This is a genomic window from Streptomyces sp. NPDC037242 (genome assembly GCF_055604165.1).
In genome coordinates, this window is record NZ_JBVJUY010000028.1 from 54936 (window position 1) to 110240 (window position 55305).

At 71.6% G+C, this 55305-nt stretch carries 45 protein-coding genes, 1 tRNA gene and 3 pseudogenes (1 of these 49 cut by a window edge); 29 read left to right on the top strand and 20 right to left on the bottom strand.

The window, feature by feature from the left end; genetic code table 11:
* Positions 1-216, top strand: partial view of an ester cyclase gene (locus tag ACZ7GJ_RS28350; RefSeq protein WP_470755736.1) — the 3' portion only. It extends 177 nt beyond the left edge of the window; 216 of the gene's 393 nt are visible here — the last part of the coding sequence; the start codon falls outside the window, past its left edge; the stop codon is at positions 214-216.
* A gap of 218 nt (positions 217-434) precedes the next feature.
* On the top strand, positions 435-644 hold the full coding sequence (locus ACZ7GJ_RS28355; protein ID WP_470755737.1) for a hypothetical protein: 210 nt from the start codon (positions 435-437) through the stop codon (positions 642-644).
* A 592-nt stretch (positions 645-1236) separates the two neighbouring features.
* On the opposite strand, the gene ACZ7GJ_RS28360 is transcribed toward ACZ7GJ_RS28355, so the two are convergent.
* The 4 genes from ACZ7GJ_RS28360 to ACZ7GJ_RS28375 form a co-directional block, all read right to left on the bottom strand.
* Positions 1237-1311, bottom strand: a tRNA-Trp gene (locus ACZ7GJ_RS28360).
* Positions 1312-1935: 624 nt separating this feature from the next.
* Entirely contained in the window at positions 1936-2958 is a 1023-nt protein-coding gene (locus tag ACZ7GJ_RS28365; RefSeq protein WP_470755738.1) for a YVTN family beta-propeller repeat protein, read from the bottom strand.
* Positions 2959-3000: 42 nt separating this feature from the next.
* Positions 3001-3150, bottom strand: coding sequence for a hypothetical protein (locus tag ACZ7GJ_RS28370; protein WP_470755739.1), 150 nt, complete (start codon positions 3148-3150; stop codon positions 3001-3003).
* A gap of 117 nt (positions 3151-3267) precedes the next feature.
* Positions 3268-3609, bottom strand: a complete 342-nt coding sequence (locus ACZ7GJ_RS28375) for a HopJ type III effector protein (protein ID WP_470755740.1) — start codon at positions 3607-3609, stop codon at positions 3268-3270.
* Positions 3610-3820: 211 nt separating this feature from the next.
* Here ACZ7GJ_RS28375 and ACZ7GJ_RS28380 point away from each other — a divergent pair, with 211 nt between their 5' ends.
* The 3 genes and pseudogenes from ACZ7GJ_RS28380 (at position 3821) to ACZ7GJ_RS28390 (ending at position 5112) form a co-directional block, all read left to right on the top strand.
* Positions 3821-4510, top strand: a complete 690-nt coding sequence (locus ACZ7GJ_RS28380; RefSeq protein WP_470755741.1) for a cytochrome P450 — start codon at positions 3821-3823, stop codon at positions 4508-4510.
* A pseudogene (locus ACZ7GJ_RS28385) lies at positions 4503-4889 on the top strand (cytochrome P450); the annotation flags it as partial. The gene ACZ7GJ_RS28380 and the pseudogene ACZ7GJ_RS28385, both read left to right, overlap by 8 nt.
* A gap of 82 nt (positions 4890-4971) precedes the next feature.
* Positions 4972-5112, top strand: a complete 141-nt coding sequence (locus ACZ7GJ_RS28390) for a hypothetical protein (RefSeq protein ID WP_470755785.1) — start codon at positions 4972-4974, stop codon at positions 5110-5112.
* Between the two features lies 1 nt (position 5113).
* On the opposite strand, the gene ACZ7GJ_RS28395 is transcribed toward ACZ7GJ_RS28390, so the two are convergent.
* Positions 5114-5638, bottom strand: coding sequence for a VOC family protein (locus tag ACZ7GJ_RS28395; RefSeq protein WP_470755742.1), 525 nt, complete (start codon positions 5636-5638; stop codon positions 5114-5116).
* A 175-nt stretch (positions 5639-5813) separates the two neighbouring features.
* Between ACZ7GJ_RS28395 and ACZ7GJ_RS28400 the strand changes: the two genes are divergently transcribed.
* Both ACZ7GJ_RS28400 and ACZ7GJ_RS28405 read left to right on the top strand, forming a co-directional pair.
* Positions 5814-6068 (top strand): hypothetical protein, encoded by a 255-nt coding sequence (locus ACZ7GJ_RS28400; RefSeq protein ID WP_470755743.1) that lies wholly within the window; start codon positions 5814-5816, stop codon positions 6066-6068.
* Positions 6065-6339, top strand: a pseudogene (locus ACZ7GJ_RS28405) (SAM-dependent methyltransferase); the annotation flags it as partial. The gene ACZ7GJ_RS28400 and the pseudogene ACZ7GJ_RS28405, both read left to right, overlap by 4 nt.
* A 148-nt stretch (positions 6340-6487) precedes the next feature.
* Here the strand turns inward: ACZ7GJ_RS28405 and ACZ7GJ_RS28410 are convergent.
* The 5 genes from ACZ7GJ_RS28410 to ACZ7GJ_RS28430 form a co-directional block, all read right to left on the bottom strand.
* Complete coding sequence (locus ACZ7GJ_RS28410; protein WP_470755744.1) at positions 6488-7042, bottom strand: AAA family ATPase; 555 nt, start codon at positions 7040-7042, stop codon at positions 6488-6490.
* A gap of 90 nt (positions 7043-7132) precedes the next feature.
* Complete coding sequence (locus ACZ7GJ_RS28415; RefSeq protein WP_470755745.1) at positions 7133-10855, bottom strand: CHAT domain-containing protein; 3723 nt, start codon at positions 10853-10855, stop codon at positions 7133-7135.
* Positions 10852-11934 (bottom strand): tetratricopeptide repeat protein, encoded by a 1083-nt coding sequence (locus ACZ7GJ_RS28420; RefSeq protein ID WP_470755746.1) that lies wholly within the window; start codon positions 11932-11934, stop codon positions 10852-10854. Before ACZ7GJ_RS28420 ends, ACZ7GJ_RS28415 begins: the two co-directional genes overlap by 4 nt.
* A 16-nt stretch (positions 11935-11950) precedes the next feature.
* Complete coding sequence (locus ACZ7GJ_RS28425; protein WP_470755747.1) at positions 11951-12112, bottom strand: hypothetical protein; 162 nt, start codon at positions 12110-12112, stop codon at positions 11951-11953.
* Positions 12084-12764: a DUF6338 family protein gene (locus ACZ7GJ_RS28430; RefSeq protein WP_470755748.1), complete on the bottom strand. Its 681-nt coding sequence runs from the start codon at positions 12762-12764 to the stop codon at positions 12084-12086. Before ACZ7GJ_RS28430 ends, ACZ7GJ_RS28425 begins: the two co-directional genes overlap by 29 nt.
* Positions 12765-13000: 236 nt before the next feature.
* On the opposite strand from ACZ7GJ_RS28430, the gene ACZ7GJ_RS28435 reads away from it, so the two are divergent.
* Together ACZ7GJ_RS28435 and ACZ7GJ_RS28440 are read left to right on the top strand one after the other, a co-directional pair.
* A complete protein-coding gene (locus ACZ7GJ_RS28435; RefSeq protein WP_470755749.1) occupies positions 13001-13714 on the top strand; it encodes a peptidase inhibitor family I36 protein in 714 nt (237 codons plus the stop codon).
* Positions 13711-15267 (top strand): phosphodiester glycosidase family protein, encoded by a 1557-nt coding sequence (locus ACZ7GJ_RS28440; protein ID WP_470755750.1) that lies wholly within the window; start codon positions 13711-13713, stop codon positions 15265-15267. The genes ACZ7GJ_RS28435 and ACZ7GJ_RS28440 overlap by 4 nt, the downstream gene beginning before the upstream one ends.
* Before the next feature lie 132 nt (positions 15268-15399).
* Here the strand turns inward: ACZ7GJ_RS28440 and ACZ7GJ_RS28445 are convergent, their stop codons facing one another.
* The gene (locus ACZ7GJ_RS28445) at positions 15400-16812 is read right to left on the bottom strand and encodes an aminopeptidase P family protein (RefSeq protein WP_470755751.1); all 1413 of its coding nucleotides are present in this window, start codon (positions 16810-16812) and stop codon (positions 15400-15402) included.
* A 147-nt stretch (positions 16813-16959) separates the two neighbouring features.
* Between ACZ7GJ_RS28445 and ACZ7GJ_RS28450 the strand changes: the two genes are divergently transcribed.
* From ACZ7GJ_RS28450 to ACZ7GJ_RS28485, 8 genes are all read left to right on the top strand, one after another.
* A complete protein-coding gene (locus ACZ7GJ_RS28450; protein WP_470755752.1) occupies positions 16960-17943 on the top strand; it encodes a LuxR family transcriptional regulator in 984 nt (327 codons plus the stop codon).
* A 115-nt stretch (positions 17944-18058) separates the two neighbouring features.
* A complete protein-coding gene (locus ACZ7GJ_RS28455) occupies positions 18059-19594 on the top strand; it encodes an NCS1 family nucleobase:cation symporter-1 (protein ID WP_470755753.1) in 1536 nt (511 codons plus the stop codon).
* 252 nt (positions 19595-19846) lie between these two features.
* Complete coding sequence (locus ACZ7GJ_RS28460) at positions 19847-21178, top strand: MFS transporter (RefSeq protein WP_470755754.1); 1332 nt, start codon at positions 19847-19849, stop codon at positions 21176-21178.
* A 109-nt stretch (positions 21179-21287) separates the two neighbouring features.
* Positions 21288-22580, top strand: coding sequence for a condensation domain-containing protein (locus ACZ7GJ_RS28465; protein ID WP_470755755.1), 1293 nt, complete (start codon positions 21288-21290; stop codon positions 22578-22580).
* 344 nt (positions 22581-22924) lie between these two features.
* Entirely contained in the window at positions 22925-26083 is a 3159-nt protein-coding gene (locus tag ACZ7GJ_RS28470) for a non-ribosomal peptide synthetase (RefSeq protein WP_470755756.1), read from the top strand.
* Positions 26083-28008 carry a non-ribosomal peptide synthetase gene (locus ACZ7GJ_RS28475; RefSeq protein ID WP_470755757.1) on the top strand — a complete coding sequence of 642 codons (1926 nt, stop codon included), beginning with the start codon at positions 26083-26085 and terminating at the stop codon, positions 28006-28008. Before ACZ7GJ_RS28470 ends, ACZ7GJ_RS28475 begins: the two co-directional genes overlap by 1 nt.
* Before the next feature lies 1 nt (position 28009).
* Complete coding sequence (locus ACZ7GJ_RS28480) at positions 28010-29866, top strand: amino acid adenylation domain-containing protein (protein WP_470755758.1); 1857 nt, start codon at positions 28010-28012, stop codon at positions 29864-29866.
* The gene (locus ACZ7GJ_RS28485; RefSeq protein ID WP_470755759.1) at positions 29856-32792 is read left to right on the top strand and encodes a condensation domain-containing protein; all 2937 of its coding nucleotides are present in this window, start codon (positions 29856-29858) and stop codon (positions 32790-32792) included. Before ACZ7GJ_RS28480 ends, ACZ7GJ_RS28485 begins: the two co-directional genes overlap by 11 nt.
* On the opposite strand, the gene ACZ7GJ_RS28490 is transcribed toward ACZ7GJ_RS28485, so the two are convergent.
* Positions 32776-34665, bottom strand: a complete 1890-nt coding sequence (locus ACZ7GJ_RS28490; RefSeq protein ID WP_470755760.1) for a hypothetical protein — start codon at positions 34663-34665, stop codon at positions 32776-32778. The two genes, ACZ7GJ_RS28485 and ACZ7GJ_RS28490, sit on opposite strands and share 17 nt — an antisense overlap.
* Before the next feature lie 165 nt (positions 34666-34830).
* On the opposite strand from ACZ7GJ_RS28490, the gene ACZ7GJ_RS28495 reads away from it, so the two are divergent.
* The 5 genes and pseudogenes from ACZ7GJ_RS28495 to ACZ7GJ_RS28515 all read left to right on the top strand — a co-directional run bounded on the left by ACZ7GJ_RS28495 (position 34831) and on the right by ACZ7GJ_RS28515 (position 39769).
* Positions 34831-36165 (top strand): hypothetical protein, encoded by a 1335-nt coding sequence (locus ACZ7GJ_RS28495; RefSeq protein ID WP_470755761.1) that lies wholly within the window; start codon positions 34831-34833, stop codon positions 36163-36165.
* 64 nt (positions 36166-36229) lie between these two features.
* On the top strand, positions 36230-36685 hold the full coding sequence (locus tag ACZ7GJ_RS28500; RefSeq protein ID WP_470755762.1) for a hypothetical protein: 456 nt from the start codon (positions 36230-36232) through the stop codon (positions 36683-36685).
* A gap of 284 nt (positions 36686-36969) precedes the next feature.
* A complete protein-coding gene (locus ACZ7GJ_RS28505) occupies positions 36970-37503 on the top strand; it encodes a barstar family protein (RefSeq protein WP_470755763.1) in 534 nt (177 codons plus the stop codon).
* A 23-nt stretch (positions 37504-37526) separates the two neighbouring features.
* Positions 37527-37808 (top strand): annotated as a pseudogene (locus tag ACZ7GJ_RS28510) (ATP-binding domain-containing protein); the annotation flags it as partial.
* Positions 37809-39337: 1529 nt separating this feature from the next.
* Entirely contained in the window at positions 39338-39769 is a 432-nt protein-coding gene (locus tag ACZ7GJ_RS28515; protein ID WP_470755764.1) for a CAP domain-containing protein, read from the top strand.
* A gap of 101 nt (positions 39770-39870) precedes the next feature.
* Here the strand turns inward: ACZ7GJ_RS28515 and ACZ7GJ_RS28520 are convergent, their stop codons facing one another.
* Both ACZ7GJ_RS28520 and ACZ7GJ_RS28525 read right to left on the bottom strand, forming a co-directional pair.
* Positions 39871-40989 carry a fatty acid desaturase family protein gene (locus ACZ7GJ_RS28520; RefSeq protein WP_470755765.1) on the bottom strand — a complete coding sequence of 373 codons (1119 nt, stop codon included), beginning with the start codon at positions 40987-40989 and terminating at the stop codon, positions 39871-39873.
* Positions 40990-40996: 7 nt separating this feature from the next.
* Positions 40997-42052, bottom strand: a complete 1056-nt coding sequence (locus ACZ7GJ_RS28525) for a ferredoxin reductase (RefSeq protein WP_470755766.1) — start codon at positions 42050-42052, stop codon at positions 40997-40999.
* 86 nt (positions 42053-42138) lie between these two features.
* Between ACZ7GJ_RS28525 and ACZ7GJ_RS28530 the strand changes: the two genes are divergently transcribed.
* A complete protein-coding gene (locus ACZ7GJ_RS28530; RefSeq protein ID WP_470755767.1) occupies positions 42139-43278 on the top strand; it encodes a PucR family transcriptional regulator in 1140 nt (379 codons plus the stop codon).
* Positions 43279-43439: 161 nt separating this feature from the next.
* Here the strand turns inward: ACZ7GJ_RS28530 and ACZ7GJ_RS28535 are convergent, their stop codons facing one another.
* The gene (locus ACZ7GJ_RS28535) at positions 43440-43967 is read right to left on the bottom strand and encodes an NmrA family NAD(P)-binding protein (RefSeq protein WP_470755768.1); all 528 of its coding nucleotides are present in this window, start codon (positions 43965-43967) and stop codon (positions 43440-43442) included.
* On the opposite strand from ACZ7GJ_RS28535, the gene ACZ7GJ_RS28540 reads away from it, so the two are divergent.
* The 5 genes from ACZ7GJ_RS28540 to ACZ7GJ_RS28560 all read left to right on the top strand — a co-directional run bounded on the left by ACZ7GJ_RS28540 (position 43863) and on the right by ACZ7GJ_RS28560 (position 48490).
* Positions 43863-44453, top strand: coding sequence for a TetR/AcrR family transcriptional regulator (locus ACZ7GJ_RS28540; protein WP_470755769.1), 591 nt, complete (start codon positions 43863-43865; stop codon positions 44451-44453). The two genes, ACZ7GJ_RS28535 and ACZ7GJ_RS28540, sit on opposite strands and share 105 nt — an antisense overlap.
* Before the next feature lie 266 nt (positions 44454-44719).
* Positions 44720-45238 (top strand): hypothetical protein, encoded by a 519-nt coding sequence (locus ACZ7GJ_RS28545; RefSeq protein ID WP_470755770.1) that lies wholly within the window; start codon positions 44720-44722, stop codon positions 45236-45238.
* 441 nt (positions 45239-45679) lie between these two features.
* Complete coding sequence (locus tag ACZ7GJ_RS28550; RefSeq protein WP_470755771.1) at positions 45680-46645, top strand: hypothetical protein; 966 nt, start codon at positions 45680-45682, stop codon at positions 46643-46645.
* Positions 46646-46741: 96 nt separating this feature from the next.
* A complete protein-coding gene (locus ACZ7GJ_RS28555; protein WP_470755772.1) occupies positions 46742-47119 on the top strand; it encodes a hypothetical protein in 378 nt (125 codons plus the stop codon).
* A gap of 222 nt (positions 47120-47341) precedes the next feature.
* Positions 47342-48490, top strand: a complete 1149-nt coding sequence (locus ACZ7GJ_RS28560) for an FAD-dependent oxidoreductase (protein WP_470755773.1) — start codon at positions 47342-47344, stop codon at positions 48488-48490.
* A gap of 126 nt (positions 48491-48616) precedes the next feature.
* Here the strand turns inward: ACZ7GJ_RS28560 and ACZ7GJ_RS28565 are convergent, their stop codons facing one another.
* The 5 genes from ACZ7GJ_RS28565 to ACZ7GJ_RS28585 form a co-directional block, all read right to left on the bottom strand.
* Complete coding sequence (locus ACZ7GJ_RS28565) at positions 48617-49474, bottom strand: endonuclease/exonuclease/phosphatase family protein (protein ID WP_470755774.1); 858 nt, start codon at positions 49472-49474, stop codon at positions 48617-48619.
* A gap of 297 nt (positions 49475-49771) precedes the next feature.
* Positions 49772-51214 (bottom strand): GH1 family beta-glucosidase, encoded by a 1443-nt coding sequence (locus tag ACZ7GJ_RS28570; RefSeq protein ID WP_470755775.1) that lies wholly within the window; start codon positions 51212-51214, stop codon positions 49772-49774.
* A 104-nt stretch (positions 51215-51318) separates the two neighbouring features.
* Positions 51319-52212, bottom strand: a complete 894-nt coding sequence (locus ACZ7GJ_RS28575) for a carbohydrate ABC transporter permease (RefSeq protein ID WP_470755776.1) — start codon at positions 52210-52212, stop codon at positions 51319-51321.
* A gap of 4 nt (positions 52213-52216) precedes the next feature.
* Positions 52217-53269 carry a carbohydrate ABC transporter permease gene (locus ACZ7GJ_RS28580; protein WP_470755777.1) on the bottom strand — a complete coding sequence of 351 codons (1053 nt, stop codon included), beginning with the start codon at positions 53267-53269 and terminating at the stop codon, positions 52217-52219.
* A gap of 129 nt (positions 53270-53398) precedes the next feature.
* Positions 53399-54760 (bottom strand): ABC transporter substrate-binding protein, encoded by a 1362-nt coding sequence (locus ACZ7GJ_RS28585; protein WP_470755778.1) that lies wholly within the window; start codon positions 54758-54760, stop codon positions 53399-53401.
* Between the two features lie 427 nt (positions 54761-55187).
* Between ACZ7GJ_RS28585 and ACZ7GJ_RS28590 the strand changes: the two genes are divergently transcribed.
* A partial coding sequence (locus ACZ7GJ_RS28590; RefSeq protein WP_470755784.1) for a LacI family DNA-binding transcriptional regulator occupies positions 55188-55305 on the top strand: 118 nt, incomplete at its 3' end.

The window sequence follows — 55305 nt, forward strand, 5'->3', positions numbered from 1 at the left end:
GAGGAGACGGTCACCGAAGGCGACACGGTGGCGGCGCGGTTCACCATGCGGGGAACGCACGACGGTGAATTCTTCGGGATCCCGGCGAGCGGCAACAAGATCTCGGTGCAGGCCATGAACTTCTACTATCTCGCCGACGGCCGGATCGTCGGCGAACGGGCTCAGCCCGACCTGCTCGGAGTGATGCAGCAGATCGGTGCCGTACCGGCTCCGTGAGCTCAGTAACGCCTGGGTGAGTATTTTCCGCGGGAAAGAACTACCGCTGCCGGACGGGGCCTGGACGGCATCACCTACCGCCGTCTGCGCTACGACGCCCGTCCCCGTCCACCTCATCTGGCGCCGCCGGATCGCTGGACACCTCTGCGCGCCAGCACAGAGGGATGGGTGGAAGCCCTCGCGCTGGGCCACCACGCGGGCTACTGGTCAAGACCATCATGAAGATCAAGGGCAGTGCCGTCGATGGGCTGGACCTTGACGGATCCGAGCGGGTACCCGAAGTCCTGGGACTCGCGGATACCTGGTGGCGGGGCAAGGACTCGCTCATCGCCGTCTACCGCGGCGAAGCCTCAGGCTTCGATGCCGCCCACTGCCTATGGGCCCACATCTACGGCGGACTCGACGCATGGGGTTTGGGCGGCATCTGACTGCCCAAGGCGAAGCTATTCGGGATAGGAAGCTGGTGCTGCCCACAGCACTCGATCACGACGCCGGGAGAGACACTGGTCCGTGTCGAGGCGGCTCTGCGTGAGTGGCGCGAGTGGCGGGAGTACCTCCTCGGCTGGTTCGAGGCGTACCCCCTGGACCTGACCGACATCGACGATCAGCGGATCTTGTGGGAGCGCACGGCGAGGAACCTGATCCTGCAGGTCGTCGACCGTACCGGGTGCGGCAGCGGCTGGCACGGCCACTGTCGCCAAGTGCTCACCTGGTTCCTCAATCGCTGGGGAGTCGCGCCCGACGTGGCCCAGGGCCTGGTCGACGACGCGACCGGTGGACGGTTCCGCAGCTGGACCGGTCCTGACACGGCGGTGGTCGACGACATCGCGGAGCAGCTTGCGCTCGCTCTGCAGCCGGCCGACGGCCGTACCCGCTCAGACGCGCCGATTCAGCGTGCGCCCCACCAGCGAACTGCCCCCGGAACCCCTCCACCACCGCGAGGCACTCAAGTCCGCCATAGCCACCACCCTCGACCAGACCTTCAAACGCTGACCGGGCCCGCGCAATGCCGTCGGCGGGCGGGTCCGGCCGGATTCGAACCGGCGTCCTCGCGATTTTGGAGACCGCGCGCGTCGACCACTGCGCTACGGCCCCGCCCGCGCGGAGTCTACTGGCGGTGCAGCGGGGCGAGCACGCCGTGGGTCCTGGGCGCCCTGGCCCGCACCGGACGCCGTCGGGCATGCTGGACCGCATGCGCCCTCCCGCCCGCACCACGCATTCCGCTGGATAGGCCGTCCCATGCCCGAACTCACGGAACACGGCTGCCCCTTGTGCGGGCACCAGGTCGACGTCCACTCCTACCTGCGCGGCGGCAGGTGCCACGGCAGTCAGTTCTGCGAATGCCGGAAGAGCCGGTCGTGGAGCGGCATGCCCGTCATACCGGCCCGCTCGGCCGCCGAGCCGCAGGAGCCCGCCGAGCCGCCCTGCGACAAGTGCCGGTCACCGTTCGGGACATGCCGCTGTCCGTCGTGGTGGGAGCGCGAAGAACCGTACGGGTCCTGCGGCGGATGCGGCGGCTGACCGCCGCCCGCTCGCCGATGCGGGGTGTCACGTTGCAGGACAACGTGCGCCACGTGCTGGCCGTCACGCGCCGCTTGGCCGCGGCGGGGCCCGTCGTCATGGTCGGCAACTCACCGAGCCGTGGGACGCGGTCGACGGCAACCTGCTCGACGCCCTGGCCGCGCGCCCGAGGCGCCCGTCGCTGCCGCAGGCCCGGGGTCAGGCCTTCTTTCCCCGTGCCGCCGCCACGCCGGTCGGCCCGTCGCCCACGGCCACCGTGTCGATGACGCGGGCCGGCGAGGTGTCGATGACCGACAGGGTGTCCGAGTCGAAGTTGCTGACGTAGACCCGGGAGCCGTCCGGGCTGACGGCGAGGCCGTTGGGGCCCCGTCCCACGGCGACGGTGTCCGTCACGGCACGGCCGCGGGTGCTGATCACCGACACGTCTTCGGCTCCGATGTTGGCGACGTACACCTGGCGCCCGTCCGGTCGCACCCCGATTCCCGCAGGCTGGTCCCCGACCGGGATGCGGTCCGATTCCGCGCCGTCGTAGAGGTCGACCACCGACACGTCGTCCGAGCTCAGGTTGGAGACGTACAGCTGACGTCCGTCGGGGGCGAGCACCAGAGCGGTCGGTCCGCTGCCGACGGGGATGGTGCCGGTGACCGTTCCGGTGGCGGTCCGCACCACCGAGACGGTGCCGGACGCGGCGTTGGCGACGTACAGAGTGTCGCCGTCGGGTGTCACCGCCACGCCCAGCGGGGCGTCGCCCACCGCGATGGTGCCCGTCACGGCAAGGCTGCGGGTGTTGATCACCGACACGTTGTCCGACGCGACGTTGGCGACGTAGGCGTACCGGTCGTCCGGGGAGACCGTCACTCTGCTCGGCTCGTCCCCGACGGCGACGGTGGCGATGACCGTCCCGGCGCGGGTGTCGATCACCGATACCGTGTCGGCCGCGGAATTGGTGACGTAGGCGCGGGAGCCGTCCGGGCTGACGGCCACGCTGTCGGGTCCGTCGCCGACGGGAACGCTGTCCACGACCACGCCGGTGCCCGGGTCGACGACCGACACCGTGTCGGAGTGGAGGTCGGCGACGTAGACCAGCGCACCGGGCCGCGGGGCCAGCCCAGCTGCCGTCCCCTCGGCGGATGCGCTGGCCAGGTCTCCCGGTCCCATCAGCGCAGCCGTCACGCAGAGCACGACGGCTGCACGCCGCCCCATGTCCTGATTCCTCGTCATGGTGGCCACGCTAGGGCTCCGGCACCGTGCCCTGCGTGAGGCTCACGCAGGGCACGGCCGAAGGGGCAGAACCGAGCCGATGGACTGGACGGCTCCCCAGCCGCCGGTGCCGACCTGGACGCTCGGGCCGTCGATGGGGCCGTGGATGTCGGCGACGCCGTCACGGTTCGCGTCGGCGGCGCCGGCGGCCAAGGGGTGGCTGGCGACGGTGTAGCCGTGGCCGAACTCGGTGCGGTCGCTGACGGATCCGTCGGGCTGGCCGAGGTAGGGGTAGAAGCCGGTGCGGGCCCCACACCACCAGTGACCCGATCAGCTCTTGCGGGCCAACGGCTGCCCGGTGAAGCTCACCCCTGCCAGGCCGTGGGCCAGGAGGTTGCGGATGTTGCCGTGATCGCTGTCGTTCGGCGTCGCCAGCACGCTGCGGTAGTGCTCACCGAACGCCAGCAGTGCCTCCTGGTCGCTCAGCCCTTCCAGCAGGGCCAGTCCCAGCGTCTTGCAGGAGCCCTCGTTCTCGCCTGCGGCATTCTCCAGTTCGCCGTTGCGGAACGCCTGCGGCTGGTAGTCGTAATGCGCAGATACGAAGGCCAAGGTGTCGGCGAACTCGTGCTCACCGGACGCAAGGCTTGCCCGCAGCGAGTGCAGATCGGTCATGCAGGTTCTCCCGGGTTGAACAGACGACCCGTGCTGTCGTCAGTGATCGGACGACCATACCCGCCTTCGGGCTACTCGGCCGGCAGCGCCCACACATCGGGACGAGTGACATCTTCACAGGTCAGGCGGGGTGCGTGGGGAGGCCCGAGGTGCTCTGGGAGGGCGGCGCGCCCCGACACACCGGGTGGCACGTCGGCGGCTCGGTCGAGGGATGCAACCGCCCTCAGAGCGTGCCCCAGTTGCCTTCGGATCATCGTGCGGCCGGCTGGCCAGCCGGCCAGCTCCACCCCTCCACCCCGTCCGCGGTCCCCGGGGCCTGCCGCTCCTGGGGGACCTGCCCGCGTTCGGGCGCGATCCGCTGGGCTTCCTGACCCGCCTGCGCGACGACTTCGGGGACGCCGTCTCCTGGTCGCTCGGACCGCGGCGGGGCCTGTTCCTCTCGCACCCTCGGCACATCGCGGAGCTGCTGGCCGCCCGCGAGGACACGTACGAGATCCTCGACATTGGCTGGGCGTTCCGGCAGATCATCGGGCAGAGCGTCATCCGCAGCAAGGGCGGCGACTGGCGGCGCAAACGGGCCCTGGTCCAGCCCGTCGTCCGGCCGCGCCAGGTCCGTTCGTACGCGGCGTCGATGGTCGCCTGCGCCGAGGCGGCGGCCGACGGCTGGCGGGACGGCGAGCGGATCGACCTCCGGGCCCGGACGCTCGGTGCCGCGATGGACGCGGCAGATCGGGAGGTGGGTGCGGAGCTGCGCGGCATCGGGCTCTTCCTGCCCCTGGGTACGGACCCCGTCCCGGCGCCGGACGCTGGCAGCGGTTCGGGGGATCGACGCCGAGGTCCACCGGCTGCTCGCGGCGCGGGACGAGTCGGGCCAGCCGCTGACGCCCGTGGAGGTGCGTGACGAGGCCGTCACGCTGTGGGCGGCCGGGCACGACACCGCCTCCACGGCCCTGGCCTGGGCGCTGTACCTGCTGTCCGGCGCGCCACAGGCCCGGGCCCGGCTGGAGGGGGAGCTCGAGGAGGTGCTGGGCGGGCGGCCGGTCACGGTGGACGACTACGAACGCCTGGCCTGGACCCGGCAGATCATCAAGGAGGCCCTGCGCCTGTACCCGCCGGCATGGGTGATGCCGGCGGTGGCCCGCGGGGGTGCCGTACTGGGCGGTACGGCCGGGAGACATCGTGTGGTGCAGCCAGTGGACCACCCACCGGACCCGCGGTGGTTCCCGGAACCCGACCGCTTCCGTCCCGAGCGCTGGTCCCCCGACGCGCCCGCGGCCGTCCCCGACCACGCGTGGTTCCCCTTCGGCGGCGGCCCCCGCGCCTGTCTCGGCGCCCGCCTTCGCCCAGGTCGAGGCCGTCCTGGTGCTCGCCCCCCTGGCCCGGCGCTGCCGCCTGGACCTGCCGCCCGACGAGGTCCCGCCCCGCGCGGGCCTCCTCCTCCAGCCCTCCGCACCCCTGATGGCGCCGGTCCGCCGGCGACGCATACGGGACTGGAACCGCTGATTCAGGGGGTCGGGCGTTGCGGGGCGCTGGCCACTCCGGATTCCCGTCCGCTGAGTTCGGCGTCCAGGGTTTCCTGGGCCATGCGCATCGACTGCGCGTACTCCGGCTGGGACAACCGTTCCCAGGCCTCGTCCGGTGTGACGTCCTCGGTCCGGCTCATCACCCACCAGATGTTGCCGAACGGGTCCCGTACCCGCCCTCCCCGGTCGCCCCACGCGCTGTCGGCGGCCTCGGTGACGACCGTCGCCCCGTGCGCGACGGCGGCGGCCATGGCGGTGTCCGCGTCGGGTACGTAGACGCGCAGCAGCGCGGGCATCGCGGGCCAGTCGGGCCGGCGGTCGAAGGCCAGGACGACCGTGTCGCCGACTCGGATCTCGCCGTGTCCGATGGTGCCGTCCGCGACGGGCACCCGGGCGAGCTCCTCGCCGTCGAACGCCGCGGTGATGAAGTCGAGCAGTGCGCCGGTGTCGTCGGTGACGACCCACGGTGCGACGCTGGTGTAACCCTCGGGCGCGGTGTGCTTCATCAGTACGTCCTGTCTGCCGGCTCCTGGTGACGTGGACGACACTACGCACGAATCAGGTCAGTTCCTGTCCTAGTTCCGGCGACACTCGCGTTCACCACCGGTCAGGCCGCAGCGTTCGCCGACGTCGCCGGACCTCCTCCGGCTGGTCCAGGTCCGTACCCCGGCCGGAGCCGGTGTGCCCCTGGCCGAGATCGGCGACCTGCTGCCCGACCGCGGCCTGCTGGAGATGCCGACCGGATCCCAGCGCCAGCCCAACGCCTCCGCCCGGGTACGGACTGGTCAACGGCTGAACTCGTTCGCCGTCAGGCTGTCCGTGACTCCGGTGCCGAGCTCGAGGATCCGGGCCGCGGACGCTGAACGGGTCGCGGCCGCAGCCCCACGGGCGCGCTTCGCCGCGCTGCACCACGACCTGTGCGCGCTGACCCGATGACCGCCCAGCTCGCCGAGCCCGTCACCCGTACCTGGCAGGCGGACCCGTACGCGGACGCCCGCGTACCGGGCAGGGGCCGCTGTTCCTCCGCCGGCGCGACGGCTGGCTGCTGCCGCTCGAGGTCGAACGGTGGTGCGCCGAACCCGACGCAGCCGACGACAGCGTCCTCGCCCGGTGTACCGGCCCCGTCCTCGACATCGGCTGCGGACCGGGCCGACTGGTCGCCGCCCTCACCGGGCTCGGACGCACCGCGCTCGGCGTGGACCTCACCCCGGAGCCTACTTCTGGTGGCCCCGGCTCGGCGCCCGCGCCGTGTGCGCGCAGGCCGCGGCCGCAGGGTGGACCGCGTACGAGACCTGGCAGGCGGCAGGGCGCTCCTTCGTACACCTCACCCGCTGATGCTCGTACTTCGTCACTGGTCAGTGTGCTCGGACGAAGGCTCCGATCTCGGCCGTCCCGGGCCGATAGCCGTCGGAAGTGTCCACGAGCAGGGTGGGCGCGTCGAGGGAGATGGCGACGAACCCCTCGGGGCGGTAGGCGCCTACGGCGATGTCGGCGAGGAGCCGCCGGTCGCCGTGGGCGGCGCGATGCCTGTCGGAGTCCGCGCGTTCGGTCATGCGTTCGATGATGGTGGGTGTCGGGGTGGTGCAGCGGATGATCCGGAGGTCCGCGATCTTCGTCAGGGGTTCGAGGCCGGGGCGCCAGAGCCGGTCCTGGTAGGCGGCCTCGGCGACGAGCGTGACGCCGGCTTCGAGGAGCACGCTCAGGGCTCCGAAGAAGGCGTGCATGGCCGGGACGTTGAGGGGATCGTCCCTGCCGGGCCGGTAGGGCGCGGTGCTCATGGCCAGGCCCTGCTTGATCTCGTCACGGATGATCGCGGGGCAGCCGAGTTCGCGGGCGAGGCTGTGCGCGAGGGTGGTCTTTCCGGTGGCGGGTGGACCGCTGACGACCACGAGGGTCGGCCGTGTCGGCATTGGCTGCGCTCCCGAGGGTGGGCCGGTACGTCGGCTCAGCTTCTCGTGCGCGGCCGGGTGCCGGCGGGGTATTGATGCGGCGGGTCGTCGTCATGGACCGATGTGGACGTGGGAGGCCCACAGGGAGGGGAAGTTGCCGAACTTTCCGCGGATCTGTCGGCTGGAGTGGTGCAGCGCGCCAGCCGGATCGTCCTGCTCGTCGAGGAGGCGGCGGTAGAAGCCGTCGGCGAGGTCCGCTCCGACGTCGTCCCGGATGGCCCACAAGGTCGCGACGACATTGCGGTACCCGGCGAGTTGGAACGCCGATCCGAGGTGCACGGCCTCATCGGCGAGCCCGTCAGGGGAGCGGGCGGTCTCGCACGCGGACAGATACGCCAGCTCGGTGCCGTCCAGGTGCAGACCGGCGATCTCGCCGACGTTGAACGCGTGGGCCTGATGGTCATGCAGCAGCAGCCGTCCGGCCGCCGGATCGACCGGATCGCTCAGTCCGTGGCAGGCGAAATGCGCCCAGGCGTGCTCCGCCATCTCGGCGCGGACCCGCTCGCGTGTCGCCTGCGGCCCGGAGAGCGTCGTGATCCGGTCGACCCGCTCGGCGAGTGCCGCAGCCTCGCGGCCGGCGAACGGCAGCGCGGATGCGCCGGGGGTGTCGGCCATCGCCACGGCGAGGACCCGCCGCGGGCGGTGCACCGGCGCCCGGCCGCGCGCGACCCGGAGCGCCCGCACGGTCGGGGCGTAGGAGGAGATCACCCGGTCCAGCGCACAGCGGTCGCCGCGCTGGGCGGCGTGCAGCGGGAGCAGGTTCAGCAGCCCGGTCGGCACCCACCACACGCGCGGCCACGGTGCCCCGGGCGCCGGAGGGCCGTCGATGCCCAGGGCCCGCAGCACGGGCTCGGTGATCGCGTCCCACAGCCAGGCCAGGACGGCCCCGATCTCGCTCTGCGCCCGCAGTTGGGCGTCACGGTCCCGTGTGCGCCAGGCCGCACCCGACCGTCCCAGAGCGCCGTAGATGCTGGAGGCCGCGTGCCGCAGCGCGTCCGGGGTGGCGTGCGGGAGACTGACGACGCGTACTGCGGCTCCGGTCGCGCTGATGATCAGCGCGTCCGACCGGTACTCGCTGATGTTGGGCACGACCACGGGACCGGGCCCGGCCTGTGCGATCAGATCGGACCACTGCGCGGGGCGCAGGTACTGGCCGAAACCCGGCCTGCCGCGGATCTCCGCCACCGTCTCGTCGAACTGGTCGAGCAACCGCCGCCGTTGCAGGCCGAAGTCCTGGTTGGCCGCGTGGGCCGTCCTGCCCGCCTCCGCCGCGGGGTCCGGTGCGTACAGGCGCGGCACCGTCCCGGCGCCGAGCATGGGCGCGTCGTCGAGTTGACGGCGTATCCGCTCGAAGCGGTCCGCCAGATCGGCGTCATGCGCCCGCAGTTCGGAGAGGTCCTCCCGCAAGTCGAAGGTGTGGGACAGGAGGACTCCCCGGCCGCGCTCCAACAACACCGCCGCGGCCCGCGGGTCACCGGCGTTCAGGGCGCTCGCGGCGGCTCGCTGCGTCAACTGCGCCCACCGGGACAGCCAGTACTGCCTGGTGTCCGGGTGCCGGTCCGCGGACGCCATCCTGGGCATCAGGTCCACGCAGGCGGCGAACAGCTCCGCCGCCTCGTCCCACGCCCCGCAACGCGCCGCCCACGAAGCGCATTCGTAGACGCTCTCCAGCCGGCTCGACGGCGGACTCGGCTCGACGCGCAGCACCCGCCGCGCCAGGTCGACGGCCTCGGCGAGGTCGGCGCCGCCCTTCGCCCGGTCGTGTCTGGCGCGCAGTGCCCTCATCAGGACGTAGAGCCGCTCGATCCGGTCCGGTTCGTCCTCGGAACCCCGCTGCACGGCCACGCGCGCGAGGTCGACCGCCCGTGTGAGGTCCTCCGGCGCGCGGACCGCCTCGTACCGCTCCAGCAGTGCGTACGCGAGGGTCGTGCACGCCCGTGCACGGTGCCCGGTGGGATGGTCCGTAGCGGTTTCCCACGCCTCCTGGGCCGTCTCGACGGCACGGTCGATGTCGGCTGCGCTCCGGGTGCCGGCGAAGCGCCGTACGAGCAGCACCGACAGGTTCGACAGCGCGGTGGACAGGTTGGGGTCGCCGAGCCGCAGCATGGCGACGGTGCTGTCGGCGGCTTCGATGGCCAGGTCCAGATCTCCTGCGTTCCGCAGGCGCGCGTGGCTCAGCGCGTGGATCGCGGCGATGTGGTGCGTAGCCTCCATCCGGCTTCTGAGGTCGGCGTCGGGCAGCAGATCGAGGGCCTTGGCGGCCAGGGTGAGTGCGTCTTCCAGGTCGGAGAGGTCCCCGGTCTGCTCGTACCGGGTCGACAGCGCGCCGGCGAGGACGACGTTGAGCCGCGCCCTGGCTCTTGCGCTGTCCGGGGGCTCGAAGGCGGACTGCCGCGGGTCATCCGGCTGGAAGATGAACGTCGCCTTCGGCGGACCGGCGTGATCCCCGCGCACCGAGGCCAGGGCGGGTGCGTGGCCGATGTCCAGGGCTTCGTCCAGCGCGGCGATGTCGCCGGTGCGGCGGAAGACGGCGATGAGCGCTATGCCCAGGTGTACCCGTGTCGTGTCATTGCCGAAGAAGTCGCCGGTCCCGTCGGCGAGGGCGATGGCCCGTCGGAAGGTGTCGACCGAGGCTTCGAGGTCGGCCGCGTCGCCGGAGCGCTCGAAACGCGCGTACTGCAGCCGCCCGAGGTTGGCCAGGAACACCTCCGCGTTCGGGTCACCGGGAGGCATGCTCTCGGTCACCAGCCGGTTGCCGGTCAACTCCGTGTCCAGGGCGGCCTCTTCACCCGTCTGCCCCGCGTGCTCGTTGAGTACGGTGATGAAGGCTGCCCGGTAGACGTATTGATCGGAGTCGCCGGGCGCCGATCCCTCGACGGCGCGTCGCAGCAGGCCGACCGCCTCCAGCAAGTCGTCCGGCCGCCCGGCCTGTTTGAAGCGTGACCGCAGCGCCGTGCCCAGGTCGAACAGCATCCGCGCCGGATGCGGGCTGCCCGCCGGGACGGCTTCCGTGGCGAGCCGGCCGACCAGGACGGCCTCGTCCAGATCGTCCGGGTCGCCGTACCGGGTGAACCGTGACTGGAGGGCTCCACCGACACGGGAGAGCAACTGGGCGCGCTCCATGGGGTCGTCGGAGCGCAGGTGCATCGCCCCGCGGCCCAGTCGGACGACCTGCTCGATGTCCGCGATGTCCTGGGCGTGGTTGAACCGGTGCCACAGCGCGTTGACGATGCTCAGGACGAGGCGGAGTTTGCCCGGACGGTCGTCAGGCAGGAGGTCGAAGGCCGCCTGGGCAACGGTGATCGCGCTGGTCAGTCCCCGTACGTCTCCCGACCGGCCCAGCGTGAGCCATGAGAGCTGGAGCAACTCGTGCGCCATGGCGGGCAGCGCCGGATCGTCGCCGGGCGCCGTGGTCACTGCCCGGCCCATGGCGTCGATGGCCCCGTCCAGGTCCTGCCGCTCGCCCCTGCGCTGGAAGCGGGCGAAGAGTGCCCTGGCGAGCCACGCCAGCGAGGCGTGGCTGCCTGTCCGTGCCACGACGCTGCGCGTGATGCGGATCGCCTCGTCCAGGTCCCCGATCGTGCCCCCGTCCTCGGCGCGGTGCATGAGCAGCCCCGTCAGGATCTGTTCGGACTCCCGGTCGGGCAGGCCGCGGGCGGCCGCTGCCGTCACCTCGCGCCCCAACGCCCCGATCGCCTCCGACAGGAGAGCGGGATCGCGGGTGCGCATCCACCGCTGTACGAGGCCGATCGCACCGCCGTTGTCGATGCTCATCGCTGCTGCTCCTCCTGCCCGTCGGATGCCGTGCGCGGCGCGGGGGGCCGCGCGTACCGGGCCGACTCCAGGTAGTCCGTCATGTCGCCGGTCGCTCCGAACCGGACGAGCAGCGCAGAACTGACGGCCGCCAGGTACGTGCCGGCTTGCGCATGGTCCGCCGGAACGGAATCGGCCAACGTTCTGAACTGGTTGATCGCCTCGTCCAGGTCGGCGAGGCTGCGGTGCCACTCGAACCGGGACCGCAGGGCGTGGCCGAGCGTCAGTCGTATCTGCCGGAGGTTCGGGTCCCCGTCGCGCAAGAGCCGGATGGCGTGCTGTGCGCGGGTGATGGCCTCGTCCAAGTCCCCCTGGTCGCCGAGCCGTCCGAACCGGGCGTGCAGTGCGCGGCTCAGGTTCGCCAGTACCCCGGAGTGATCCGGCCCGTCGGCAGGGGTGGTGGACAGCGCGCCGCGGCAGGCGTCGACGGCCTCGTCCAGTGCTGCGGTGTCGCCGGTCTCGGCGAAGCGGGCCTGTAGCGCCGCACCCAGGTTGCTGAGGTACATGGCGCGGCGTCGGCCGGGCGACGGCTCGTGCTTGACCGCGAGCCGGAAGCACGTGATCGCCTCGTCGAGATCCGTGCGGGTGCCGGCGCTGCCGCGCCGGTCCAGGAGCGAGGTGCCGAGATGGGACAGCATGCCCGCGTGGTCAGGATGGCCCGGACGCGTCATCTGCACGGTCCGCCTGCCGATCTCCACGGCTTCGTCGAGATCGGCGGGGTTCCCGGCGCGTTCGAACCGGGCCCGCAGGTTGGAGCCCAGGTCGCACAGGATGCGGTGGTGTTGCGGATGGCCCGGAGGCTGGGCGAGATGGGCGCCCCGGAGCATGCTGATCGCCATGTCCAGGTACCGGGGCTCCTCGGTCGCGTCGAAGCGTTCGATCAGGGCCGTCGCGGCCAGCAGGTGGAGGTGGCCGGGTGGCCGGCCCGGCGTCGAGGGCGGGAGCACCTTGAGCTGCATCAGCTCGTACAGGCGCTCGGGGTCGGCGGTCTCGCTGTACTGGCACATGAGCTCGTGCGCACGTGCCGTCTCGGCGTCCACGCGGTGCGCCCCCTCGCTACTGGGCGGGGGTTTCCGCGGAGGGGGAGACGGGTCCGGGACCGGGCGGGGCCACGTCCGGCTCCACGTCGTCCTCCTCCCGCGGTGCGTACCCGCGCGGGGCGCCGTCGTCGTCGAACAGCGCGTACTCCTCAGGTGTCAGTCGTGGGTGCTGGTTCATGCGGCGCCTCCGGCGGGACGATGGGCGACGATCGGTCGAGGACCTCGAGGAGGTCGATGTCCTCGCAGCGGACGTACAGGCCTGCGGTCTGTGCGGATCTACCGGCGAAGCTGCCGTCCGGGTTCATCCGCCAGGCCGTCTGCAGGAAGAGCTCCGGGGGGCTGGGGTACGAGCTGGCGAAGGATCGGGCCCCGAACCAGCCGCCCGCCCAGCCCCCGTTCTTGAGACGTACGCGGACGAAGCACGGTTCGCGGTCCCTGAACACGTGGTCCCACGCCGTCGGAGTGGACTGGAACCGTCCGCGCAGGCGCCGGCGCTCCCGTACGGACACCCCGGCGGCCGCCGCGGCCGGCACCAGGATGAACAGCACCAGTGCGACGAGTCCGGACAAGCGCGGCTCTCGGGCGAGTCCCTCCCAGCCCCGGGCGTCCGAACCGCGTGCGAGCGTCAGCAGCTGCGGTCCCGCGACGATCACATAGAAGGCGTCCAGGACGACCGAGGCCGTTACGGCCCTCAACACCCGCTCACCGAGCTCGCGTTGTCCGGGAACGGGGCCGCGCCAACGCTCCCGCAGGAACTGGTAGGTCACTCCGGGCAGCACGAGGAGGACCATCAGCGCGACTTGGAGCACCGTCGACGGCGCTTGCCCCACAGCACGCCTCCCCGCGTCCGTGCCTGTCGACATCGATCAAGTTCTGACGATACAGGGCGGCTTGCGCCACGAGAGGATGTTGGAGCACATCCCGAGGCGTCGGGGGATGCCGTCACACCTGCCAGACGCCCCGTAAGTGAACGTCATAGGGGTTTGCCCTAGCGCATTTTGGTACCTGTCGGGCGAAGAAACCCCTGCTCACAAGGGTAGGAGAGGCGTCTGCGACACTGCCTGCTGTGAAGATCACCATATCGAGAGGCTCCCTCGTCCTGGGAGCCCTGGCACTGCTCTGTTCCCTGCTGTTCATCGTCCCGACGACCGCGTCGGCGTACGAGAACTGCGACACGGGCGCCCTCTGCCTCTACGACCAGGAGAGCGGCAAGGGCACGGTGGAGAAGCCCGGCACCGCGCCCGTCCTCTCCATCCCCCTGTCCAGCAACAAGGGGAACTCTACAGTCCGTTCCGTCCACAACAACACCGACTCCTGGCTCTGCCTGTACGCCGACGCCTACTACGGCGGCACGATGGAGGCGGTGAAGCCGAAGACCGAGGCCAACCTCCCCGACCTCTCCGGTGAACTGCAGGGGCGCGTCAGCTCGTACAAGCTCGTTCCCTCCAAGGGCCACTGCTTCACCGGCTTCGAGCGGTGCGAGCAGGGCAAGCTCTGCATCTTCGCGGAAGAGCGCGCCCGGGGCGGCATGTACTCGACCACGAGCTCCCACAACGGCTACGCGGCCGTCTGGCAGGACCGCGTCCGCTCCGTCGTGAACAACACCTCGCTCTACGCCTGCTTCTACTCCGAGGCCGGTCACGGCGGCGGTTGGAGGGACGGCAACGGCACCTCCTACGGCGCCTACAAGGTGATGCCGGGTGACAGCACCACGCTCCCCGAGCCCTTCACCAAGTCCTTCCGTTCCCACAAGCTGACCGACAAGGCTGACTGCTCATGACGACCGACACCCCCGCGCGCTCCTCCCGCGCACGCCGTAGAGGCCCGGCTGCCGCTGCGGCCATCGCCCTGAGCGCGGCCCTGCTGGTCGCCACGCCCGGTGGGAGCAGCGCGGCCCCGCAGGAGCCGTCGCTGCTCGACGGCTGGGTGGAGACCGGGCGTTACACGCTGGCCACCGGAGTGACGTACGCGCGCTACACGGAGAAGGTCCAGACCGAAGGGCGCGTCGCCAAGCGCGAGCTGAACGTGGTCGTCGCGGATCCCGAACTGGGCGCGACCCGCCTCGAAAGCACCGTGGGCGGCTCCGCCGCCAAGGCGGAGACCGTCGCCAGCCAGCTGGCCGCGGTCAAGCCGGAGCGGCCCCTCGCCGGGATCAACGGCAGCTTCTTCAAGGGCGAGCCTCCCCACGGCGAAAGCATCCAGTTCCTGGGAACCGCGGTCCGTGACGGCCAGGTCAACGGCACCGGCTGCCTGAACGGCAGCCAGGCGGTCGTGCTCCAGCACGGTCTGCCGTACATCTCCAAGCTCCGCGCGACCGTGACCGTCCAGGTCGTCGACGCGACCGGCGCCGTCGTGGCCGAGCGGCTGCTGGACGACGTCAACCGCGACCCCGGCCGCGGCGTCGGCTGCGCGCGCGGGGAGGGCGACGTGTCGAAGTCGCTGGCGCACGACCCGAGCAAGCCCGATGACAAGACCGGCATCTTCGTCGACGGGGACGAGCTGATCGCCTTCAACGACGCGTACAACGTCGCTACGCCCCCGAAGAACCGCGACACCCACCCCGAGGTCACCGAGGACGACGCCCCCGGGTACGAGGTGGCGGTCGACAACGCCGGCGCGTTCACCCTCCCGAAGGACGCCGGTGGCAATTGGGTCGCCGGCCGGGGCGGGAAGAACGTCGCGACGGGCGGGTTCGTGCTGCAGGCGGTGGGCAGCGGCGCGGAGCAGTGGCTCCAGAACAACCTGACCGCCGGGCGCACCCTCAAGCTGAAGAACGAGGTCGCGGACCTCGAATTCCCCGAACACCGCATCGCGCTCGACGAGTCCGTGGACATCGTGTCCGGGATGGCGCACCGGCTGCTGGACGACGGCGTCGTCGCCACCTCGGCGCGCACGTGCTCGCGCCTCTTCGACAAGACCGGCACCCGGGTGACGCGGTCGGTCAACGACGAGCCGGTGGCCGGCGACACCTGCCGGGACTCGCGCACCGCCCTCGGCACCGACGCCAAGGGCCGTACGGTGATGGCCACCATCACGGGGCGGCGCGACGTGGGCGCGAACCCGACCGACGCCACTGACTACTCCGGCGTCGACGGCGCGTTCATGTACGAGTTCGCCGACATCCTCAAGACGCCCGAGCTCGGCGTGATCGACGCGATCAACCTCGACGGCGGCGGCTCGACCACCATGTACACCCTGGACAAGCGCCAGACGGGCATGACCGACATCGCCAAGCAGGCGGACGGCACGTACCTGCGGGTCGAACGCCCCGTGGCCGACGCGATCTACCTCACCCGTGGCGGCTACGCCATCCCCGGCGGCACCCTGCCGTAGCCCCTGAGGCCGCGCCGATGCCCGGAACGCTTCGGCGTTCCGGGCATCGTGCGTGAGCGGCAGGGCTGCTACCGGGGTGTGGGCGCCGCGTCGGTCAGCTCGGGCGGCGTCCCCGCCCGGGCCGGAGGTCCGTCAGCCCGCGACGCGGGCCATCCACGCCTCGACCTCGTCGGCCGAGCGCGGCAGGGCCCCCGAGAGGTTCTCGGAGCCTTCGGCGGTCACCAGCAGGTCGTCCTCGATCCGCACTCCGATGCCGCGCCACTCCTCGGGAACGGTCAGGTCGTCCGGCTGGAAGTACAGCCCCGGCTCCACCGTGAGCAGCATGCCCGGCTCCAGCACGCCGTCGACGTACTCCTCGGTGCGGGCCTGGGCGCAGTCGTGGACGTCCAGGCCCAGCATGTGGCCCGTACCGGCCATCGTGAAGCGGCGCTGCAGGCCGAGCTCGTAGGCGCGGTCCGCCGGGCCCTCGATGAAGCCCCACTCGACGAGCTTCTCCGCCAGGTACCGCTGCGCCGCCACGTGGAAGGCGCGGTACGCGGCTCCCGGCCGCACGGCGGCGATGCCCGCTTCCTGGGCCTCGTACACCGCGTCGTACACCTTGCGCTGCACGGCCGTGAAGGTGCCGCTGATCGGCAGGGTGCGGGTGACGTCGGCGGTGTAGAGGGTGTGCGTCTCCACGCCGGCGTCGAGCAGGAGCAGGTCGCCGGGGCGTACGGGACCGTCGTTGTCGGTCCAGTGCATGATCGTGGCGTGCTCGCCCGCGGCGCAGATCGAGCCGTAGCCCACGGAGTTGCCCTCCAGCCGTGCCCGGCGGAAGAAGGTGCCCTCGACCCACCGCTCGGAGGACGCGACGGCCCGCGAGAGCTCGCCGACGCAGTCGGTGAAACCGCGCACGGTGGAGTCCACCGCCTTGCGCATCTCGCCGATCTCCCAGTCGTCCTTGACGAGCCGCAGTCCGCTGAGGGCCTCCTCCAGTTCGGCGTCGCGCTCCGCGTCGGTGGTGACCGCGGCTTCCAGCGCCGGGTCGACGCCGCGGACGATACGGGTGGGCGTGCCGGGCGCGGAGGCCAGGTCGCCCACCGCCGCGCGGACGTCGCGGCAGGCCAGACCGAGCACGCGCTCGGACTCGGCGAGGGAGCGGCGACGGCCCATCCACAGCTCGGCGGTGTAGCCCAGCCAGAACTCGTCGGTGTCCCGGCCGTCGCGCGGCAGCTGGTAGCAGTACGCGTCGTGGCCGCCGTCGGGGCGGGGTTCGAGGACGAGCGCGCCGTCGCGGGCCTGGTCCCCGGTCATGTGGACGTAGGCGGAGTGCGGGCGGAACGGGTAGGTGTCGTCGTTCGAGCGGGCCTTGAGGTTGCCCGACGGGACGACCAGCCGCTCGCCGGGGAAGCACGCGGAGAGCGCGGCGCGGCGGCGGGCCGCGTACGGGGCCTGCTCGTCGAGCGGGAGGCCGTCCCGTTCGGTGTCCGCCCAGCCCTTCCTCATCAGGGCGGACAGTTCCTCGGAGACCCCCGAGTAGAGACCGTTCTTGCGACCCTTCGACACGCCTGGACCTTCTTCCGGATCGGTTCGGCTGCCGAGTGGCCCCGGCGGCACCGGGACGGTACTGCGGACGAGTGCGCTCAGGTGGGCCAGTGGTGCCAGTGGCACTGATCGGCCACATCCGCCGCGGCGTCGTCGATAATGGCGTGCATGGCGAACGCGAAACTGGGCGAGGCGCTGCGGATGCTGGGGATCGGCCCCGCAGCGGGCCGCGTGTACCTGTCACTCCTCGAACTGGCCCCCGCCCCGCTCGCCGAGATCGGGGAGGCGGCCGGGGTGGACGGCGCCGAGTTCCCCGCGGCGTACGCGGAACTGGTCGACGCCGGGCTGGCCAGCGCCGCCACCGGGGGTACGGACGTGGTGGCGCCGGTACCGCCCGCCGCGGCCCTGGAGATCCTCGCCAGGCACCGGGCGGCGGAGCTGGAGGGGTCGCGCATCACCGTGGGCGGCGCGTTCGAGTCGTTCCGCCGCCAGCGGCTCGCGGCGTACAACGACGACCTCGTCGAGGTGGTGACCGGCGACGCCATCGGCCCCAGGATGCGCCGCGCCTGGGTCAGCGCCCGCGCGCAGATCCGCCAGCTCGACTCGCCGCCCTACTTCCCGCTGGCCGGCGCCCTCGACGACGCGCTGGCGACGCTCGCCCGCGGCGTGACGCAGCGGGTGGTCTACTCGCGGGCGTCGCTGGAGGTGCCCGGGCAGCTGGAGAGCGCCATCGAGCCGTGCATCGAAGCGGGCGAGCAGGCCCGGGTGGCGCCGACGGTGCCGGTCAAGCTGGTGATCATCGACGAGGCGTACGCGCTGGTGTCCCTGTCGATCAGGGAGGCGGACGTGCACAACACGATGCTGGTGGTGCAGCCGTGCGGGCTGCTCTCCGCCCTCCTGGCGCTCTTCGAGCAGACCTGGCAGCAAGCCCTGCCCTTCCACGGCCGCGCCACCCGCCCGGCCGGTCTGCTGCCCGCCGACCGTCGCCTGCTGCGCCTCCTCGCCGGCGGCGCGAGCGATGAGGTCATCGCCCGCGAGCTGGGCATCAGCCGCCGCACCTTCTTCCGACGGCTCCAGGTCCTGATGGCCCGCCTCGGCGCCGAGAACCGCTTCCAGATGGCCCTCCAGGCGCAGCGCAGCGGCTGGCTGTGAGCTGCGGCGCCGCCCGCGCGGGCTTCGGCATGGCCGCGCGGAACACCGGGAAGGAGATGGTGTCCCCCCTCGGTCCCGGCCGAGATCCCCACCCGACTCGAAGGGGCGTGCGCACATGCCCGACGACCCGACCGCCGAGACCCGGGAGCGCGTCGAGCTCGCTCCCGGCGAAGTCCCTTCGGACAGCCGCTTCGCCAACCCCGACCTGCTCCCCGTACCGGTCGGGGCCCGGCGCTGGACGACCTACAACTTCACGGCCCTGTGGGTCGGCATGGCACACAACATCCCCTCCTGGCTGCTCGCCTCCGGGCTGATCGCCCTGGGGATGGACTGGAAACAGGCCGTCCTCACCATCGCGCTCGCCAACCTCATCGTGCTGGTGCCGATGCTCCTCACCGGGCACGCCGGGCCGAAGTACGGGATCCCGTTCCCGGTGCTGGCCCGGGCCTCGTTCGGGGTACGGGGAGCCAACCTGGCCGCGCTCATCCGGGCGGCCGTGGCCTGCTGCTGGTTCGGGATCCAGACCTGGATCGGCGGGTCCGGGATCTTCGTCCTGCTGGGCAAGATCTTCGGCGGCTGGGCGGGCGCGGCGGAGATCGGCGGCGAGCCGTGGACGCTGTGGCTGTGCTTCATCGTCTTCTGGGCCCTCGAACTCGCCATCATCTACCGGGGGATGGAGGCTCTGAGACGCTTCGAGAACTGGGCCGCGCCCTTCGTCATCGTGGGTGCGCTGGCCCTGCTGGTGTGGATCGGCGTCAAGGCGGGCGGTTTCGGCGTACTGCTCGACCAGCCGTCCCGGCTCGGCTGGGGCGCGGACTTCTGGCCGGTCTTCTTCCCCTCGCTCATGGGGATGATCGCCTTCTGGGCCACCCTCTCCCTCAACATCCCCGACTTCACGCGCTTCGGCGCCGGCCAGCGCTCCCAGATCCTCGGACAGACCCTCGGGCTGCCGACGACGATGACCCTCTTCGCGCTGCTGTCGGTGTTCGTCACCTCGGGTTCGGAGGCGGTGTACGGCGCCCCGATCTGGGACCCGGTGGAGCTCGTGGCCAAGGCCGACAGCGTCTTCGGGCTGCTGTTCGCCCTGGTCACCGTACTGATCGCGACGATCTCGGTGAACATCGCGGCCAACGTCGTCTCGCCCGCCTACGATCTCGCCAACCTGGCCCCCCGCCTGATCGACTTCCGGCGCGGAGCGCTGATCACCGGGGTCGTCGGAGTGCTGATCATGCCGTGGAAGCTGACCTCCACCCCCGAGCTGTACATCTTCACCTGGCTGGGCCTGGTCGGCGGGCTCCTCGGCACGGTCGCCGGCGTCCTCATCGCGGACTACTGGATCGTGCGCCGCACCAGGCTCTCGCTGCCCGACCTGTACCGGGAGGGCGGTCCGTACTGGTACACGGGCGGTTGGAACCTCCGGGCACTGGCGGCCTTCGCGGTCGGCGGCGTACTGGCCGTCGGCGGCTCCCACTCGGCCCCCGGCAAGGGCCCCTTCCCCGCCGAGGGCCTGATCCCGCTCCTCAAGCCGCTCGCCGACTACGGCTGGGCGGTCGGCCTGACCGTTTCCCTGCTGCTCTACGCAGCACTCATGACCGGAGCCCGCCCCGGCGGTGTGTACGGACGGTTGCCGGGGCAGGACCGAGCGGAGTGAAGACGGCGGCGATCGCGCCCATTTTCGGTCAGGGTGGCGGCGGTTGCGCAGGGTGAGGGCGGTGCTCGGCGCCTCCCTGCTCCCCCTTGCCCCACCTGCCCCGCGTTGCATGCGTCGTCGACGGGAATTCACGCGGCCTTACCCCGGGTAGTGCGAAGAATCTCCCGTTCGTCATCCATCGAGCAGCAAAAGATGTCCGAAAGTGACAGGTTTGCTTTGACCTTGATCGATGGATCGGTGAGTGTCCTTCACATGTCCGACACATCCGGAGCTGCCGCTGGCGGCTCACTGCGCTTACGTGACTTCCGACTGCTACTCGCGGGAGCCGCCACCGGACAGTTCGGTGCCCAGGTGACGCTGGTGGCGTTGCCCCTCGTCGCCGTCCTCGAACTCGACGCGTCCGCCTTCCAGGTGGGCCTCCTGACCGCTGCGGAGACCGCCGCCTTCCTGCTCGTGGGGCTCCCCGCCGGGGCCCTGACCGACCGCATGCGCAAACGGCCCCTGATGATCCGCGCGGACCTGGTGCGCGCCGTGTCCATGGGCAGCATCCCCGCCGCCGCGCTCGCCGACGTCCTGACCATGGCCCAGCTCTACGCGGTCGCGCTCGTGACCGGCGTGGCGACCGTGTTCTTCGACGTCGCGCACCAGAGCTACCTGCCCCAGATCCTGCCCCGTGAGCAACTCATGGCCGGCAACGGAGCGTTGGAGACCGTCCGGTCCACCGCCCAGGTGACCGGCCCCGGTCTCGGTGGAGGCCTGGTCCAACTCGTCGGAGCGCAGTTCGCGGTCATCGTCGACGCCGTCGGCTACGTACTGTCCGCACTCTTCCTCCAACGCATCGAGAAGGCCGAGGAGGCACCCGAACGCGTCGCCGGGGGCTCCCTGCGCAAGGAGATCGGCGAGGGCGTCCGCTTCATCTTCGGCCACCCGCTGCTCCGCGTCATCGCCCTGACCACCGGCCTCGCCAACTTCTGTACGGCCGTCCTCATGGCGACGCAGACCGTGCACCTCGTCCGCGTCGTCGGACTGGGGGCGGGCGGGCTCGGGCTGGTGCTGTCCGCGTCGGCCGTGGGAGGGCTCCTGGGCGCGCTGTGCGCCGGGCGCATCGCCGCCCGGCTGGGGCAGGCGCGGGTCATCCTCCTGTCCCTCCTGGTGACCGGCCCGTTCGCGCTGCTGTGGCCCCTGTCCGGGCACGGTCTCGCCGGGGCGCTCCTGTTCTCCGCCGGATCGGCGGTCGTCTCCTTCGGCGCCGTCGTCTACAACGTCGCGCAGGTCAGCTTCCGCCAGGGCATGTGCCCGCCACGACTGCTCGGCCGGATGAACGCCACCCTGCGCTTCCTCATGTGGGGCACCCTGCCGCTCGGCGCGCTCCTGGGCGGAGCCCTCGCCCAGTCCTACGGGTCGCGCACCGCGCTCGCCTGGTGCGCCGCCGGCATCCTCGCCGTACCGGTGCCGCTGCTGCTCTCGCCGCTGCGCCGGATGCGGGACCTGCCCGCTCCACCGCAGGACGACTCCGCCGCGGTACAGGGCGAGACGGCAGCCGCCCACGGCGACGAACGCCCGGCCCCCGCACCCACCAGCTGACCCGCCCACGACGCGCGCCGCGGGGACGAGACCCTGCGCCGGCAGCACCCGCCGGCACACCGCTGCGTGCGGCAACGGCCCCGACCAATGCCATGACAGAGAGGACCACGTGCTCAGCATCACCAGTCAGTACCTGGCCCGCTACCGGCGGTTCGCCGACGACCGGTCCGACAGCCTGCTGCCGGCCACCGGAGCACAGCGCCGTTTCGTGCTGGTGCGTTCGCTGGACCCGGCCGGACGCCCCGACCTCGTGCCGATGTTCTTCGCGTTCCCGCAAGGCACCATCGATCCCGAACGCCTCCGGGCCGCCGCCCGCAGGCTCGCCGCGCGGCACACCGCCCTGCGCTCGCGGCCCACCGTCATCCGCGGCACCCCCGTGCTGTCCGTCGCCGCCGACCCGGACGTCAGCGTGACCCGGCCCGCCCTCGTACCGGGGGAGTCGCCCGCCGAGGCGCTCCGTCGTGCACTGGCCGCCTGGGACGTGCAGGGGCCCTCCCTAAGGCTGTTCCTCGTACGCGACGAGGAGCGCGAGGAGGACGTCCTCGCGGTGGTCCTGGACCACGCGGTCTGCGACGGGCGGTCGTTGGCGCGGATCGTCGACGAACTCGGCGCCGCCTACGGAGAGGAGGCCGCCGACGGCGGTCCCACGCCGCAGGAGACGCAGACCGAACTCGCCGCCTACCGGGACGCGGTCCTCGGCCAACTCGCCGCCGAGGAGAAGGCGGAGACGCCCGAGGCGGCCGCGTACTGGGCGGACCGGCTGCGCGCGGTGCACGCCCAGGCTCCGGCACCCCGCCCCGCCCGCGTACCCGAAGGCGCGCGTCCCGGTGGCTCCGCGCAGGCCTGGCTGCCCGCCCACGACGCCGGCGTGTCCTTCCCCGGACTCCTCGACGCCTGCCGCTCCGCGGCCCGCGAACTGTACGGCCCCGACCGCGCGGTACCGCTCGGCTACCCGTGGGGCGGGCGCCCCACGGGAGCGGAACCGGTCATCGGCTGCTTCCTCAACACCCTCGCCTTCCCCGTCGACACCGGCCACGGGCCGGGCTCGCAGGTGACGGCCGACGCCTGGTGGGACGACCTCGACCACGCCGACGTACCCTTCGACGCGGTCGTGGCCGCCGCGCGGGCCGCCGGCTCGCGCTGGACCGGAGCCCTCGACGGGCTGCTCACCGTGGACGACGACACGCGCCGCCCGCCCCTGCGGCTGGCCGGCGTCGAGGGACGTGAGGTCCACGTCGACGGAAGACCGGTCCGCGGTCCCTTCGCCGTCTCCGTCACCCAGGGCGCGGAGATCCGCCTGCGGATGGTGTGGGACCGGGCGGTGCTCGACGAGGAGACCGCGCACCGGGCGTTCGACGCCCTCACCCGCGCGCTGCGCCCCTCGGGCCACGCCGTGCAGTGACCCCGCCGCCGGGCACACCGGCGCAGACCCCCGAGTCGTACGGCAGCGCCACCCGCACCCCCCGACGACGACACCTGCGCCCCCGGCACCCGAACCAACTGCGGCGCCCCCCAGCGCGCCAGGGCCCCCACCCGCGGCCCCGCGCGCACCGGCACCCGCCCCCGTACCGCGCCGAGCCGCCGCGCCCCGCACCGCGCAGAGCCGCCGCGCACACACGCCTCCCCCCACGGCATCCCCACGCAGAAAGCGGCACCGCGCGACCCGCGGAGCCGTCCGCACGACCACCCGGACACGACACGACCGTGCCCGGCACCGAGACCGACCCACAACCTCAGGGATCGCCCATGCTCCCCCTCTCCTCCTCGCAGGAGATCGTCTGGCTGCACGAGCAGATGCAGCCCGGCAGTCGCGCCTACAACTTCACCGCCTCACTGGACCTGTGGGGCACGCTCGACACCGAAGCCCTGCACCGCGGACTCGCCGCCACCTTGGCGCGCCACCCCGGCCTGCGGCTCGAACTCGTCGCCTCCACCGGGTCCGTACCGGCGCAGCGGGTCGCGCCGCAGTGCGCGCCGAGACTCCACACGGTCGACCTCAGCACGGAGGAGGAACCCGAGGCGGCCTTCGCCCGGCTCCTGCGGACCGAGGCCGAGAGCCCGCTCGACACCTTCGAGGCACCGCTGATCCGCTGGACCCTCGTACGACTGGCCGAGCGGCACCACCGGCTGGTCCACGTCGAACACCACCTGATCCACGACGGGCACTCGTTCGCGATCCTGCTCGACGACGTCTTCCGCGTCTACCGCGCCCACGTCCTCGGCGAGACCCTGGAGCTCCCGCCCGCCTCCTCGTACGCGGACCACGTACAGGCCCAGGCCGGGGAAGGGGCCGCCTACGCCCCCGAATCGCTCGAATTCTGGCGGGCCGAGCTGCGCGACCAGCAGTACGACCTCCCGCTGCCGGGCCTGACCCGCCCCGGCGCCCAGCGCAGGCACCACGGCGGCCAGCTGCGCCAGAGCATCGGCGCCGATCTCGCCGAACGCCTGCGCGGGCACGCCCGTTCGCGCGGCCTGACCCCCTTCGCCACGCTCCTCGGGCTGTTCGCCGAGCTCCTGCGCCGGCACAGCGGCCGCTCCCGGATGGTCATCGGCACCGCCGTCGGCAACCGCCCCCTCGGCTACGAGGACGCCGTCGGCATGTTCGTCAACACCATCCCGCTCCCGATCGCCCTGGACGGCACCGTCCCCGCCCAGGACACCATGGACGAGGTCACCGACACCCTCATCCGGGCCCTGCCGCACCAGGACGTGCCGGTCCAGGAGCTGACCCGGGCGCTCGGCATGCACACCTCCGGCGCCGGCAACCCGCTCTTCTCCGTCATGTTCAGCGCCCACGACGCACCGCTGCCCGAGATCGACGTACCCGGCCTCGACATCACCCTCTTCGAGGGCTTCAACACCGGCACCACCCGCTTCGACCTCGACGTGGTCCTGCTCCCGGACGACCGTCGCGGAGTCACCCCGCGCCAGGGCCTGCCCGGCATGACGCTGGTCTGGGACTACGACGCCGACCTCTTCGGCGAGGACGTCGCACGCCTGCTCGCCGGCCGCTTCCTGGACCTGCTGCGCGCCTATCTCGACGACCCCGAGAAGCCGCTGGCCGACCTGGACCCGACCGCAGTGGAGCCCGCCGCCGCGCCGGTGGCCGTCCCGGCCGACCGCGATCCGCTGGACCCCGTCGCCGCGCACCACCCGTCGCTGCCGGCCGTGCTGTGCGGCGCCCGCCGCCTCACCTACGGGGACCTCGACGAACGCGTGGCCTCGCTCGCCGGGCGACTGCGCACCGCCGGCGTGACGCCCGGCCGGCCGGTGGCCGCGGTGCTGCCCCGGGGGACCGACTCCGTCGTCGCCCTGCTCGCCTGCCTGCGCACCGGCGCCGTCTACTGCCCGCTGTCCCCGTCGGACCCGCCGGCCCGGCTCGCCCTGCTGCTGGAGCGGCTCTCCCCGGCGCTGGTCCTCACAGGCGACGGCACGCCGGAACTGCCGCAGGCGCTGCCGACCGCCCGGATCGACGCCCCGGTACTGCCCCCCGCGCACGCGAGCGCCGTACTTCCCGGCACGGCCTACGTCATCCACACCTCCGGATCCACCGGGACGCCGAAGCCCGTAGCCGTGGGCCCCGCGGCGCTGGTGCACCACATGACCTCGGCCGCCGAACGGTTCGCGCTCACCACCTCGGACCGGGTCCTGATGTTCGCCCAGCCGTCCTTCGACGTGGCGCTGGAGGAGGTCCTGCCGACCCTGCACGCCGGCGCCTGCCTGGTCTTGCCCGAGTACGAGGTGCCCACCGGCGCCGAGCTCGCCGGCCGGCTGGTGTCCGCCCGGGTCACCGTCGCCAACCTGCCCACCAGCTACTTCCTCGCCACCCGCGAGGACCTGCGGCCCGCGCTGCGGGACGGGAGCTGGGCGCCCAGGCTCCTGGTCCTGGGCGGCGAGCGCCTTCCCGTGGAGGCCCTGCGCGGCGTACTCGCCGACACCGACGCCACCGTGCTCAACGTGTACGGCGTCACCGAGGCCGCCATCAGCTCGACCGTCCACGAGATCTCCCGCGAGGCCCTCGCCGACGGCACCGAGATCCCCCTGGGCACCGAGTTCCCGGGCGAGCGGGTCCTGGTCCTGGACGCCCACCACCGTCCCCTGCCGGCCGGGGCGGTCGGTGAACTGGCCATCACCGGCCCCGGCCTCGCCGAAGGGTACGCGGGCAACGCCGAGGTGACGGCCGCCCGGTTCGTCACCGTCGACGCACTCGGCGGCCTGCGCGCCTACCTCACCGGCGACGTCGGCTACCGGGGCCTGGACGGCCTGCTGTACTTCCTCGGCCGGCGCGACCACCAGATCAAGCTGCGCGGCCACCGCATCGAGCTGGAGGAGATCGAGGCGGCGGCGTCCGCGGTGCTGGGCGGCCGCTCCTGCGCCGTCGTCCTGGACCGGGAGGGCCCCGGCTCTCCCCGGCTCGTGGGCTTCCTCGAAGGCGCAGCCGACGGCGCGGCCTTCGACGAGAAGGCGCTGCACGCCGAGCTGGTCGGCCGCCTGCCCGGCCCCCTCGTGCCCGCCCGGTGGGCGCGGTTGGACAGCATGCCGACCCTCGCCGGCGGCAAGCCCGACCGTACGGCGCTGTCACGGCGCGCCGCGGCACTCGACAGCGACGGCGCCGCGGCGCCCGAGCCCGAGGCCGGGTCCTCGGTCACCCCGGTCTTCGACGAACCGATGACGGCCCTGCTCGCCGAAGGCTGGAGCAAGGTCCTGGGCCACAGCCGGTTCGACGCCCGCTCGCACTTCTTCCACAGCGGGGGCCATTCCCTGCTGGCCGCCGAGCTGGCCGCCTGGCTGGAGCCCCGGCTGGGCACGCGCCCGCCGCTGAAGGTGCTCTTCCGCAACCCCGTCCTCGCCGACCAGGCCGAGGCGCTCGCCACCACCACCACCACCACCTCGACGGAGTCGTGATGACCCAGACCGCTTTGAGCGTCGCCCACGGCCCCGCCGCCGAACCGACGCGCGTACTCGACCGCTTCGAGGGCTGGGCCCGGCGCACCCCGAAGGCCCCGGCCGTGATCGACGGCACCGGGATCTGGACGTACGAGGACCTCGACGCGGCGGCCGCGCTGGCCGCCAAGGACCTGGCCGGCCGCGTCAACCCCGGTGACCTGGTCGGCGTCTGCCTCGACCGTTCCACCGCCCTGGTGGTGACCGCCGTCGCGCTCGCCCGGATCGGCGCCGTCTACCTGCCGCTCGGCCCCCGTCCCGGCGAACGCCGCATCCGGGCCGTCACCGAGGACCTCGACGTCGCCTGCCTCATCGGCGACCCCGGCGTCCTGCCCGAGGAGTACCGGGGCGGCGAGCACGTACCGCTGCTGCTGCCCACCGAGGGCGTCAACGCGCCCGTCGCCGCGGTCGCGGCCTTCGCCGGCTCGGTCCGAGGCACCCGCCGCGCACCCGAGGGCACCCTGTACTCCGTCCTCACATCCGGTTCCACCGGCCGCCCCAAGGCCGTGGCCGTGGCGGAGGCCTCGCTGTCCGTCGCCCTGGACTGGTACCGCGCCGAGACCGGCATCGCCCCGGGCGACCGCCAGTCCCTGCTCATCGGCGTCGCCTTCGACCCGCACCTCCTGGAGCTGTGGGCCGGCCTGACCTCGGGAGCCGCCCTCGTACCGGCCCCGGACGACACCCGCTGGGACTCGCACGTGCTCACCGACTGGTGGCGCGACACCGCCCTCACCCACGCCGTGGCGGCCACCCCCACCGTCGAACCGCTCCTGGACCGGCCGTGGCCCCGGGGCCTGGAGCTGCGCCACCTCGTCGTCGGCGGCGACCGCATGCGCCGCCGCCCCGGCGCCGACGTCACCGCCACCGTCCACAATGCCTACGGCCCCGCGGAAGCCACAGTCCTCACGACCGCCCACGCGATGCGGGCCACCGATCCGCAGGCCGGCGACCAGGCCCCGCCGCCCATCGGTACCGCGCTGCCCGGCGTCACCCTCGTCGTCACGGACGCCGAAGGCCGCCCCGTCGCCCGCGGCGAGGACGGCGAACTGCGCGTCGGAGGCCACTGCCTGGCGCTCGGCTACCTCGACGCCGAACTCACCGCACTGCGGTTCACAGCGCCTGCCCCGGACCTGGCGCTGCCCGGCGTCGACCGCCTCTACCGCACCGGCGACCGGGTACGGATGAACCCCGACGGCAGCCTGGACTTCCTCGGCCGCCTCGACGACCAGGTGAAGATCAGCGGAGTCCGGATCGAACCCGCCGAGGCCGAAGCCGCCTTCGAGCAGGACCCCCGCGTGCGCACCGCCGTCGTCACCGTGCTGCGCGACAGCGCCGGCCACGGCCGCCTCGTCGCACACGTACGGACCGCCGACGGCGCCGAACCCGCGCCCGCCGAGCTCCTCGACGCAGTCCGCTCCTGGCTCCCCGAACAGGCCGTCCCCGCCGCCGTACGGATCGTCGACGGCTTCCCGCTCGACGCCAACGGCAAGGTGGACCGACCCGCCCTGGCCGCCCGGGAACAGGACCAGGCCCGGATCCAGGCTCCGGCAGCCGGGGCGCCGCGGACCGAGGCCACGGCGCCGCGGACCGAGGCCACGGCGCCGCGGACCGACGCCACGGACGACCTCGCCGACGCCGCCACCACGGCCACCGAGCGGCTCGTACTGGCGACCGTGCGCGACCTCCTGGGCCGGCCCGGCACCGGTCTCGGCGACAACTTCACCGACGCCGGCGGCACCTCCATCATCGCCGCACGGCTGCTGGCCGCCGTCGAAGGCGCGACCGGAGTGCGCCTGCGCGCCCCGGAGCTGCTGCGCAGCACCGACCTGCGCACCTTCGCCGCCCTCATCGACCACCGCCGGAACCCGCGACCGGAAGGAGCCTGACATGTCACCCACCACCCCGCAGCCCGCCGCCCAGGCGCACGGCACCCGTACGACCGCAGCCGCACCGGCGGCCACCCTGCCGGCGCTCGTCGCCCGGCACGCCGGACTCACCCCCGAAGCGCTCGCCGTCGTGGACGGCGACACCACCCTCACCTACGGCCAACTCCTGCGCTCCGGCCGCGCCCTCGCCGCCCGCCTGCGCGAACACCAAGTGGTCTGCGGCGACCGGGTGGCGCTGCTGACGGCGCGGTCGCACCGTACGGTCGTGGCGCAGCTCGGGCTCTGGCTGGCCGGCGCCGTGTGCGTACCCCTCGATCCGGCCCAGCCCCGGCCGCGGACCGAGGCCGTCATCGCCGACGCGGAGGTGACGCTCACCCTCGGCGACGCGAAGCTGCTGGACGCGGCCACTCTCCCCGGCCCCGTCCTCGCCCTGCCCGAGGAGCCGCTCACGAGCGGCCGACCGGACGACGAGTCCGACCCCGACGGCCCGGCGTTCATCATGTTCACCTCCGGCTCGACCGGCCGCCCCAAGGGCGTGCTCGTACCGCACCGGGCCATCGCCGAACTGGTCACCGCGCCCGACTACGTCACCCTCACCGGCCGCGACCGCGTCCTGTTCCACTCGCCGATGACCTTCGACGCCTCGACGTTCGAAGTCTGGGTCGCGCTCGCCAACGGCGCCGCGGTCGTCGTCTGCACCGAGCAGCGGCCCTCCCTGGAGGACCTCGCCCGGCACGTCGAACGGCACGGCGTGACGGTAGCGTTCTTCACCACGGCCCTCTTCCACCAGCTCGCCGCGCGCCACTCCCGCGTCTTCGCGCAGCTGCGCTCTGTCGTCGTGGGGGGCGAGGCCATGGCCGCCGCGCAGGCACGCGAGGTGCTCAGCGCCTTCCCCTGGCTGGAGCTCGTCAACGGCTACGGGCCCACCGAGACGACCACCTTCGCCACCGCCCACCGGGTCACCGAGCAGGACTGCCTGGCGCAGATACCGATCGGCAGGCCCATCGCCGGGGCCACCGCGCACGTCCTGGACGCCGACGGCCGCGCGGTGGCCGACGGCGAACGGGGCGAACTGTGGGTCGGCGGCAGCAGGCTCGCCCAGGGGTACACCGGCCTGCCCGAACTCACCGCCGAACGGTTCGTCGAGCACGCCGCTGCCGCAGGCCAGCGGCTTTACCGCACGGGCGACGTCGTCTCCCTGCGGCCCGACGGAGTCCTCCAGTTCCACGGCCGCAACGACGACCAGGTCAAGGTCCGCGGCTTCCGCATCGAACCCGCCGAGGTCGAACACGCCCTGCGCGAGCAGCCCGACGTGGACGACGCCGCCGTCACCGTCGACGGCGCAGGCACCCCCGAGGCGCGCCTGGTCGCCTTCGCCGTCGCCGGGCCCGGCCCCGAGCCGTCCGGCACGGCGCTGCGCGAGCGGCTCACCGCGGTCCTGCCCGCCCACCTGGTTCCCGACACGGTCACCCTGCTGGAGCGACTGCCCCTCACCCCGGCCGGCAAGGTCGACCGGCGCGCCCTCACCGGCCGCGCGAACGCCGCCGAGAAGCAGCCCGCCGGCGGGGCCGCGGCGCCGATGACGCCCATCGAGCAGGCCGTCGCCGAGGTGTGGAGCCAGGCGCTGGGCGTCGAGGTCACCAGCGCCGACGCCGAATTCCTCCTCCTGGGCGGGCATTCGCTGCTCGCCCTCATCGTCACCGAGGACCTGCGCGAAGAACTGGGCGTGGAGATCTCCCTCGCGGACTTCTTCGCCACCCCGAGCGTCGCCGAACAGGCCGCGCTGGTCGAACGCGTCCTCCTGGACGCCCACCGAGACCTCCACCCCGAGACCCCGGAGCACAGCGATGCCCACTGACGCCGAATCCGCGGCCCACGACCGCGGCCAACTCCAGAGGGAACTGCTGCGCCGCGCCCGCGCCGGAACCGCCCGGCGAGGCCAGTCCGGGCCCACCGCGGACGCGCGTGTCGTCAGCGACGGCCACGGCGGCAGCCACGACGCCGCCGCGCAGACCGGGAGCGTCCCCCTGTCCCGGGCCCAGCGCCGCATGTGGCTGATGGAACGCCTCGGCGGCGCGGGCGACTCGTACCACGTCCCGTTCGCCACCCGCCTCCGCGGCCCCTTCGACGCGGCCACCTTCGCCACCGCCCTCACCTCGCTGGTGGCCCGGCACAGCATCCTGCGCACCCGCTACCTGGAGCGCGACGGAGAGCCCTGCCAGGAGGTGCTCCCGACGCCGTGGACGATCCCGGTCCATGTCGTCGATGCCGACCCGGCGGACGCGCCGGAGCTGCTGCGGCGCGAGACGGCCCGGCCGTTCGACCTGGCCGCGGGCGACGCCGTACGGGCACTCGTGCTGCGCCACGGCCCGCAGGACCACACCCTGCTGCTGACGTTCCACCACATCGCCATGGACGGCGCCTCATTGGAGACGGTGGCCGGCGAACTCGCCGTCCTCTACGCCGAGGTATCCGAGGGGACGGGCCCGCACACGCTCGCCGCACCGCCGCAGTACGCCGACCACGCGCGCCGCGAACACGACGCCCTGCCCGGCTACGAGGCGGAACTGGGGAGCTGGAGCGACCTGCTGACCGGCGCGGTCCCGCCCCGTCTGCCCGAGCCGACGTCGGCCGCGCCGCACGCCTCCGCCCGCCCCGCGGCCGCACGCAGCGAAACCCTCGCTCCCCATGTGCCGGACGCACTGCGGAAGTTGGGTGCCCAGCACAACGCCACGCCCTTCGCCGTGTCGCTCACCGCCGCCTTCGCGTCCCTGCACCGCCTCACCGGCGACGACGACCTCGTCATCGGCGTGGCGAGCACGCACCGCAGCGGAAGCGGCATGCGCGCACTGGTCGGCCTCTGCGTCAACACGCTGCCGGTACGCGTCGACGTCTCCGGCGCCCCGACCTTCGCCCAACTGCTGCTACGGGTCAGCGAAGCCCTCCTAGAAGCCCAGAGCCACCGGCACATCCCCTTCGACCTGGTCCTCGAACGCCTCGGCGGCCGGGCGCGCGGCGCCGACGGCAGCGCGCTGGTTCGCGTCACCTCCGACCTCCTCGGCGAGCCGACGGTACTGCGGCTGCCCGGCGCGTCGGCCGAGTACGTCGACATCCCCTCCCACGGCGCGAAGTTCACCCTCTCGTACGGCCTGGGGCTGAGTGATACCCCCGAGGGGCCCCAGGCCCTCGTCCAGTACGACGCGAGCACCCTCGACGACACCGTGGCGGAAACGGCCGTACGCGACTACGCGGCCCTGCTGCACGCGGTGGCGGCCGACCCGGATCTCGTCCTGGCCGACCTGCCCTTGCCGGGCGGAGTTGCGGATCCCGGCGCCCGCCACCCGGCGGCGCAGGCCCTGCGGGCCCACCCGGAGGTCGCCGACGCCGTCGTGGTCCAGCCCGAGCAGGGGCCGCCGGTGGCCTACGCCGTCCTGCGTGACAGCATCGGCCCGTCCGGTCACGAACTGCGTGGCCTGCTGCGCCGATCGCTCGCCCCGGAGGCCGTACCCGCCGCGGTCACGCTCGTCGACGCGCTGCCGCGCACCGACGCCGGGCCGCTCGACCGGGCCCGGCTGCCCGGACCGTCCGGGCCGGGCGCACCGTCCGGCCCCCGGGCCGAAGCCGTCCGGGAGGCCTTCACCGCCGTACTCGGCACCGACCCGGAGCCGGACGCCGACTTCTTCGCCCTCGGCGGCCACTCCCTCAAGGCCGTCCAACTCTCCGAACGGCTGCGGACGGACCTCGGACTGCCCCTCACGGGCCTCGACGTGCTCCAGGCCCGTACGCCCCGGGCCCTGACCGCGCTCCTCGACGAACGGGCGGCACAGCAGAGCGCCGCACGGGCCGAGAGCCGGCCGGCCCCCCGCTCCCGGGCCGCCCGCCCGGGCACGGTGCTGGTCACCGGCGCGACGGGCGGCGTGGGCGCGTTCATCGTCCGTGAACTCGCCGCCCAGGGACGCCCGGTACTGGCACTGGCCCGGCCCGAGTCCGCCCACCTGATCGCCGCCGAGGGCGTCGACGTCATCGAGGGCGACCTCGCCGACCTGGCCGGCCTGCGCGAAGCCGTCGCGCAGGCCGACGCGGTCGTCCACGCCGCCTGCACCTTCACCCGCCACGACGTGGACCTGGCCGCGATGGAGACGATGGTCGACGCCTGGCGGCGCGGGCCGTTCGTCTTCGTCAGCAGCGTCGACGCCTACGGGCACCCCGGTACGGACCGGGTCAGCGAGGAGACCCCGCCCCACGAGCCCGTCAGCCCGTACGGCCGGGCCAAGCTCGACTGCGAGGCCCTGCTGCTGCGCGCGGCGGGGAGCGAGGGACGCGGGGGAGCGAGCGTCGTACGCTCCCCGATCGTCTGGGGCGCGCACGACCGGCTGCGCGAACAACTGCGCTGGGGTGCCATCGGCACGCTCTACCAGTCAGCCCTCCAGAGCCGGCCGATCACACTGCCGCGTCCCGGAACGGGCGGTCACGCCTGGTACGGACCGGCCTGGGTGCACGCGGCCGCCCTGGCCCGCGCGGTGGCCGAGTGCCTGGACCAGCCCGTGCACGGAATCGCCAACGCGTGCAGCGGCCACGTGTCCTGGCACGACCTCGCACGCGACCTCACGGAACTGCTCGGCACCCGCGCGGAGTTCCACGAGACCGAAGCCGTCCCCCAGGACCTCGACCACCGCTGGCACTACGACAGCACCCGCCTGGCGCGCCCCCTGCGGGCCCGTCCCGGAGAGGACCGGCGCACCGTACTGGCGGACATGATCGGCCCGGTCAGAAGCGGCGGATGATGCGCAGGGCCTTCGTGTAGTAGTCGGTGCCGGCCTGGCCGATGAGGGACCGGGCGGCGAGGTCGCCCATGGTGGGGCCGTCGGGGGTCTTGCGGCTGGAGACGAAGCGGGGGCGCTTCTTGTCGTCCAGACCGACGTAGATGCCGACGTGGTCGATGGGCCGGCGCTCCTCGGCGGGAGCGCCGGCCTCCTCCTCGGGCTCGCAGTTGAAGTAGAGGGTGTCGCCGATCTGGAGGCCGGTGATCGACGGCGGCTTCGCGAGGTAGGCCGTGCTGTCCCCGCCCTCACTCGGAGGGATGGACCGGGCCACGATGACCCCCGGTCCCTCCAGGGCCATGTCGTGGCTGGACCGAGGCAGGTTCCCCGAGCCGAAGTTCCTCTCCCGCACCATGGGTATGCCCATGTGGTAGCCGAACACCATGCGTACGAAGCCAGAACAGTCGAGGCTGCCCTTGAAGCGGCTGCGATCCTTGGGCTTTTCGTCGGGCTCGCCGTTGGGGAAGACCCATTCCCGGCCCATGTAGTCGTGGAAGTCGGCGCCGATGTCCAGCCGGCCGGAATCGGGGGCGTCGTCGTCCCTCGGCCCGTAGGAGGCCTTGCCCAGCACGCGTGCTCCGCCGAGGGCCGGTGAGGTGACGTCGGGGGCGTCCAGCAGGAACATGGAGGCGAAGGAGAGCGCGTCGGGCGAGATGTCCGACGCCCAGGCCCGGATCTGCGCGTCCAGCTCCGGGGTCCAGGTGCCGGTGAACGGCGTCGGCAGGAGACGGACCCAGGTCGAGTGGGTGACCGAGGGGGGCTCGGCCCAACTGCAGGACGTCACCTTGAACTCGTCGACTATCGCTTCCACGGGCAAGTTGGTGGACCCGAGGGAGGCCAGTGCCCGCACCCCGATGTGGCCCTTGGCGAAGCTGGCGTCCGTCACCTCGCCGATCGACTTCGCCGTGGACTCGGCGGCGCCGTAGCGCCAAGCGGAGGCGCGCAGCTTCTGTCCTTCCCGCACCAGGCGGATGTGCCAACGGTCCGACGGCGTGAAGCTGGTGGCGAGCAGGACGGAGTCGGACTGAGGGGTGCCGCCGAGCACGGTCACCACGTCGTTCTCCTCCTTCTCCAGGATCAGCCGGACTTCGACCTTCGGTGCGGGCGAGATGATGATCCTGGCCCGGTAGTGGTTCTTCGTGTCCGTGAACCCGCACGTCAGGCCGATCGACAGAGGCGCGCCGATCGGCGCCTTGCTGAAGCCGACGACTGCTGTGACGTCCACGTCCCCGACCTCCTTGTCCATGAGGTACGCGTAGCGGGTGCGGTTGTCGCGCGCCAGCGTGATGCGGCCGGAGCCGTCCTTCACCTCGTAGTCGGAATGGAGCGGCTCGTACCCGTCGATGTCCCACCTGCCGCCGCCGCGGGACGGGCCCCACCCCACGGGGTCCCCGTCCTCGGGCTTCTCGCCGCCCAGGTTCTTCACGATACGGTCGAACGGGTCGGTGAACGGCCGCTTCTGCTCGGTGAAGTGCCGCTGCGGTCCGCGCACCGTGACCGTGCGCGCCCCGGTCGTCAGGGTGGCGAGCACCCCGTGCGGGTCCGAGACCTCGAGTCGCGACGGCTGGCCGGGGAGCACCTTGGTGGTGAGGACGGCTTCCTTGAACTGCGGGTACCAGACCTGCTCGGTCAGGGAAGCCATGCCGGGTCTGCCGACACCGGAGGCCGCTGCTTCCTGCACGGTCTCCGCGACCTGTGCGGCTTGCGCGGCCCCTTGGGCCACCGCCGGCTTCGTGGCGGTAGCCGCCCGCGCGGAGCCGGTGGACGAGAGCAGCGGAGCGGCGACGGCGGCCGAAGCCATGGCGGCCAGAGCCGAACGTCGGCTGAGAGATGACACGGGTGGTAACTCCTTCAGATGACAGGTGGATCACCCCAAAGATGCAAGCCGTCGCTCCGCCAACTGTGTCGCGCGACGCCAAGTCCTCGTGATGACCAGCGCTTTCGCTCTATGTCATGATCCACTACATGCGGATCCGCGGATGGATCCGCGGGGGAGAGAGATATGACAACCATGGATGCGAACGGCATCGACCTGTCCGGCGTGACCGGCCGACTGATCCAGACGGTCGAGCTCGCTCAGAATCCTGCGCCGCAGGCCATCGCCACCGACCCGGCCAACGGGCACATCTTCGTCCTGCAACTGGAGTCCCAGGCCACCGCGAAGCGGGACTCGGGCAACCTGATCCTCAACCGCTTCGACCGGCAGACCGGCGCTCTCACGGGCACGATGCAGCTCGTCGGCTTCGGCCACGGCCTGTCCATCGGCGCCGTACCGGACGGCAAGGACACCTACCTCTGGACCGAGTGCGGGGAGTTGCGGATCACCACCCCCAAGCCGCCGGAGAAGCCCGTGGCGTTCGGCAGGGCCGTCACACGCTTCAAGTTCGACGAGAAGAAGGAGAACGGGGTACTCAAGGCGGGCGACACCCGCCTGCGCACGTTCATGCCGCCGGACAGCGATGCCACCGGCCCGTCGTACGATCCGACGACCAAGATGCTCACCGTCATGCACACCCAGGGCGAGCTCCGGTACTTCACCCGGTACGACGAGGCCCAGGCCGCAGCGGGCAACTGGACGCCGGTCGGCTCGGCCATGAGCAGGCGCAGGAAGCCGCCGACCCCGGACTTCGAGCACCCCGCACTGCCGCCGCTGGAGAAGACGCTCACCTTCCAGGGCTTCCAGAGCCTCGGCGACATCCTGTACGTGTACGAGTGGGCTCCCTACGCGGTTGAGGGCGACGCGAACCCGGGCTACACGTTCATGACCTCGTACAACTGGTCGACGAACGAGTGGACCGCCCCGGTGGTGGTCACCAGCGCCCCGGGCCTGCAGCACCGCGAACCGGAGGGCCTCGCGGTCGAGACCGACCCCCTGACGCAGGAGACCCGCCTGCTGTTCGGCTTCAGCAACGTGGTGCCCGGCAAACCGGAGGCACGCGACGTCACCATCTGCTGGTACCCGACCAAGCCCGCCGTCGGCGGCGTCAAAGTCCTGTCCGACTGGGAGGACCTCGCCCCCGCCACCGGGCTCACCCCCGGGCAGGACCGCGAGCGCCCGCGAGGCCGCCTCGTCGCCCTCGCCGGAACCACGTATCTCCAACTCCGAGGCACCTTCAGCTCCTCAGGGCTGACCGCGGACCGCCAGATCGCGACGCTGCCGCACCGGCTGCGCCCGACGGTCCAGGTCCGCCAGAACGTGCCGCGCAACAACAACGCGGGACGAAGCATCTGCCGCGTCGAGGCCAACATCCGGGGTGAGCTCTGGGTGTTCGGCGCATACGCCGACAACCCGATCACCTGGATCGACCTCGACGGCTTCTCCGTCCCCTGGCGCTGACGACTCCGCCCCACACCAGGCCGACCAGCGCATTCCCTTCGCTCCCGGATCCGGAGGATCACCCATGACCACGACCAGCCGTCGCTCCCTGCTCACCGCAGCGCTCACCGTCCCCGTCGCCGCCGTCGGCGTGCCGCTCGCCGCTGCCACGCCGGCCGCGGCCGCGGACCCCCTCGACGGGTGCCAGACCGTCGTCGACTGGAAGGCCGTCACTTCGAACTTCTCCGGCGAGGCGCCCTTCCAGGCCCGTGTCATCCGCATCGCCGGCACCGAGTTCCTCCAACTGCGAGGCGTGCTCACCTGTGGCTTCCACGACGACACCGTGATCGGCACCCTGCCGGCCGAGATCCGCCCGCCCAAGACGGTCCGCGGCATAGCCAGCCGCAACAACCACGCGGGCCTCAACGCGATCCGCGTCGAGGCGTACACGTCCGGCATCGTCAAGGCCTTCGGCTCGAAGATCGAAACGAACGTCATCAGCTGGATCCAGCTGGACTCCTTCTCGTCCGTCATGCGCTGACGTAGCCAGCAGCCGGGCCCGCCCCGGGCCCGGCTGTACCACGTGGAGCGCGATGCGTCACGCGCATACAACTCTGCGCCGAACCCCTGGCCGCGGTGGTCGGGCAGGACGCGGGCGATGACGGTTGCCGCCGCCGTCTCACCCGTGGGCGGGCGTACTGTCGTGTCGTGCTGCCAGTCGTGGACCGTGGCGTCGCCGTCCACCTTTTCGATGCGAAGGCGGGGCACGGGGCCAGCAGACCTGCAGGTGACGGTCCTCGTCAACGAACCTTTAGGGTTTACGGCATGGCCGCCTTCACCCCTGACTCCGAGCGCGACCCCGATTTCCGCCTCGTGACGAACACCTTCGTCACGCTCTTCTGGCGCCGGGACCTGCTGGAGGAGCGCACAGTCTGGCTGGACGAGCACGGCTACCACGTCACGAGTCTGGACGCGGCCGCCTGGCCATCGGCGGGCGACGCCCTCAGAGCGATCGGTGCCGCCCTGGATTTCCCCAACTTCTACGGGCGCAGCTTCGACGCGTTCAACGACTGCTTCGGCGATGTCGCCGCCTACGCCGCATACGGCATCCCCCCGCAGGCCACCGGTCTGGTCCTGGTCTTCACCAACTTCGACGTCTTCGCTGCAGCGCAGCCGGAGAGCGCGCAGGTGATCCTGGACATCATTGCTGACAACGCCCGCCGGGCCGCCTTGTTCGGACGCCGCGTGATGTGTCTGGTCCACAGTTCCGACCCGCAGATCGAATTCGCACCGGTCGGCGCCATGTCAGTCATGTGGAACGAAGCTGAAGAATCCAACGCGAGTCGCCGAACGGACTGAGAGTCAGTCCGGTTACCGCTTTGACGGCCTGTAAGGAACTCCGCGCACAGAGCACCGCGTACCCGCGCGAGCTTCTGGGAGTGGTCTGCGCGGACAGCAGGGTGAGCGAGCTGACGGCCCAGGGCATCGCTCACCTCGCACGCATCGTGCCGGCGTCCGAAGCACGCGGCCTGGAATTCGACGGGGTCGTGGTCATGAACCCCGAGGAGATCATCACGGCCCGCCCCGGTGGGGAGAGGGACTTGTACGTGGCCCTTACCCGGGCCACGAAGCGCCTCTGGACGATCACCGTCCAGCCCGCCTGACGACCTGGCGCGGCGCCCGAAGCCGCCGCCCGGGCTCAAGGGACGATGACGACCTTGCCGCGGAGCCTGTCCTGGACCTGGCCCACATGCGGTGGGTTCGGCACAGCAAATGGTGCGCGGATCCGTGGAAGGGCTCGGAGGGCCTGCGCCAGGTGCTCGGCGGGCTTGAGGAGCGCGGCCCCAACGCGCTGGACACCACCGATCCCGATACGACAAATGAGCCCGCCACTACCAAGTCACGGTCACCCTCGACGCCTCCGGCTATGGCTCCCAACTGACATTGCGGACAGACCCCTATGGCAGCGCCGGGTGTGCGTGCTGGGCTGCATTCGACGATCTCTCGTGCGGCCTGCAGTGTGCTGGGGTGGTCGCCGAGGAGTCTGGTGGTGATGAGGATGGCGCTGATGATGGGGACGCCTCGGTCTGCCAGATGCTGCTGGACGGCGTCCATGTCGGTGCCTGCCGTGAGTAGGCCTCTGCATTCGTCGATGGGGTCGGCGATCTGCTGCGCACGCTCCGGGGGCTCGGCGGTCGGGCCACCTCGGCGGGGGCGGCCTGCTGGTCCGCCTCGGCGGGGATTGTGAGTTCCCCGCCGTGCACCCGGACCACGTAGCTGCCTCGCGCGGCGCCGGGACCTGCCGGCCCTGCTCGACCGGCACGTGCCCCTCGGCGTGTTCCAGGCCGCCGCTGCGGATGCCGACGAGCTGGCCGCTCTGACGGCGGGGGTGTTCGGGGCGTCGGTGGGGCCGGCTGAACGCACCGGGAACTGCGCCGTTGGCCGTGGTGAGGGAGGTGCGGGGTGATCGAGGGGTTCCGGTCGGGGCGGGGTGGCTTGCGGGTGACGCTTGCGTAGCCGGCCGGCTGCGGGGCACCGCAGAGGCGGCCAGCACCACATGGTGGCACTGGCCCTCCGGGGTGGCAGGCCGCGCGCCAACGCGGGGCTGCCGTTGCCCCTGTGAAGCGTGCTTTGCAGCCAGCAGCCGGTAGGTAGGCGTAGTGTCGCTGCCAGTCCACGGTCCACCCGCCGATGGCGGGGTTCCAGTACTTATCGATCGCAGCGAGGGCGGCGGCCCGCCGCTCGGCCCGTGCGGGGCCTTTACCGAGTCTGCCGGGCTGGCGGATGTCGGTCAGCCATTGCCCGACCGGCTTGTGGCGTGCTGCGGCGAGGCCAGGGTTCCGGGCTGCCCGTAGTAGGCCCGCGCGGCGGCGAGGTGTTCCGGGAAGCGTTCCGGGGCGCTGGCCCATTCGTTTCACCGAAGGGCCGTTCCTCCCCGGCAGCGGTCGGACCGGCCTCCGATGGCGGTTGGGTGGTGCGGATGGCAGCCTGGAAGTGACGTCGAAGCGAAAGCGGCTGGTCGCCTCACCCAAGCGCTCGAAACCACTGTTCGTGGTCGCGGGAGGTGTACCTCGTGAAATGCACTGCTTCACGGACCCGGAGGCTCATCGGTCCGGCCGTTGCCGCCATCCTGGCGGCGACGCTGGCCCCCGTTGCCGCGTCCTCGGACGCAGCTGCCCAGCCCGGGGACGTTGTGGGCTTGATCAACGCGCAGCGTACGCAGCGCGGGCTGCCGGCGCTCACCGTCAACTCCGCTCTGAACACCGCGGCCCAGCAGCATGCCGCTGCGGCCGTGCAACTGAAGTGGTGGGGGCCGGGCAAGGACTCGCACACCAACCCACAGACGGGCTCGACACCGCAGAGCCGCATCATGGGGGCCGGCTACTGCCCCAACCCCCGATCGTGGCAGGTCGCTGAGATCACGTACACCGGCTGGGGCACCTCGGGCACGCCGAGCGCCGCCGTCAATTGGTGGATGAACAGCCCGGGACACCGGGCGAACATCCTCAACGGGACGCTGCGCGACATCGGTAGCGCGGCGTTGGCCGGCTCCGCGGACCCGGCCGGAGCCGGCCAGAGCGGCGCCGCGACCTACGTGGTGACGTTCGGGCGGTGCCAGCAGTGACGTCCAATGAGTGGGGTGCGGCTCTCCTGCAGTGAGTTGTGGGCTCGCAGCCCTTGACCGGGCCCGTACCGAAGGGCCCGGGTCCGAACCAGTAGCGGGAGTCAGGCCGCGACGAGCTCCTGCTCGCGGTCCGGCGTCTTGACCTTGGGCTTCTTGTTCGGAAGGGAGAGCCGGAAGACCTTGTGCCACGCGGAGTACACCTGCTTGGGCAGCGGCCCGGTGACGTAGTCCAGCTCGTACTTCTCGAACAAGGCGCGCACCTTCACCGCGACCTCGGCGTACCGGTTGCTCGGCAGGTCCGGGAACAGGTGGTGCTCGATCTGGTGCGACAGGTTGCCGGTCATGAAGTGCATGGCCTTGCTGCCGCTGATGTTCGCCGAGCCCATCATCTGGCGCAGGTACCACTGGCCGCGCGTCTCGCCCTTGATCGACCGGCGCTCGAAGACCTGCACGCCCTCGGGGAAGTGCCCGCACATGATCACCGAGTGGGACCAGATGTTGCGGACCAGGTTCGCGGTGAACGTGGCGGCGAGCGTGGTGAGGAACGACGGGCCCGACAGCAGCGGGTGGATCACGTAGTCCTTGAGCACCTGCTTGCGGATCTTGCGGCCCACGGCCCTGGCCCGCGCGCGGAACTCCGGGTTCTTGCGGCGGCGCTTGCTCAGGTTCCTGCCGAGCTCCAGGTCGTAGGCGGCAATGCCGTACTCGAAGAAGCAGGCGTTGATGAAGTTCCACAGCGGCTGGCCGAGGTGGAACGGGTGCCACTTCTGGTCCTCGTCGACGCGCATGATGCCGTAGCCGAGGTCGTTGTCCTTGCCCATCACGTTGGTGTACGTGTGGTGCAGCTCGTTGTGCGAGTGCTTCCACTGCTCGGCCGGCGAGACGTGGTCCCAGTCCCAGGTGGTGGAGTGGATCTTCGGGTCCCGCATCCAGTCCCACTGGCCGTGCAGGATGTTGTGGCCGATCTCCATGTTGTCCATGATCTTCGCCACGGACAGACCGGCGGTGCCGATCAGCCACGCGGGCGGGAAGATCGAGAACAGCAGTACGCCCCTGCTGACCAGTTCGAGCTTGCGCTGCGCCGAGATGACCTTGCGGATGTAGGCGGCGTCCTTCTCGCCGCGGCTGGCGATCACCTCGTCGCGGATCGCGTCCAGCTCGCGGCCGAGCTCCTCGATCTGCTCCGCGGTCAGGTGGGCGGTGGGGTCGATGGCGGTCAAGGTGCTCCTACCGTTCGATGTCGCAGGGGCCCGCCGCGGCGGACACGCAGGTCTGGATGAGGACGCCCGGTTCGGCTTCGGTGATCTCGCCGGTGCGCAGGTCGCGGACGGCGCCCGCCTTGAGCGGCGTGACGCAGCCGAAGCAGATGCCCATGCGGCACCCGGACGGCATGAGCACGCCGGCCTCCTCGCCGACGTCCAGCAGTGGCGTGGCGCCGTCCGCGTCGACGGTCTTGCCGGTGGTGCTGAACGTGACCTCGCCACCGTCGCCGGCGACGACGATGCTGGGGCGGAAGCGTTCGGTGTGCAGGCGCTCCGGGACGCCGTGCTCGGTCCAGTGCTCTTCGGCGGCGTCGAGCAGGCCCGCGGGCCCGCAGGCCCAGGTCTCGCGCTCGGCCCAGTCGGGGACGAGTTCGCCGAGACGGCCGATGTCGAGCAGGCCGTCCGTGTCGGTGTGCACCTCGGTGAGCCGCAGCTTCTTGTCCGCGACCAAGTCGTGCAGCTCGTTGCGGAAGATCACATCGTGCGGCCGAGGTGCGCAGTGGATCATGACGACGTCGTCGAACTCGATGTCGCGCAGCATCCCCATGACCGGCGTGATGCCGCTGCCGGCGGTCAGGTAGAGCACCTTGGCGGGCTTGGTCTCCGACACCACGAAGTCACCGGTCGCCTGATCGAGCTGGATCAGCGTGCCCGGTTTCGCCCTGCGGACCAGGTGGTTGCTGACCTTGCCGTCCGGGATCGCCTTCACGGTGATCGCGATCCGGCCGTCCTGGCGGTTCGTCGGCGAGGTGACCGAGTAGGCACGCCACAGGCGCACCCCGTCGACGTCGACCCCGATCCGTACGTACTGACCGGCCGTGTGACCGCGCCAGCCCCGGCCCGGCCTGATCACGATGGTCGCGGCGTCATCCGTCTCGGGCTGCACGGCCTCGATGCGCCCCCGTAGGTCGGCACCCGCACGCAGCGGGCTGACCAGGTCGAGGTAGTCCGACGGCAGCAGCGGCGTCGTGACCATCTCCAGCAGTTTCCACGCCCTACTGCGGAGGGCTGCACTCGTCATGACCCCAGCTTGATGCGCTTCAGAGGGTAAAGTCCTGTCCGCAGGACGTGAATCTGATCGGTTGAATTGTTCGCAAGGAACAAAACGTGAGCCATGCAGTCCGGAGGGCCAGCGAACTGGTCCTGGATGAGACGACGGTCACCGCGCTTCGGGCCGCGCTGAGGACCACCGCCGACGAGGTCGTCCAGGCGATCATCGACGAGGTCCCTCCCTACGCCAACGCCCTTTCGGGCCGGATGGGCGCCACCATCCGCCGAGCCGTCCGCACCGCCCTGGGCCTCTACCTGGACCTCGCGAGCGGGAACGCCACGGGCGGCGACGCCCGCGACGCGGCCTACGAGCTGGGCCGCGGCGAGGTACGCGACGGCCGTTCCATGGACGCTCTGCTCAGCGCCTACCGGGTCGGCGCCCGCGTGGCCTGGCGAGGCCTGGCCGCAGGCGCCGTACCCGCAGGTCTGCCCGCCGCCGAGGTCGCCAAGTTCGCCGAGCTGACCTTCGCCTACATCGACGAGCTCTCCGCCGCGAGCGCCGCGGGCCACGCCGACGAACTGGCCGCCCGGGGCCGCGCCCACGAGCGCCACCTGGAACAACTGGCCCGCGACCTCCTCGCCGGCGCGAGCCCGGACGTACTCCTTGCCGCCGCTGGGCGGGCCGGGTGGCAGCCGCCGGTTTCGCTGACCGCGGTCCTGCTGCCCGCCGCCCAGGCCCGGCCCGCCTACCGCTCGCTCGACCCGGGCACCCTGGTCCTCGACGATCTGCCGGACGCCTCCGGCGTGCTGCTCGTCCCCGATGCCGACCGGTCACGTCTCTTGCGGCAGCTGACCGACCGCACCGCCGTGGTCGGCCCGCCCCGGCCCTGGACCCGTGGGTCCGACTCGTACGCGCGAGCCGCACGCGCGCGCTCTCTCTCCTCCGACATCCGCGACACCGAGGACCACCTGCCCGAGCTGGTACTGAGCGCCGACGCGGACGCCTTCGCAGACCTGCGTGCCCGAGCCCTCGCACCGTTGCGGACCTTGCCCGCCGCGACCGCGCGGCGGCTGGAGGAGACGTTGCGGGCGTGGCTGCTGCACCAGGGCAGGCGGGACGAGGTGGCGGCGGCGCTGTTCGTCCATCCCCAGACCGTCCGGTACCGGATGTCGCAGCTGCGGGAGCTGTTTCCGGATCTCGCCTCGCCGCACCGGGTCCTCGAACTGACGCTGGCGGTCGGTCTCCGCGTGGGCTGACGTGTTCCTACCTCGTCCACGACCGCGTCACCGAAGTTCAGGGCACATGCCGTTGCGTCAGGTATGTGAGGCAAGTTCCGCCGTACGTACCTCGGGCGCGGAGGGGTGGTCGAAATCCGACGCCCAGATCCCGGCGCGCCCGAGGCGGTGAGTGCGGGCGCTCATGTGTCCTGCCCTGTGGTGCGTACGGAGTTCAGGAACACGGCGATCTGGGACGCGCCGGTGCGCTCCAGCCACGTGCGGAAGTCCATCGTGCCGGGGTGGATCTCCCGGGTGGCGGGGATGTCCGCGCGGTAGCCGTGCTCGTTGAGCCACTCGTTGGCGTAGGCGAAGTCTTCGCTCAGGGCCCGGATCGCGTCGATCGGGATCTGAACGTAGGGCAGGGGTATGCCGAGCGCCTTCCCGATTGCCGCGGCGATCTGAACCGGCGTGAGTTCGTCCCCGGCCAGGGAGACGGCCCTGCCGATCCACTCCTTCGGCCGGGAGAACGCCAGCGCTGTGACGGCGCCGACATCGTCGACGGCCATGATCTGCTGGGGGACCTCCGGCGCGAGCCCGGTGGACAGGTTCCCGTTCCGCAGTGCGTGCCCAAGGACGCCGCCGCACCGCCAGGTCGGCCGAGGCGGGCCGACGCCCGTCGCAACGCCGAGAAGATCGTGGCCGCCGCCGGGTCCTTGATCGCCGAGCATGGCGCCGACGCCTCCCTTGAGGAGGTCGCCCGCCGTGCCGGAGTCGGCTCGGCCACCCTGCACCGTCACTTCCCCTCCCGGCAGGCACTCCTGGAGGCGGTCTTCAAGGAGCGGGTGGTGGCCCTGTGCGCGAAGGCGGACCGCCTCCTCGCCGACCCTGACCCCGACTCCGACCCTGGCCAGGCGTTGTCCACCTGGCTGCACGCCGTCGGCGCGCACGCCGTGGCCAACCGAGGCCTGGGGGCTTCGCTGATGCGGGACGGGGACCCCGCGCTGGGGGAGACCTGCCACGACCTGATCACCGCTGCCGGGGAGGCCCTCCTTGTGCGCGCTCAAGCGGCAGGTGCAGTGCGCGCCGGGATCACCGTCGCGCCACTGCTGAAGCTCGTCGGCGCCATCGCGCTGGCCACCGAGCGGGAGATCGACGGCCAGGCCGAGGCAGACCTCCTGCTGTCGATCGCCATTGACGGCGTACGCACGCACTGATCCCGGTCCTCGCAGACGGTCCATACCTCTTCGGCTTTGATGGGCAACGGCCACCGGCATCCACAGCCTCAGCTGTGACTACTCCCGTCCGGGCATGTGGGAGTGCGGACAGCCGAACTCTGCTCGGAGCCGGACTCTGGCCCGCCGCTCAAGCGGCTGCGCTCGGGTTCCCATAAGAACGCCACCTACGCCGCGTTTCGCGAGGTCGGCCGCGTGATCCGCGACGGCGAGCATGTCCCCGTCGATGGGCGGCGGGCGGCCGCCTGGTGGTCACGGACTTCGGTGAAAGGGGAGGCTTCCTCTACGACGTCTCCGACCCGGCCCGGCCCCGGTTCCGGGGCCACCTCCCCGAGGGGAGCGAGACGGGGCCGTACGCGTTCAGCGCAGACGGCCGACTGCTCACGGGCGCCGGCTCCGGCACCCGGCTCCTGGCCTGGGACGTGTGGGACCCCACCGCTCCGCACCCCGTCGCGACGCTCACCCTGGACGACGAGGCACGCGCCCTCGGCATCTCCTCCGACGGCGCCACACTGACCACGTACAACTACCCCGGTCAGGCCGTCCGCTGGAGCATCGCCCAGCTCGGCGCCACCCTGAGTGACCCGGTCGGCCGCGCCTGCCGCCTCGCCGCGGCCAACCCCACCCTCGCCGAATGGGAGCGGATGGCCCCGGGCGTCCCCTTCCGCCGCGTCTGCCCCACCCTCACCCCCGCCCCCTCCCCGCCCCCCAAGGGCGCCTTCCCGACCTTCCCTGTCCGCCCGTCTCCGCTCCCTGCGGGGAACTGAGGCCGGCGGGCGCCCCCGGAACCGCTGGGTCGGGTCCGAAGCCGTACGCCTGGCTGCGTAGGCAACAACGGAGAGCACTGGTGGGCAGGTTTCGTGAGCGGACGATGACCTGGTGCCGAGGAAGGGCTGTCGAGATCCGTCAGCACCAGCGCGTCGGCAGCCAGGCTGCCTTCCTGTGGCCGACGAAGCAGGTCGAACGGCCGCGTGCTGGATGTCCGAACGCACAGCCGTCACCTTCGCCGAAGTCCGCGGCGGTTCCGCAGGCGAGGCACGCCTCGGCCACGGCCCACCGGCCGCATTCAAACGAAAGTACGGCCTCACCTACGCTGTGACTCGTCGAACGAAACCCTGCCTCCACCACGGATGTTCAGTCCCCGGAGTTGGCGCTGCCCGCAGCGACGGCGGCTTTCGCGAGTAGGCAATCTCGAATGGAGCACAGTCTTGAACCTGAACACCCCACGCCTCCTGGGCCGACGCGGACTGATGTCGGGCGGAGCCGCACTCGCGGCCGGCGGCGTCCTGGCCGGCGTCGCCGGTCCGGCACATGCCGAGTCCACGTCGTCGGCTCCGGCAGCCGATCCGTACCTCCCGACGCTTCCGCATCAGATCGAGGCCGAGCAGATGATCGACTATCTGCGGATGCTGCCGCTGTCGGTCCCGTCGAACACGGATCCGGCCAATGAGTACAAGCTGGCCGGGGACCCACGGTCGACCGTGCTGAACTGGGGGAGCCCCGGCCAAGCCGGCCAATACCGGGCGCTGGCCCAGTGCTCGACGTTCATAACGAAGACGCTCATGCGCGCGTACGGCGAGGGCACCTCTACCGGGTGGGCGACAGAACAGTACTTCCACGACAACTTCTACCCGAGCCTCCCCACCGGCGGCAGCAAGTGGTCCCCGAGCGCGGAGGAGTATCAGGCCGGCTTCAAGGGCGCCGCGGAGATCCTCAACATCCAGCAGGTGAAAAAGCCGGTCAACCTCAGACCCGGCGATCTGGTCGCGATCGACTACAACGACCCCAACAGTGCCTACACGGGGCACATCGTCATGGTCCGCAAGGCCAAGGGAATCTTCCGGAACAGCGTCGTGGACGCCAAGCTCGGCGACAACGTGACACCGCGCATCTTCGAGATCATCGACTGCACACACATTCCGCACGGTGATCCGAAGAACGGCAACCTCGCCAACTACGAGGCCTTCCCCGACTCCCGCCACCAGCCGATCCTTGACGCCGCGGGGAACGTGACCGACTGGGCCGTCGGCACCGGCGTCGGCTACGGCCACATGATCTTCTACTCGGACAACACGACGGGCGGCTTCGCCGGCTACCGGTGGAGCGTCAGCTCCTCCAGCGTCCACTCGACCGAAGAGCGCTGGATGTCCGCCGGGCGGGTCTTCCTCGGCTGACAGCCAGCCAGCACCCATTGGCGAGGCGTGTTGTAGTGGTGGGCCGTCCGGCTTGGTTCGCGAGGACGGCGTGCGGCAGAGCGCTAGGGAGCGACTATGTGGGACGGCCCCTTCTACCGAGTCAGGCGTGACGGGTACGAGATCTGCTTCGTACCCGATGAGGGAGAGGACCTCGACGAGGTCTGCAACGTGGACATGTGGGTCACCCGTGATGACGGCGATCGCTGGTGCGGAACCATGTTCACTCTTGATGAGGTGCATCGGATCATGGACCGTCAGCGGCAGGCAGGCGAACCAGAAGGCGACTACTGGTGGGTCTGGGACGGCCTCATCGTCCGCGAGGCCGGTGTGCCGTCGATGGTCAGGGTCATCGACGGGCTCGTCGGCACGGGCGATCTTGAAACAGTCCTTCGCCACATCGGACCCGAAAAGGACGCCTTCGTTGAGGATGACCGAGCGACGCCCCAAACTTGAGCGCTCGTAGGAGGAGCTGGGGGAACACGGCCTCCGTCTGATCTGATCCTGTGCTCCGGCCCAAGACCCGTCCGGGTCTGGCCGACTCGCATTGTCGGCCGCCTGTCGGGGTGTTGTCGGGTGCTATCGGCCCGATGTCGGGGGCTCGTAGGCGAGGCCTGGCACCTTTCCAGGGACGGCTGGCCGGAGTTCGCCGGGCGGCCCGATCCCGAAGGAGCCACCATGCACACGCCCGTAACGATCATCGGCGCGGGACTCGGCGGACTCGCGCTGGCCCGCGTGCTTCACGTCCACGGAATCCCGGTCACAATCTACGAGGCGGAAACCTCCCCGTCTGCGCGCATGCAGGGTGGGATGCTCGACATCCACGACTACAACGGACAGCTCGCCCTCAAGGCGGCCGGCCTGATGGACGAGTTCCACGCCATCGTCCTGGAAGGCCGCCAGGCGATGCGGGTCATCGACCCGGACGGGACCGTCCTGCTCGACAAGGCCGACGACGGTACGGGCGGACGCCCCGAGGCGCAGCGCAGTGAACTGCGCCGGATCCTGCTCGACTCGCTGCCCGCCGGCACCGTCCGCTGGGGGCACAAGGTCAGCAGCACCCGCGCCCTCGGCTCGGGCCGCCACGAGGTGACGTTCGCCGACGGCGGCACGGTGGTCACCAGCCTGCTGGTCGGCGCGGACGGCGCGTGGTCACGGGTCCGGCCGCTGCTCTCTGCCGCCGTACCCGAGTACACCGGCACCGCGTTCGTCGAGACGTACCTCTTCGACGCAGACACCCGGCATCCCGCCGCCGCGAAGGCGGTCGGCGGCGGGATGCTGATCGCGCCCGCACCGGGCAGGGAGATCTTCGCCCACCGGGAGAGCGGCGACACCCTGCACACCTACGTAGCGCTGGCCAGGTCGCAGGACTGGTTCGCCGCCATCGACTTCACCGATGAGGCCTCGGCCCGCGCACGCATTGCCGCGGAGTTCGACGGCTGGGCACCGGAACTCACCGCCCTGATCACCGACGGCGACACAGCGCCGGTCCTGCGCCCCCACTACGCCCTGCCGACCGGGCACCAGTGGAACCGGGTGCCGGGGGTCACCCTGATCGGCGACGCCGCCCACCTCGCGGCCCCGAACGGGGAAGGCGCCAACCTGGCCCTGCTCGACGGCGCCGAACTCGGCAAGGCCCTCGCCTCCCACCCCGACGACATCGAGGCCGCCCTCATCCGGTACGAGCAGGACATGTTCCTCCGCAGCACCGAGGACGCGACCTTCGAAGGCGCCGAGCTCTACGAGTTCTCCTCGGCCGACAACACGAGTCACGGCCTGATCGACATGCTCACCGCGAAGGGCGAACAAGCCCACCAGCCGCGCTGACCGGCAGCGGGAGCCCGGCGGCGAGCAGCCGACGCACTCCCGCCCCGCACTGCCCGCCACACGCACATGATCAACAGGCCGATCCACAGCCGACCACGTCCTCACGCCAACCATGCACGAAGGCCGTCAGCCCCGGTTCAGGTCGGTGTACAGCAAGTGGTGGTCCGAGTACGGGCTGGGGCGGACCCGGTGTGTGCGCGGGATGATGCCGCGCAGGAACACGTAGTCGAACTTGCTGTTCCAGTCGGTGGTCGCCGTGCAAGTGCCGGTGCTGGCGGTCGAGGGACGGCAGTCGGTGTCGGTGTCCAGGGCCAGGGCCCACATCGGGCCGAGTTCGGGCGCGTGCGGCACGGCATTGAAGTCGCCGAGGACGATCGCGCGGTCGTGACGGGCGACTTCCCCGGCGAGTACCGCCACCTGGCGCGCCCGCACCGCCCCCTGCCGGCGCTCGGCGAGGTGGGTGTTGAAGACGCGGACGGGTCGGCCGCCCACCAACGTGGTGACGGCTAGGTAGCCGCGGTCCTCGGAGCCGCCGTCGGGGTATTCGACGCTCACCCGGTCGGTCATCGGCGCCGCCGAGAGGATCGCCTGGCCGAAGCCGCCCGGCCGCCACGGCAGCCCACCGCAGCGGTTCCAGTTCCGCAGGACCGTCCCGTACTCGACCCGGTAAGTCAGCCCGTAGACCTCTTCCAGGTAGGTACGGATCTGTTCGACGTCACGAACGCACGCCTCCTGGAGGCCTATGACCTGCGGTGCATACGTGGCGATCTGTGTCGCCCGGCTGAAATTGTGCCCGCCCCCGCACGGATTGCAGATGTTCCACGTGGCGACCCGGTCCGGTACGACCTCCTCGGCGGCATCGGGCGGCAGCGGCCTGCCGACCGGAACGCCTCCGCCCGGTTCGCTGCTGGGGCCCAGCAGCAGTGCCAAGCAGACCGCGGTCATTGCGCCCGCGGCCCACCGCGCGCCCTTTCTCAGCACCATCGCCTCCCCGGGGTGGACGCACATCATCACACGGTGCCTGCGATGCACAATCGAGGCCCGGCAGGTCTGTCCTGCGTCGTCACGGCATGGTCGGCAATCGTTCGTCACGGCCTGGTCGTTCCCAGTCGGGTTGTCGAAGTCCTCGGCCCACGACGACCGGCTCATCACCGACCGGCAAGAGCACGGGACGACATGGGCGGACCGGGTGTGGGGCCGGCCCACTCCGGTGGATGCCTTCCTGGTGCCGGCGGCCTGCCGGTGGGCTCGGGCTGCTGGCGAGGCCACCGGCACCGACCGCTACGCCTCGCCGGGAGCGCGCAGTTCTCCTGTCCGGGCCACGCGGGAGTACCAGTGCGCGCTCGATTTGGGTGTGCGCTCCAAGGTGTCGTAGTCGACGTGGATGGCGCCGAACCGCTTGGCGTAGCCGTACGCCCACTCGAAGTTGTCCAGCAGCGACCAGAGGAAGTACCCGCGCACGTCCGCCCCGGCCGTGATCGCCCGGTGCACCGCGTCGAGGTGGGCGTGGACGTAGGCGGCGCGCTCCGGGTCGTGGACCGTGCCGTCGGGGCCGATCTCGTCCTCGTAGGCGGCGCCGTTCTCGCTGACCAAGAGCGGCAGCCCGGGGTAGCGGGCGGCGGTCCGGGTCAGCAGGTCGTACAGGGCGCCGGCGTCGACCGGCCAGTCCATCGCGGTACGTTCACCCGGCGCCCGGTGGAAGGCCACGCCCTCCGCACCGGGCCATGGCGAGTGCTCGCTGTTGCCGTGCCCGTCGTCCTGCGGCACCGCTCCGCCCTCCGCCGCGTGCGAGACGACCGTCGGGGTGTAGTAGTTCACGGCGAGCAGGTCCAGGGGCTGGTGCACCGTGGCGGTGTCGCCGTCCCGTACGAAGGACCAGTCGGTCAGGTGCGCGGTGTCCGCGAGCAGGTCCTCGGGGTAGGCGCCCTCCAGCATCGGGCCCAGCCAGATCCGGTTGCCGACGGCGTCGATGCGCCGGGCCGCCTCCCGGTCCCCGGCCGACGGGGTCAGGGGGCGCACCTCGTGGAGGTTGAGGGAGACCGCGACCTGACCGTCCCCGGGCAGCGCCGCGCGCAGGGCCTGGACGGCGAGGCCGTGACCGAGGTTGAGGTGATGGGCGGCGCGCAGAGCGGCGACCGGGTCGGTCCGGCCCGGGGCGTGCACGCCGGAGGCGTAGCCGAGGAACGCGCTGCACCAGGGCTCGTTGAGGGTGATCCAGTGCTTCACCCGGTCTCCGAGGGCGTCGGCCACCAGGCCCGTGTACTCGGCGAACCGCTCGGCCGTGGAGCGCTCCGGCCAGCCGCCCGAGTCCTCCAGGTCCTGGGGGAGGTCCCAGTGGTAGAGGGTGAGGGCGGGTGTGACGCCGGCGGCGAGCAGTTCGTCTGCGAGCCGGCGGTAGAAGTCCAGGCCCTTCTGGACGGCGGGGCCCCGGCCGGTGGGCTGGACGCGGGACCAGGACACGGAGAACCGGTAGGCGCCCAGGCCGAGTTCGGACATCAGCCGGACGTCCTCGGGGAAGCGGTGGTAATGGTCCACTGCCACGTCACCGGTATGGCCTTCGAAGACCTTGCCCGGGGTGTGCGAGAAGGTGTCCCAGATGGACGGGGTCCGGCCGTCCTCCCGGGCTGCGCCCTCGATCTGGTACGCGGCGGTGGCCGTGCCCCACAGGAAGTCGGGCGGGAAGGTGCGGGTGGCCGGGAGTGGCCGGGTCTCGGACGCGGTCATAGGAGAGCGCTCCCAACGCAGGTTTGGATGAAGTGGTGCCGGATGAAGTCGTGTCGGAAGGCAGGGTGACGGACCGGCGGTACGGTCGTCCTCGGCGGACGCCTTCAGTTCTTGACGGCGCCGGCGGTGATGCCGCCGACGATGTGCTTGCCGAGTACGGCGAAGACCAGGAGCAGCGGCAGCGTGGATATGAGCGCGCCGGTCAGCACGACGGCCTGGTCGACGGTGTGGTTGCCCGCGCCGAGGCCGGCCAGGGCGACCTGGAGGGTGGGGTTCCCGTCGGGGGTCAGTGCGATGAAGGGCCAGAAGAAGTCGTTCCAGGCCTGGACGAAGACGAGCATTCCCAGGACCGCCATCGCGGGCCGGGCCACCGGGAACACCACGTGCCAGATGATGCGCAGGCTGTGCGCCCCGTCCATCCTGGCCGCCTCCACCAGCTCCACGGGCAAGGCCTCGATGAGGAACTGGCGCATGAAGAACACCCCGAACGCCGCGACCAGCGAGGGCAGGACGACCGACTGCAACTGGTCGACCCAGCCGAGGTCGGTGATGATCTGGTAGAGGGGGATCACACTGAGCTGCGGCGGGATCGTCATGGTCGCCACCACCAGCGCCAGCAGCGCGCCCTTGCCCCTGAAGGCCAATTTGGCGAAGGCGAAGCCGGCCAGGGTGGAGAACAGGACGGTGGACAGGGCCACGAGCCCGGCCACGATGGTGGTGTTGACCAGTGCCTCGCCCATGTCGACCTGGTTCCAGGCGAAGGAGAGGTTGTCGAAGAGCCGCGGGCCGGGCAGGAGTGGGGCCGGGGCCTCGACCACGCGCTCGCCCGTATGGGAGGCGGCGACGAGGTTCCAGTACAGGGGGAAGAGGGACACCAGCGCGGCCAGGCCCAGCAGGACGTAGGTCAGCGGTCCGGCGTGGTGCTGGCGGCCGGCCGACGGGCGAAGGCGCCTGGCGCGCGGCGCACCGGCGGCGGTCGTGTCGAGTGTGCGGCTCATGGATTCAGCTCCCCGCCTTCGTGCGAATGCGGCCGGCGTGGTTGCGGTTGCGGTTGCGGTTGCGGTTCGAGCGGGAGACCAGAGCCTGGAGGCCGCCGATGAGCAGGAGGAGCAGGAGCATGACCCAGGCGATGGCGGAGGCCTGGCCCAGCGCGCCGGTGACCCAGCCCTTCTCGTACATGAGCAGGCTCAGCGTCTGGAACTGGTTCCCACTGCCGCCGCTGATGCCGACGCTGCCGCCGAAGAGCATCGGCTCGCCGAAGAGCTGGGTGGCCCCGATGGTCGAGACGATGATGGTGAACAGGATCGTCGGCCGGATCGAGGGAATGGTCACGCTGAGGAACTGGCGCCAGCGCGAAGCCCCGTCCAGCGCGGCCGCCTCGTAGAGGTCCTGGGGTACGGCCTGCATCGCGGCCAGGTAGATGAGGGCGTTGTAGCCGGTCCAGCGCCACGTCACGATCACCGAAATCGCGATCTGAGCAGGCCACTTGGAGGACTCCCAGGCCACCGGCTCGAAGCCGACCCAGCCCAGCGCCGTGTTGATCAGCCCGTAGTCGGTGTTGAACAGCTGGGCGAAGACGAGCGTCGCCGCCGCGATCGAGGTGGCGTACGGGGCGAGCACCGCCACGCGGAAGAAGCCGCGGCCACGGAGCTTGTAGTTGAGCAGGTGGGCCAGGCCGAGGGCCATCAGCAGTTGGGGAACGGTGGAGATCACGCCGATGGTGAAGGTGTTGGCGAGGGCGTTCCAGAAGAACTCGCTGTCCGCCAGGGAGGTGTAGTTCTCCAGCCCCTTCCACTGCGCGCTGCCGCCGAGTTCCACCCGGTGGAGCGAGAGCCAGCCCGTGTAGATCAGCGGGAAGAGGCCGAAGGCGGCGAAGGTGAGGAAGAAGGGGGCGAGGAAGAGGTAGGGGACCGCCTTCAGGTCCAGGCGGTAGAGCGTACTGCGCAGTCCGCCCCGGCCGGAGGTCCGCTGCTTGCGGGAGCCGGGGCCGGGGGCCGGGGGCTGTGCGGCGGGCGGCGGGGAGCCGCCACTGGTCGCCCGTACGGAGGTGGCCACGGGGGCGTCCTTCCAGGTCGATGCGTGCGGTGGTGCGGTGGTGCGGACGGCGACGGCCCGCCGCCACCCGCAGGGAGGCGGCGGGAGGCGGTGAGGGCGGGTGGGGGCGGGCCGCCGCCGCGTGCCCCGCTACTTGTCGATCTTGTCGGCGACCAGCTTCTTGACGTTCTCCCAGGCCTTCGCCGGGTCGGTGCCGCGCTGCTCGATGTCGAGGATGCCGTTGTCGGTGAGGAAGGTCTTCACCTGGCCGTCCCAGCGGCTGATCGGGGCGGGCGTGATGCGGGCCGCGCCTTCCGAGTAGATCTTGCCGACCGGAGTGTCACCGAAGTACGGCAGCTTCGCGCCCTGCACCGCCGGAGAGCTGAGGGTGTCCTTGGAGGAGGGGATGTTGCCGTTCACGCCGAAGACCTTGGCGTGCTGGGCCGGAGCGGTCAGCCAGGCGGCGAGTTCGGCCGCCTCCTTGGTGTGCTTGCCCGACTTCGGGACGGCGAGGAAGGAGCCGCCCCAGTTGCCGGCCACGGGCGGTGCGGCGATGTCCCACTTCCCCTGGTTGTCGGGGCCCGCCTGGTCCTTGATGATGCCCGTCATCCAGCTGGGGCAGGCCACGGTGGCGAACTTTGAGTTCTTGAAGGCAGCGTTCCAGGTGCCCTTCTCGTCGAACTGGCGCAGCTTCGCGGTCAGTTCGCCCTTCGCCGCCGCCACGGCGGTGTCCCACGCCTTCTTCACGCCCGGACTGTTCTCGTAGTCCAGCTCGCCCTTGGCGTTGGCGTACTGCACCGGCTCGCTGGAGATCACGGCGTTGAACAGGCCGCTCGCGGAGTCGTGGAAGGCGGTCCCGGCCGGGGCGCTCTTCTTGTACGTCTCGCCCGCGGCGATGAACTTCGCCCAGTCGCCCGCCCAGAGCCCCGCGACCTCGGTGCGATCGGTCGGCAGGCCGGCCTTGGCGAAGAGGTCCTTGTTGTAGCAGATGGCCATCGGGCCGATGTCCGTGCCGAGTCCGATGACCTGGCCGCCGGCCGTGGTGGCCTGCTTGACCTTCCAGTCGAGGAAGGCGCCGAGGTCGGCGCCGCCCGTCTTGCCGAGGTCGGTCCACTTGTCGGCCATGGCGGGTCCGGTGGCCTCCGCGATGTAGCCGACCTCCAGGGCCTGGATGTCCGCGAGACCGCTGTCGCGGGAGAGGCGCAGCTTGAGCGTGTCCCAGTACTTCTGGCCGTCGGCGACGTTCGACTCTTCGATCTTGATGTTCGGGTGGGTCTTCGTGTACTCGGCGAAGAGCTTGGCCCCGGTGGCGTCGTCGTAGCCGAAGGAACCGAAGGTACCGATCCGCAGCGTGATCTGCTCGCCCCCGGCCGCACCGTCGCCCTTGCCCGTGTCGCTGTCACCGCCGCAGCCGGCGAGCATGGCCGTACCGGTCGCTACGACGGCGACTGCGGCGACCGCGTTGATCACGGTGCGGCGTCCGCGTCCGTGTCTGCTGCTGGAAGTACGCATTCCACTCTCCTCGTCCAAGGTGGTGCTCGTTGTGCGCCAGGGGGTCCGGCGGGCTGTTCGCGGCTCGGCGAGGGGCCCGCCCGGACCGGATGTGAAGGCCGTTGTCGCACCCCTGGATGGGAGCGCTCCCACATCGTTCCGGAAGGTTGCTGCCTGGCGGGTACGGGTGTCAAGAGATGAACGCGAATTCATTACGTAGGAGCCTCGGGAGCGGAGGGCTCCCCTCTCTGGCGCACTGCCCGCGTCGGGTTGTGAACGCGACCGTGGTGGCGGGAGGGGATTGGGGGTAGGGTGGGAGCGCTCCCACTCCAGTCGGCGTAACGTGTCCCACGGCTACGGGGCGGGTGCACCGTCCTACTTACCTGATCAACAGGCCGGGCCCGCGCCCGACGCGGAGTGCGAGGGCACACGAGGGGAGTTCAAGAGCGTGAGCGGAGGACGGCAGAGCGGCGGCAGGCCCACTCTGGAGGAGGTCGCGGCCCTGGCGGGAGTCGGCCGAGGCACGGTCTCCCGGGTGATCAACGGTTCGCCGCGGGTGAGCGAGC

Coding starts and splice junctions, on each gene's coding strand:
- ACZ7GJ_RS28355 (WP_470755737.1), top strand. CDS start 435: ATGAAGATCAAGGGCAGTGCCGTCGATGGGCTGGACCTTGACGGATCC.
- ACZ7GJ_RS28365 (WP_470755738.1), bottom strand. CDS start 2,958: ATGACGAGGAATCAGGACATGGGGCGGCGTGCAGCCGTCGTGCTCTGC.
- ACZ7GJ_RS28375 (WP_470755740.1), bottom strand. CDS start 3,609: ATGACCGATCTGCACTCGCTGCGGGCAAGCCTTGCGTCCGGTGAGCAC.
- ACZ7GJ_RS28380 (WP_470755741.1), top strand. CDS start 3,821: ATGCAACCGCCCTCAGAGCGTGCCCCAGTTGCCTTCGGATCATCGTGC.
- ACZ7GJ_RS28395 (WP_470755742.1), bottom strand. CDS start 5,638: ATGAAGCACACCGCGCCCGAGGGTTACACCAGCGTCGCACCGTGGGTC.
- ACZ7GJ_RS28410 (WP_470755744.1), bottom strand. CDS start 7,042: ATGCCGACACGGCCGACCCTCGTGGTCGTCAGCGGTCCACCCGCCACC.
- ACZ7GJ_RS28415 (WP_470755745.1), bottom strand. CDS start 10,855: ATGAGCATCGACAACGGCGGTGCGATCGGCCTCGTACAGCGGTGGATG.
- ACZ7GJ_RS28425 (WP_470755747.1), bottom strand. CDS start 12,112: ATGAACCAGCACCCACGACTGACACCTGAGGAGTACGCGCTGTTCGAC.
- ACZ7GJ_RS28440 (WP_470755750.1), top strand. CDS start 13,711: ATGACGACCGACACCCCCGCGCGCTCCTCCCGCGCACGCCGTAGAGGC.
- ACZ7GJ_RS28450 (WP_470755752.1), top strand. CDS start 16,960: ATGGCGAACGCGAAACTGGGCGAGGCGCTGCGGATGCTGGGGATCGGC.
- ACZ7GJ_RS28455 (WP_470755753.1), top strand. CDS start 18,059: ATGCCCGACGACCCGACCGCCGAGACCCGGGAGCGCGTCGAGCTCGCT.
- ACZ7GJ_RS28460 (WP_470755754.1), top strand. CDS start 19,847: ATGTCCGACACATCCGGAGCTGCCGCTGGCGGCTCACTGCGCTTACGT.
- ACZ7GJ_RS28470 (WP_470755756.1), top strand. CDS start 22,925: ATGCTCCCCCTCTCCTCCTCGCAGGAGATCGTCTGGCTGCACGAGCAG.
- ACZ7GJ_RS28475 (WP_470755757.1), top strand. CDS start 26,083: ATGACCCAGACCGCTTTGAGCGTCGCCCACGGCCCCGCCGCCGAACCG.
- ACZ7GJ_RS28480 (WP_470755758.1), top strand. CDS start 28,010: ATGTCACCCACCACCCCGCAGCCCGCCGCCCAGGCGCACGGCACCCGT.
- ACZ7GJ_RS28485 (WP_470755759.1), top strand. CDS start 29,856: ATGCCCACTGACGCCGAATCCGCGGCCCACGACCGCGGCCAACTCCAG.
- ACZ7GJ_RS28495 (WP_470755761.1), top strand. CDS start 34,831: ATGACAACCATGGATGCGAACGGCATCGACCTGTCCGGCGTGACCGGC.
- ACZ7GJ_RS28500 (WP_470755762.1), top strand. CDS start 36,230: ATGACCACGACCAGCCGTCGCTCCCTGCTCACCGCAGCGCTCACCGTC.
- ACZ7GJ_RS28505 (WP_470755763.1), top strand. CDS start 36,970: ATGGCCGCCTTCACCCCTGACTCCGAGCGCGACCCCGATTTCCGCCTC.
- ACZ7GJ_RS28525 (WP_470755766.1), bottom strand. CDS start 42,052: ATGACGAGTGCAGCCCTCCGCAGTAGGGCGTGGAAACTGCTGGAGATG.
- ACZ7GJ_RS28535 (WP_470755768.1), bottom strand. CDS start 43,967: ATGCTCGGCGATCAAGGACCCGGCGGCGGCCACGATCTTCTCGGCGTT.
- ACZ7GJ_RS28555 (WP_470755772.1), top strand. CDS start 46,742: ATGTGGGACGGCCCCTTCTACCGAGTCAGGCGTGACGGGTACGAGATC.
- ACZ7GJ_RS28560 (WP_470755773.1), top strand. CDS start 47,342: ATGCACACGCCCGTAACGATCATCGGCGCGGGACTCGGCGGACTCGCG.
- ACZ7GJ_RS28565 (WP_470755774.1), bottom strand. CDS start 49,474: ATGGTGCTGAGAAAGGGCGCGCGGTGGGCCGCGGGCGCAATGACCGCG.
- ACZ7GJ_RS28570 (WP_470755775.1), bottom strand. CDS start 51,214: ATGACCGCGTCCGAGACCCGGCCACTCCCGGCCACCCGCACCTTCCCG.
- ACZ7GJ_RS28575 (WP_470755776.1), bottom strand. CDS start 52,212: ATGAGCCGCACACTCGACACGACCGCCGCCGGTGCGCCGCGCGCCAGG.
- ACZ7GJ_RS28585 (WP_470755778.1), bottom strand. CDS start 54,760: ATGCGTACTTCCAGCAGCAGACACGGACGCGGACGCCGCACCGTGATC.